Below are 44,187 nucleotides of genomic sequence, written 5' to 3'. Positions count from 1 at the left end.
GGCGATTACGTCTGGCGGCAGAGCCGCAGACTGGAAGACGGGAAGTTTCGGCCCTTACGGATGCCCGGAAAACCTTAGCGTACGATTTTTTCCGAATTCTGCGGGCTCCCCCTGTATCCTGGCCAGGAGGAAGGGGTCATCCAATGGGGCCAGCCCGGCGTTAGGAAAACGCTGGGCCACGTAGAGCAGCAGAGCCGGTGTTTCGGTCAGCACGCCATGCTCCGTCACCAGTGCCGGGACTCGCCCCTTGGGATTGATGGCGAGGTAGTCGGGGCTGCGCTGTTCACCAGCGGCCAGATCCAGGCGCTTGACAAGGTGAGGGGCACCGGCCTCCACCAGAGCGATGCGCACCGCCATGGCACAGGTACCAGGGGCAAGATAGAGCGTCAGTTCGGACATGACCGTTTTCCTTGTGTGAGAGAGAAGAGCCAGTGGACATCTCGTCCGCCAGCGCGCGCCATTATCCTACCCCCGTTGGACAGAGGGGCCAAGGGTGAGGGGAACTTCATCAAGAAGGGCTGCAAGGCCTTTGGTATCAATGGCTTTCTGAACGGAAGATAACAGGAAAAACGGCTACGCATGCCGGTTCAAACCGCTATAATGTGCCACCTTGGATCAGTCGTCAGTGAATGTTGGACAGTCAATTGAGTAATAGAATGCGGATCGGTGGAACCCTCGAACAGTCCCTCAGCCAGGGATATCGTCTGGACCTGCAAGGGGTGTTGAAAGAGGGGTGGCAACAGACTCGTCGTACCGGTTTCGGATTGGCGCTGGCCATCGCCGGGGTCATGGCAATCTGGATCCTGCTGAGCAATACCTTGCTGACACCCTATGTCGCCCGTGAAGGGGGGGGTATGGATATGGCCCTGATCCTGAGCCTGCTGGTCACGGTGATCATGTCACCCATGACCTCCTCCCTCGACATGCTGGGGTTGCAGCAGTCGGTGGGGGTGCGCGCCCGGCCGAGCCAGGTATTCGACTTCTTCCGCCACTTCCTGCGCCTGGGCAGCCTGAGTCTGCTCGGCAGCCTCATCACCAGCCTGTTTGGCCCCCTGTTCGAGCTGCTGGGCGTGCCGGTGATGCTGGCCTTCATCCCTTCCGCCCTGGTGGGCATGGGGCTGGTGTTTACCGTACCTCTGGTGCTGGAGCGCGGTCTTTCCCCGGCTCAGGCCATTCTGGTATCCCTCAAGCTCTTTGCCCGGGGATGGCCCAGCATAGTGCTGCTGCACGGGGTCATGCTGGCACTCTTCTTCCTGGCGCTCATCCCCATGGGGCTGGGACTTATCTGGGTGGCGCCGCTCTACTTCAACTGCAAGGGCATTCTCTACCGGGATCTGTGTGGGGTGGCAGTCGAAGTGACCGAGGTTGCCAGTGGCAACGGCGGGCAGGGCCCGGATCATTTCAACGCATAACGGGATACCAGGGGGTCAGCCGGTGTCGACCCGCCCGGAGCGTGATGCAAAAGGATGGCATATGAACAAGCGATACGGGATGGCGGCGCTCCTGCTGGTACCCATGCTGGGACAGGCTGAGCCGTCCCTTGAACTCGACTACGGCACCTTCTACAGCCAGATGAAGACCTTCGCCAAGGGGGAGTTCGGCCACGCCAGACTGGGCTTTTATCTGGCCAGTCAACAGAACGGTCGGCGCTGCGGGCTCACCTCGGCCCGGGTCTCGACCCCGGACAGGGATGTGCCCGCCGAGGTCACGGTGGATGGCGAACTGCGTCTGCCCTATGACGAAGATCTCAACCTCGACAAGGCGATCGTGGTGGTGGGGCTCACCGAGGCCCATGCCGCCTGCGATCTGTCGGTACAGGTGATGGCCGACGCCCCCGCCACACCCGAGGTGCCGCTGGCCGAGCTTGTCTCGCGCCAGCAGCAGATGCAGCGATTGCTCGACAAGATGGCCGGCATGGTCGGCCAGTATTTCCTGCCCAAGATGGAAGGGGTGCGGATCTCCATGGTGGCGCCCGCAGGCACAGCCTACCTTGTGGAGGGTGCCCGTCAGGAGGCCGTCTCCTGGCAGCAGGGGCAACTGCTGCTCAGCAATGCGCAGCTGAAGGGGTTTGCCCAGGGCAAGCTGCAACTGCAAGGGGAGATCCTGCGTCTGACCCCCTGGCTGCACAAGGGGTAGCGACCCGAGTCCGCAGATTGCCAGAATGAAAAAAGGAGCGCCTGGCGCTCCTTTTTTGTGGGTGACGGGGCTTAGCGCACCTCAATCACGTCCAGCATGTCCATCTCGTCGATGTCCAGCAGCGGCGCCTTGGGCAGCTCGGGCGGATCAAATGCCTTGTCGCCACCGTCGATGATGCCGGAGTCGCGGTTGATGCTCTTGAAGTCAAACAGCTGGTGATCGAGCAGGTGGCTCGGGATCACGTCCTGAATGGCGGTGAACATGGTTTCGAGACGACCCGGGAAGCGGCGATCCCACTCCTGCATCATCTGTTTGATGGCCTGGCGCTGCAGGTTCTCCTGGGAGCCGCACAGGTTGCAGGGGATGATGGGGAAGGCCTTGACCTCGGCATAGCGCACCAGATCTTTCTCCTTGCAGTAGGCCAGGGGGCGGATCACCACGTTCTTGCCATCGTCGCTCACCAGCTTGGGGGGCATGGATTTGAGCTTGCCACCGTAGAACATGTTGAGGAACAGAGTCTCGAGGATGTCGTCACGGTGATGGCCAAGGGCGATCTTGGTGCAACCCAGCTCCTGGGCGGTGCGATACAGAATGCCGCGGCGCAGGCGGGAGCAGAGCGCGCAGGTGGTCTTGCCCTCCGGTACCTTCTCCTTGACGATGGAGTAGGTATCTTCTTCCACGATCTTGAAGTCGATGCCGAGGGTGCTCAGGTATTCGGGCAGCACGTGCTCGGGGAAGCCGGGTTGCTTCTGATCCAGGTTGACGGCCACCAGATCGAAATGGATGGGGGCGCTGGCCTTCAGGCTCATCAGGATGTCGAGCATGGCAAAGCTGTCCTTGCCGCCAGACAGGCAGACCATGATCTTGTCACCCTCTTCAATCATGTTGAAGTCGGCGATGGCCTGGCCCACGTTGCGCCGCAGGCGTTTCTGCAGCTTGTTGAAACTGTATTTCTCTTTGGCGTTAAGCTCTTCTAGCATGGCCTCAAACCCGGGACAAAAATAAGCGGCTTATTATAGCCATGTCCCGGGGGAGGGCAAGAAACGCTTATGCAGGATGACGCCTGTCATCCACAGGGCTGCTGTAATCGTCGGGTTTGAGGATGAGAATGTCGCAGTTGAGCCTGTCCACCACGTGCTCGGCGGTGTTGCCAAGCAGGGCGGCAGAGAGGCCGGTACGGCCGACGCATCCCATGATCATCAGGGTGGCATTCAGATCGTCCGCCATGTCCGGCAGCACCTCCTCCGGCAAGCCTTCCGCCACCTTGGTCCACATGTGGTTGATGCCGAACTGATCGGCATGCTCCCGCAGCAGATCTTCATGGTGTTTGCGAATGGCATCGTTGTAGGCGTTGGGATCGAACTCTGGCAGTTCGATGGCGACATTGACCGGGGTGCCCGGGTAGGTGTTGACCAGATAGAGACTGGCACCAAGCAGCTCGGCGATGGCGATCCCCTCGCGGGTGATCCGCTCGTTGAGCACCTTCTGCTCCTTGTCATCGCTCGAGCAGTTGATGGCGGCAATCAGGTTGCCCCCCCGTTGCCAGTGCCCTTCTTTTACCAGCAGAACCGGACAGGGGCATTTGCGCAGCAGGTGCCAGTCGGTGGGGGTGAAGATGAAGGTTTGCAGGAAGGAGTGCTTGTGAGTCGCCTTGACGACCAGATCGTGACGCTGTTCCAGCACTTCCTGAATGACGCACTCGAAGGGACGGTTGTGCCAGAGCACTTTCACTTCGCATTCCAGTCCTCTGGCCCGATAGGGAGTGAGGATCTCGTCGAGCCACTCCCGACGCTGGGCGATGACACCATGGCGCATCTCTTCCCGCTCGTCTGCCGAGAGCATGGCGGTCATCTCGTAAGAGAAGTCGTAAATCGTCAGGAGCAGGGTCAGCTGGGCGCCCTCATCCAGCTCGGCGACCTTGACCGCGCGCTCGAGCGCGATCTGGCGCTCCTCCTCGGGATTGATCACCACCAGAATGTTTCGGTACTTGACCATGTTCTCCTCCTTGGTAAAAAGGCCAATGATGGCAACTCTTTAGCTATTACAGCTTAGTCCAAGGGGGGAGACGGGAAGGTGTGCCGGATCAAATTTCAGGGTGATCCGATCCGGCAAAAAAGGGAATAAACGGGGATTAACCGCAGGGAGGACGAGTGGCTCCGGCCATGACGCCCAAGGCAACGTTGTCCAGTACAGTAATGTATTTGCCTTTGACGCTGATGAGACCGGATTTCTGGAAACGGCCCAGCAGGCGGCTGATGGTCTCGACGGTGAGACCGAGGTAGTTGCCGATGTCTCCACGGGTCATGGAGAGGCGGAACTCCTTGGCGGAGAAGCCGCGCTCGGAGAAACGAACCGAGAGATTGTGCAGGAAGGCAGCGAGGCGCTCTTCGGCGTTCTTTTTGGAGAGCAGCAGTATCATCTCCTGGTCGCCCATGATCTCGTTGCTCATCAGCCGCATGATCTGCTGGCGCAGTTTGGGCATCTTGCCAGAGAGGTCGTCGAGCACATCGAACGGTATTTCGCACACCATGGCGGTTTCCAGCGCCTGGGCGAAGGAGGGGTGGGCCTGCTTGTGGATGGCGTCGAAACCGACCAGATCACCGGCGAGGTGGAAGGCGGTGATCTGTTCGTCACCCTGTTCGGTGATGGTGTATGACTTGATGGTCCCGGAACGTATGGCATAGAGCGACTTGAGCTCATCGCCGGCCTTGAACAACTCTTCACCCTTCTGGAACGGCTTTTTGCGCTCGATGATGCTGTCGAGCTGATCGAGCTCGTTATCGTTCAGGGTGAAGGGGATGCAGAGCTGGCTGATGCTGCAATCCTGGCAATGAATTGCACAGCCACCGCTCTGAATACGTCTGCCAGGTTTCTTGTCCGGGATCATAGGCTCAAATGAATAATTGATTTATATCAAACAAGTTTACCACCATCTCATCCGTTTTGGATAGGGTTTCAAAAGGACGCCATCCCGATCCAGAGGGTGTGGATCCCGTAGGCAATAAGCAGCAAGGCGCCCCCAAGGCGCAGGCTGCGCAGGGTGAGCCAGTAGCGCAATCGGTCTGCCAGCCCCCCTAGCGCAAACAGGGTCGGCAGGGTGCCGAGGCCGAAAAAGAGCATGATGAGTGCCCCGCCACTCGCGGAGCCTGCGGCAGCGCTCCAGGTCAGCATGGAGTAGACTAGGCCGCAAGGGAGCCAGCCCCATATCATGCCAAAGGGGAGGGCCTGCCTGGCTGATGTAAACGGGAGAAACCTGCCTGCCAGCGGCTTGATGAGAGGCCAGAACTTCGCACCGATGCGCTCGAGCAGCAAGACGCCATGCCACCAGCCAGCCAAGTAGAGGCCGAGCGCTATCATCAGCAGGGCGGCGATGAGGCGAAGCCCTGCCAGGGCGTGTTTGCCAGCGCCTATCTCCGTGGTGGTGGCGAGCAAGCCGCCCACCAGCGCGCCCGCCAGCACATAGCTCAGGATGCGCCCCAGGTTGTAGTTGAGCAGATAACCGAGCCTGCCCCAAAAATGCTGCTTCTCGGCAGGTATGGCCATGGAGAGCGCTGCGGACACGCCGCCACACATGCCGATACAGTGGCCGGCACCGGCAAGCCCGACCAGCAGGGCGCCCATGAGGTCAAGGCTGCTGGTCATGGGGCCCGTTTTCCTGTTCTGCTTGTTGTTCAGAGGGGGGCAAGGGGCGCTGCTCCTCGTCAAACAGGATGTTGGAGCCCTGCCTGTCGAGATCCTCGAACTGCTCGGAGCGGATGGCCCAGAAGAAGACGGCGCCGGCAATGACAACGAACAGGATGGCGATGGGGATGAGGACGAAGATAATGTTCATGGCGTGGACCCTGTGGTGAAAGGGGGATGATAACCCGGCGAGGCAAGAGGTGCCGCCACCCGGGAGGATGCCAGATGGCTGCTCACCGGTTGAGCCGCATGGAGTTGGTGACCACGATGAGGGAGCTCAGGGACATGCCAGCAGCCGCCAGATAAGGGGGGAGCCAGCCACTTGCAGCCAGCGGCAGCACAAGCAGGTTGTAGCCGATGGACCAGGCAAAGTTCTCCTTGATGATCTTGCGAGTTCGCAGGGCCAGGGCCCGGGCGGCCAGCAGACGGGAGAGATCGTCGGCCAGCAGGATGGCGTCGGCACTGTTCTTGGCCAGATCCGTGCCCCCCGCCATGGCAAAGGACGCGTGGGCGCCGGCCAGCACAGGGGCGTCGTTGATGCCATCTCCCACCATGATGCTGATATCCCCGGCCGCTTCCCGGGCCTTGAGATAGGCCAGCTTGCCGTCCGGGGTGACCCCTTTTACCAGCTCATCGACCCCCAGCTCGCGGGCCAGCATGTCCGCCTGGTCCGAACCGTCGCCGGTGAGAATGGTGGTTTGCAGGCCTGCCTCCTTGAAGGCCTGGATCAGTGCACCGGCATCGGGGCGCAGCGTGTCGGCCAGGATGAAACGGGCCAGCAGTCCGTGTTCATCGGCCAGATAGATGGTCAGCCCTTGAGCGGCATTCTCTTCTTGCGCCAGTTCGAGCCAGCGTGCACTGCCGATGCGGTAATGCTTGCCCTCAATTACTCCCTGCACGCCGTGGCCGATGACGGGGGTGACGTCGCTGGCGGCGAGCGGCACCCCGTCCGCCAGTGGTTTGCTTCGAAACGCACGGGCGATGGGATGCTCGGAATAGGTCTCCAGGGCCTGGGCGAGGGCGAGGCAGCGGGCTGCGTCGAGCTCGCCGAGGGGCTGGGTGCTCACCAGGCTGATGTTGCCCGTGGTCAGGGTCCCCGTCTTGTCCATCACGATGCGGTTGGCCCGGGTCAGAATGTCCAGCACGTGGCCGCGGCGCAGTAGGATGCCGCTGCGGGTCAGGTTGGCAGTGGCCGAGGTCAGTGCGGTCGGGGTGGCCAGCGAGAGGGCGCAGGGGCAGGTCGCCACCAGCACCGCCAGGGTGACCCAGAAGGCCCGCTCGGGCTCATGAAAATGCCAGAAGGTCCAGACCCCGGCCGCAATGATCAGGAGCACCAGGATAAAGTGGCGCGACAGCACGTCCGCCAGCTGGGCGATGGCGGGCTTGTCGTCCAGAGCATGATCCTGCAGGCGCATGATCTGGGCCAGGCGCGACTCTTCAATGGAATGGCTGACCCGGATCTCCAGGGGGGCATCGGTGTTGATGGTGCCTGCATAGACGGGATCTCCGGCCTGTTTGAGCAGAGGCAACTGTTCGCCAGTCAGCATGGATTCGTTGAGGCTGGCCTGGCCCAGGGTGACGATGCCGTCTGCCGGCAGGGTGGCCCCCGCGAGTACCCGCACCCTGTCTCCGACTCGCAGCGTCTTGGCGGCCACCTCGTGTTCGCCGTCATCATCGATGCGGGTTGCCATGATGGGTACCAGGCGCGCCAGGTTGGAGCTCGACTCCGACGCCTTGCGCCTCGCTCGCAGTTCCAGCAGACGGCCCAACAGCAGGAAAAAGACGAACATGGTGATGGAGTCGTAATAGACCTCACCCGTGTTGAAGACCGTGGCCCAGATGGAGGCGACGAAGGCGCCGATCAGTGCCAGCGACACCGAAACATCCATGGAGAGGTGCCCCTGCTTCAGGCTGCGCCATGCCCCCACGTAAAAAGGCTGGGCCGAGTAGATCATGATGGGGGTGGAGAGCAGAAGGCTTATCCACTTGAAGTAGATCATGAACTCCTCTTCCACGCTGATGAAGAGGTCCATGTAGAGTGCTACGGCGCACATCATCACCTGCATGGAGCCAAGGCCGGCCAGCGCCATGCGGAACATGTAGCTGCGCACCTCTTTGGCGTAGAGCGCTTCCTGCTGATGAGTCTGGAAGGGATAGGCGCGATAGCCGACCCTGGCAAAGCCCTTGAGAATGTCGCTCAAAGAGAGCTGGGCCGGATCCCACTTGATGCGGGCGCGATGGGTGGTGGTATTGACGTTGATGTAACGCAGACCGCGCAGGGTCATCAGGTGCCGCTCGATGAGCCAGGCACAGGCGGCGCAGGTCAAACCTTCCACCGTCAGTTGGATCTCGCGCGTAGTTTCGCGACCCGTACCGGTGTCGGTGACGAACTCCTGCTGCACCTCCGCCAGATCGTAGTGGGTGAGGGCGGCGAGCTCTTCGGGCACCAGTTCCCCCTTGATGCCGGGAGCGGTGCGGTGTTCGTAATAACTGGCGAGGCCGCATTCGAGAATGGTCTGTGCCACGGCCTGACAGCCAGGGCAACACATCGGCTGAACGATGCCTTTGATCTCGAGAGTAAAGTTACTGCCAGTGGGAACCGGTTCACCACAGTGAAAACAGCCGGTCATGGTGATCATCCCTCTTTGATGCAGCCCAGCAGGCCGGGTCGGGGAGAAGGGTGGCTGACCGGCGTGCCGATCACCCTGCCTTCGTGATTCAACGTCCCTTGGGATCGAGCTCAATCGCTGCCTGAGTCGGCAGTTGTGCCGTCTCCTGGAGGCGCCATTCATGGTTGAAGGCATCGACCCGCACGTGCCACTTGCCGGTGAGGGGCTTGTCCAGCATCAGGCGATAGACTCCCTTGCCATCGGCCGTCAGCAGATGTTCGCTGTCCAGGCCCGCCAACGTGGGATGAAACAGGGAGAGGTGCAGTGCCTGCCCGAGGGGGAAATCCCCGGACAGTGGATTTAACGTCAGCTCCTTGTCGCTGACATTGAGGGCGATACGGATGCCGAGCGCCTCGGCGCGATCGAACTTGCTGAGATCCTGATTAATCTCCTTGCCCTGCTTGTAGTAGTCCTCCGCTACCAGGTTGACCCCATCCTTGCTGGCAATGATGGCGGTGGCGATGCTGCCTACCACGGCGGCGCAGGGGAGGGCGATGATGAACCAGGGCCAGAATTGGCGATACCAGGGTTGGGTCATGATGCTACCGAAACAAATGGTTAACGAAATGGCGGTAATTCAGCCAACACAAGATAACAAAAAGCCTCGAAGAGTCGAGGCTTTTTGCTGATTAATCACGTGCTTATCACATGTTACTGCTGATTTTGCCGATCGTTGTGGGACAAGCTGTAAACGTAGGAGGCGAGCAGATGTACCTTGTCTTCCCCCAGAATGTCCTTCCAGGCCGGCATCACGCCGTGACGACCGTGGGTGATGGTCTGTTCGACCACCTGACGGGAGCCGCCATAGAGCCAGATGTTGTTGGTCAAGTCGGGGGCGCCGAAGGCGATGCCGCCCTTGGCATCCGGGCCGTGGCAGGCGGCGCACATGGCAAAGCGTGCTTCCCCTTTCTTGGCTTCCACCAGATCAACCTTGCGACCGGAGAGGCTCAGCACATAGGAGGCCACCTCCTTCACCCCGTCCTGACCCAGGATCTCGCCCCAAGCGGCCATGATCCCCTGACGACCGCCCATGATGGTGGTCTTGATCTGGTCGGGTGCGCCGCCCCACTGCCATTCGCTGTCGGTCAGGTTCGGGAAACCGCGGCCACCGCGGGCATCGGAGCCATGACACTGGGAACAGTTTTGCAGGAACAGGCGCTGACCCACCTTCAGGGCTTCCGGATCCTTGGCGATCTCGGTGATCTCCTTGTAGCTCTTGCCGTCAGCCTGATAGGTCAGCTCGCGGAACTTGGCGCCGTAGATCTCGTCGGCCTTGGCAAGTTCCCGATCGTATTCCACCGCGCGTCCTTCGGCCTTGGCGGAAGCCGCCGCTGCCTTGGACTCGGCCAGGGAACGTACATCCTGGTTGGAGCTCTGCCAGCCCAGCAGACCCTTGAAGTTGCCAAGGCCCGGGAAGGCGAGCAGGTAGATGAGCCCGGTGACGATGAAGAAGAGGAACATATAGGACCACCACTTCGGCAGGGGATTGTTGATCTCCTCGATGCCGTCGAAGGTGTGACCCATGGGTTTGCCCTCTTCGGCCCCCATCTTGTCCTTCATGCACCAGGCCAGCAGCAGGAAGCAGCCGAGAATGGTGCCAAGGCTTATGACGGTCACAAAAATGCTAAACAGAGTGCTCATTATTGCTTCGCTCCTGCGTTCTTGTTATCAGCACTGGGTTGCTCGTCATCGGCAAAAACCAGGTTGGCGGCCTCGTCGAAAGAAGCCTTGCGGCGCTTGCTGTAGGCCCAGACGATGATGCCAATCATGATGACCATCAGCAGCAGGGTGTACAGGCCGCGAAATGTGCCGTAATCCATATCCCGACTCCTTATTTCAGGGCATGGCCCAGTGATTGCAGATAGGCGATCAGCGCATCCAGCTCGGTCTTGCCCTTGACGGCCTCACCGGCACCGGCGATGTCGGCATCGGTATAGGGCACGCCGAAGTGATCCCGGAACAGAGCCAGCTTCTTGCCGGTCAGCTCGCCGCTCAGCACATTGGTCTCGAGCCAGGGGAAGGCCGGCATGTTGGACTCGGGCACTACGTCGCGCGGGTTGATGAGGTGGGCGCGATGCCAGTCATCGGAGTAGCGGCCGCCGACCCGGGCCAGATCCGGGCCGGTACGCTTGGAGCCCCATAGGAAGGGGTGCTCCCACACGCTCTCGCCGGCAACCGAGTAGTGGCCGTAGCGTTCGGTCTCGGCGCGGAACGGGCGGATCATCTGGCTGTGGCAGACGGTGCAGCCTTCGCGGATGTAGATGTCGCGTCCTTCCATCTGCAGGGCGGTGTAGGGCTTGAGGCCCTCCACCGGCTCGTTGGTCTGCTTCTGGAAGAACAGGGGGGTGATTTCCACCAGGCCCCCCAGGCTGATGGCGAAGATGATGCCAATGACCAGCATGGGGACGCTTTTTTCAAAAATCTCGTGACGGTTGTTGTTGCTCATGCTTTAAACCCCTTCAAATCAGGCTGGCTGTGCGACGGGTTCCAGAGAACCCTTGGGCGCAGTGACGGTGCGATAGGCGTTGTAGGCCATCAGCAGCATGCCGGTGACGAAGAAGCAGCCACCCAGGAAGCGCACGAAGTAGAAGGGATAGGAAGCTTGCAGCGCCTCCACGAAGCTGTAGGTCAGGGTGCCGTCGTCGTTGACCGCACGCCACATCAGACCCTGCATCACACCGGAAATCCACATGGCGACGATATAGAGCACGGTGCCCACGGTGGCCAGCCAGAAGTGGACGTTGATGAGCTTGATGCTGTACATGCGCCCCTGCCCGAACAGGTTCGGGATCAGGTGGTAGACGGCACCGATGGACACCATGGCAACCCAGCCCAGGGCACCGGAGTGAACGTGACCGATAGTCCAGTCGGTGTAGTGGGAGAGGGCGTTGACGGTCTTGATCGCCATCATGGGGCCTTCGAAGGTCGACATGCCGTAGAACGACAGGGAGACGATCAGGAAGCGCAGGATGGGGTCATAACGCAGCTTGTGCCAGGCACCCGAGAGGGTCATGATGCCGTTGATCATGCCGCCCCAGGAGGGCACGAACAGGATGAGGGACATCACCATGCCCAGCGACTGGGCCCAGTCAGGCAGGGCGGTATAGTGCAGGTGGTGCGGACCGGCCCAGATATAGAGGGAGATCAGCGCCCAGAAGTGCACGATGGAGAGGCGGTAGGAGTAGACGGGGCGACCCGCCTGCTTGGGCACGAAATAGTACATCATGCCAAGGAAGCCCGCTGTCAGCAGGAAGCCCACTGCGTTGTGGCCATACCACCACTGCACCATGGCATCCATGGCACCGGAGTACATGGAGTAGGACTTCATGCCGGAGAGCGGCACTTCCATGTTGTTGACGATGTGCAGTACGGCCACCGTGATGATGAAGGCACCGAAGAACCAGTTCGCCACATAGATGTGGGAGGTGGTGCGCTTGACCAAGGTGCCGAAGAAGACGATGGCATAGCTCACCCAGACCACGGCGATGGCGATGTCGATGGGCCACTCCAGCTCGGCGTACTCTTTGGAGGTGGTGTACCCCAGCGGCAGCGAGATGGCTGCAGACAGAATGATCGCCTGCCAGCCCCAGAACACGAAGGAGGCGAGGGGACCACCAAACAGCCGGACCTGACAGGTGCGTTGCACCACGTAGAAGGAGGTGGCCATCAGGGCGCTGCAACCAAATGCGAAGATGACCGCATTGGTATGCAGGGGACGCAGACGGCTGTACGTCAGCCAGGGGGTGTCGAAGTTGAGGGCAGGCCAGATCAACTGGGCTGCAATCAATACACCCACCGACATGCCGACGATACCCCAGACAATCGTCATGACGGTGAACTGGCGCACAACGGTGTAGTTGTACTCAGGGTGGTTTGTTGTATGGCTCATCGTTGTATTCCGCTTCCGATGCTGTTGTTAGTGTTGCCCGGTGTCCTGGGCCATTTTCACCCCGGTTTTGCAAAATCCCCTCGTTAACATCTGTTAATAAAAGGAAAAGCAAAAGGTGGTTAAATGAAAATCCATTGAGAATGATACTGAAATGACCGGTAAAATAACAGTACAAACAGTGATATATTTGGCTCCAGCGGGTCTCATGTCCGCCAGTTTTTACCTTGAGCCAGATCACGAAAATTACATTTTCTACGTACCTTACAGAGCTGTTTTTTCATGAAAGAGAGACTCACTTCACGCAAAATCGTCCACCTGTCCATGGTGCTGGTCATTTTGCTCTCCCTGATGGCCTATCGAACCTGGTTTTCAGGCACAGGAAGCGACCATGTAGAGAGCTCCAATGTTCAGATTTGTGATCTGTCCCACAGCCCCTGCCGCCTCATCGTCGGGGATCGCCCGCTGACGGTCAGCATCGATGGCTTGCCGATCCGCCCTGAACATGACTTTGTCCTGCGCCTTCAAGGGGGTGTGCCGGCCATTACGCCGGTCAAGGCCTGGCTCGAGGGCAAGGAGATGTTCATGGGGCTCATCCCCGTGCTGTTTGAAGCCAGCGATGCGGGGTGGCGAGGGGTGACCCAGGTGGGAAGTTGTACGGCAGAGGCGATGGACTGGCTCTTGACCATCGAGTGGAGCAATGGCCAGCGCCATCAACTGACGTTGGGCGCGGCACGTTGAACGGACTCTCATCGGGCCCCAGGAGGGGGGATAAATGAAAATTGATTTGAAATTTTCAGGCAGGACGGTACCTTGCATTGATTATCAAAGAGTGAAGTTCATTTAATCATGATTGAAAAACAAGCATTTTATCGCACGCTCAACCAGCAGGCCCAGGCATTGCTAGAGGGCGAACCCGACATGATCGCCACCCTGGCAAACCTGTCTGCCCTGCTCAATCAGGAACTGGCTGACATCAACTGGGTTGGTTTCTACCTGCTGCAGGGCGAGACCCTGGTGCTCGGCCCGTTCCAGGGCAAGCCGGCCTGTGTGCGCATCCCGGTCGGGCGCGGCGTCTGTGGCACTGCGGTTGCCGAGGGCAAGACCCAGCTGGTGGACGACGTGCACCAGTTCGCGGGGCACATTGCGTGCGACGGTGCCAGCAACTCGGAAATCGTGATCCCGCTGCGCCGTGGCGGGGAGATCATCGGGGTGCTGGACATCGACAGTCCAATCTTTAACCGCTTTGACGAGCAGGACCGGATTGGCCTCGAAGAAACGGTGCAAATTTTGGAAAGCATGCTCTAAGTCATTGCTAGATGGTTCGCAAAAGGTCCCAAGCTCTCTATAATGGGGCCTTTGTTGTGTTCGGGCATGCCCGTGCGTCTATATGAAAGCCAAGGTTATACATGGAAAACACTGAAAAGCTGAAGAACAGTAAAGAGATCGTCGCCTACCTGGTCGAGAAATTCCCGGCCTGCTTCATCGCTGAAGGAGAGGCCAAGCCACTCAAGATTGGCATCTTCCAGGATCTGGCCGCGCGTCTTGCTGATGACGAGAGAGTCTCCAAGACCATGCTGCGCTCTGCTCTGCGTCAATACACCTCCAGCTGGCGTTACCTGCATGGCCTCAAGGCTGGCCAGGCCCGTGTCGATCTGGACGGCAACCCGGGCGAGCTGCTCACCGAAGAGCACATCGAGCATGCCAAACAGGCGCTCAAGGAGAGCAAGGAACGTGTCTTTGCCAGCCGCCGCACCAACACCAAGGAGAAGGAAGACAAGCCCAAGCAGCCGCGTCGCAACGCGCCGCGCAAGGCTGACGCTCCCCGCTCCGACAAGCCCAAGTCCGCCCCTGCTCCCAAGGCTGCACCGGTCGCCGATGCGCCGCTGGTGAAAGTGGATGCCGCTACCCTGAAAGTCGAGCAGGGCGTGCGCGTCGTGCTGGGCAAGTCCCCTGTGCCTGCGACCATCAAGGAAGTGACCAAGGATGACGTACAGGTTCAATTGCAGACCGGCATGATGTTGCGGGTCAAGTTCGAGCATCTGGTTCTCTAAGGAGACGAATGTTGAAGCATGGCGTGATTCGTTTTTCACTCGTTGCCTGTAGCCTGGCGCTTGCCGGGCTCGCACAGGCCATCGAGCCGGTGCTCAAGGAAAGTGATTTGCCTGTGTTGGCTCAAGAGAGCCAACATGCTACGGCCAGCAAGCGAATTGCCAATCTGTTTACCCGCTCCCACTACAAACAGTTCAAGCTGGACGACGCCTTTTCCTCCGTGATCTTTGACAAGTATCTGGAGAATCTGGACTACAGCCGCAACCTGTTTCTGGCCTCTGACATCAGCCGTTTTGAGAAATATCGTACCGGTTTTGACACCGACCTCGAGCGAGGGCGACTGGCTCCGGCCTACGAGATGTTCAACCTGAGTCAGCAGCGGCGGTACGAGCGGTTCGAATACGCCCTCAAACTGCTCGACACTCCCTTCGATTTTACCCAGAAAGACAATTACGTCTTCGATCGGGAAGGGGCTCCCTGGCCCAAGGATGAAGCCGAGCTCAACGAGCTGTGGCGTCAGCGGGTCAAGTTCGATGCCCTGAGCCTCAAGCTCAGCGGCAAGGAGTGGCCCGAGATCAAGGAGCTGCTTGGCAAGCGTTACAACAACGCCATCAAGCGGATGTCCCAGACCGAGAGCGAGGACGTGTTCCAGCTCTTCATGAACTCCTTCGCCCGCGCCATCGAACCGCACACCAGCTATCTGTCTCCGCGCAGCGCCGATCGGTTCAACACCGAGATGAACCTCTCGCTGGAAGGGATTGGGGCCGTGCTGCAGGCGGAAGATGACTTTACCGTCATCCGCTCCCTGGTGCCAGGCGGCCCGGCGGCCAAGTCCAATCACCTGAAACCCGATGACAAGATCACCGGTGTGGGGCAGGACGACGGTAAGATCGTGGATGTCATTGGCTGGCGTCTTGACGACGTGGTCGAGCTCATCAAGGGGCCCAAGGGCAGCAAGGTGAAGCTGGAGATCCAGCGCGGCAAGGGCGCGACCGCCAAGACCGAGCTGGTGGAGCTGGTGCGTGACAAGGTGCGTCTGGAAGACAGAGCCGCCAAGTCCAAGGTGATCACCGCCGAGGGCAAGAAGATCGGCGTGCTCGAGATCCCGAGCTTCTACGTCAACCTGCACGACGACGTGATCAAGGAGATCTCCAGCCTCAACAAGCAGAAGATCGACGGCCTCATCGTCGATCTGCGCGGCAACGGTGGCGGTGCCCTGACGGAAGCTTCCGCCCTGAGCGGTCTCTTCTTTGCCAGCGGCCCCGTGGTGCAGATCCGTGATCACATGGGTCGCATCACCGTCAATGGCGACGACGACGGCAATGTCTACTACGGTGGCCCCATGTCGGTGATGATCAACCGCTACAGCGCCTCGGCCTCCGAGATCTTCGCTGCCGCCATGCAGGACTATGGTCGTGCGCTGATCCTCGGCGAAAACTCGTTCGGCAAGGGGACGGTGCAGCAGCATCGCAGCCTCGCCAAGGTCTATGACTTCTACGAGCAGCCGCTGGGTCACGTGCAGTACACCATCGCCAAGTTCTACCGTATCGATGGCGGCAGCACCCAGAACAAGGGAGTTGCACCCGATATCGCCTTCCCGACTGCGGTAGCGCCGGGGGAGACGGGGGAGAGCCGCGAGTTCAACGCCTTGCCCTGGGACAAGATTGCCTCGGCCAGCTACGAGCGACTGGGGGACTTCTCCAGCCTGCTGCCCAAGCTGAAAGCGGCCCACGAGGCACGGATCACCAAGGATCCGGAATTTGCCTATGTGCTGCAGGACATCAAGGAGTATCAGGCGGACAAGGACAAGAAGTCGGTCTCCCTGAACGAAGCCGAGCGGCTGGCTGAACAGGCCAAACAGGACGAGAAGGCGCTGGCGCGAGCCAATGAGCGGCTGACCCGTCTTGGCAAGCCGACGGTGAAGAGCCTGGATGAACTGCCGACCGATTTCGAGGCACCTGACGAATACCAGGTGGAAGCGGCCAACATCACGGCGGATCTGACCACCCTCAGCAAGAAGAGCTGATGCTGGCAACGAAATGACAAGGGCGACTCGGGTCGCCCTTTCTTTTGCCTGAATGCAAACTATTTGACCCTGTCCGAGCCTTGTGACAGCCTCTGACACGTCAATAACAAAGCGTGGAAGCACACAATAATGACTGAACAACCTCAGGCCATGACGGCCAAATATCGCCAGGATTACCAGGCTCCCCTCTATTGGTGTGACAGCCTGGATCTCGATTTTCAGCTGCAAGAGCCCCTGACCCGGGTCACCGCCATTTCCCGTTTGCGTCGCAGCGGCGATCACAACGAACCCCTGGTGCTGGACGGCGAGGGGCTTGACCTTGTCAGCGTCATTGTGGATGGCGTGCCCTATCAGCAATACGAGCAGGGAGAGAGCAGCCTGACCCTGTTCAACCTGCCGGCCGAGTGCGTGCTGACCGTGGTCACCGACATCGATCCCGCCGCCAACACGGCGCTGGAGGGGCTCTACAAATCCGGCGATGCCTATTGCACCCAGTGCGAGGCCGAGGGCTTTCGTCGTATCACCTATTACATGGACAGGCCGGACATCCTGGCCCGTTACAGTACCCGCATCACCGCCGACAAGGCCAAGTACCCCTATCTGCTCTCCAACGGCAACAAGGTCGCGAGCGGCGATCTGGACGACGGTCGCCACTTCGTGCAGTGGCAGGATCCCTTCCCCAAACCGAGCTACCTCTTCGCCTTGGTGGCGGGGGACTTCGATGTGGAACGCAACCACTTCATTACCAAAAGCGGCCGCCAGGTGGCGCTCGAGATCTTCGTGGACAAGGGCAACCTGGACCGCGCCGGTTTCGCCATGGAGAGCCTCATCAACTCCATGCGCTGGGACGAGCAGCGTTTCGGCCTCGAGTATGACCTCGACATCTACATGATCGTGGCGGTGGACTTCTTCAACATGGGGGCCATGGAGAACAAGGGGCTCAACATCTTCAACTCCAAGTTCGTGCTGGCCAACCCGGCCACTGCCACCGATGCGGACTACCACGGCATCGAGCGGGTGATCGGCCACGAATATTTCCACAACTGGACCGGCAACCGCGTCACCTGCCGCGACTGGTTCCAGTTAAGCCTCAAAGAGGGACTGACGGTGTTCCGGGATCAGGAGTTCTCCTCCGATCTGGGGTCGCGCGGCGTCAACCGCATCAACAACGTGCGCACCGTGCGCGGTCCGCAGTTTGCCGAAGATGCCGGCCCCATGGCCCACCCCATCCGCCCGGATGTGGTGATCGAGATGAACAACTTCTACACCCTGACCGTCTACGAGAAGGGCTCTGAAGTGATCCGCATGATGCACACCCTGCTGGGGGAGGACGCCTTCCAGGCGGGTATGCGACTCTACTTCGAGCGTCACGACGGCTCTGCTGCCACCTGCGACGACTTCGTGCAGGCGATGGAGGATGCCTCCGGGGTGGATCTCGCTCGCTTCCGCCGCTGGTACAGCCAGTCCGGCACCCCCGAGCTCACCGTGACCGACGAATACGATGCCGAAAGCGGTGTCTATCGTCTGCACGTGAGCCAGCACACGCCGCCGACCCAGGATCAGCCACAAAAGCTGCCGCTGCATATCCCCCTCGACATCGAGCTCTACGATGCACAGGGTGCCGTCATCCCGCTGCAATACCAGGGCAAGGCCATCGGCAATGTGCTGGACGTGCTGGAAGCACAGCAGACGTTCGAATTCGATCGAGTGCCGGTCAGACCGATACCCTCCCTGCTGCGAGACTTCTCCGCCCCGGTCAAGCTGCACTATGACTACAGCGACGAGGCCCTGGCCTTCCTGATGCGTCATGCCCGCAACGAGTTTGCCCGCTGGGACGCCGCCCAGATGCTGATCAACAAGGCGGTGATCGACGGGGTGGCCCGGGTCCAGCACGGGCAGGGGGTTGAACTCTCCCACACCCTGCTGGCGGCCTTTGTCGCCATTCTGGACGAGGCTGCACTGGATCCCGCCCTCAAGGCAGAGATCCTGGCCCTGCCGGGGGAGGCGACCCTGGCCGAGCTGTTCGAGGTGGCCGACATCGACGCCATCCACCAGGTGCGCAACGGGATCCAGACCGCATTGGCCCACGCCTTCGGCGACCGCCTGCTGGCGTGCTACGAGAGCCTGCGTCTGCCGGCTTATCAGGTGGTCCATGCCGACATGGCCAAGCGGGCCCTCAAGGGTGTGGTGCTGGGTTATCTGGCGGCGCTGGATGCCGCGAAGGCCGATACCCTGGTGCGCGAGCAGTACGAGGCTGCCGACAACATGACCGACACCCTGGCGGCGCTCCAGGTGGCCAACAGCCATCTGCTGCCGTGCCGCGCCGCGCTCTTGGCCGACTTCGAAGGCAAATGGGCCCATGATGGCCTGGTACTGGACAACTGGCTGCGGTTGGTGGGGGCCAAGCCGGCCAAGGATGTGCTCCATGACGTGAAGCAGGCGATGGCGCACCCGACCTTCAGCATCCGCAACCCGAACCGGCTGCGGGCGCTCATCGGCAGCTTCGCCATGAACAACCAGGTGCAGTTCCACGCCGCCGATGGCAGCGGCTATCGCTTCCTGACCGATCTCTTGATCGAGCTCAACGAGGTCAATCCCCAGGTGGCGTCCCGCCTCATCACCCCGCTTATCCAGTTCAAGCGGCTCGATGAGGGGCGCAAGGCGCTGGTTCGCGCCGAGCTGACCCGCCTGGCCAACCTGGACGGGCTGGCGCGGGATCTGTTCGAGAAGGTGAGCAAGGCGCTGGCACAGTAAGCGCCGCGACGGCGGGCAGGGGAGCCTGGCTTTCCTGCCCGTTTTTCATGGATGACCAGGAGGTGACATGAGGCAATACACTTTTCGGCTCTCCCTTGGCCGCGACGAGATCATGTTGATGTACCAGGGGCAGGTGAACCGCCTGGTGGTACGTACCGAGCAGGGTCTGACCCTGGAGCTGGGATTGGAGAAAATCCGGCGTTTTGTGTCGGAGAGCGGCGTTCACGGCTACTTTCGACTGAAAACCCAGGACGATCATCGCTTCATTTCCCTGGAACGCATAAATTAACAAAACTTGAACATCAATCCGGGTAATTATCTGCTTTAAGTCACTATCTATCCGGCAAATGGCGCGGCATCCAGTGGGATTTTCTGAATTTTGCCAACTTGGCAAAATTTATCACAACCCAAGCCGTGATCTGTCCCTTGTTTTTAACATCCCGTTATCACCTTTGCTCGCCTTCCTTGATCCAAGCCATTACACTTCGCTGCAACTCTGTACCGGTGGGCATCCTGGGTGGATGTCGCCGTGTCTGTGATGTCGTCCGATAAGGAAACTAGCAATGGCATTGAAAGACGCCCCTACCTCCGTTCTGCTCGAAAACGTTCTCAGTCTGATCCACCAGAAATTGCCGAAAAACAGTGCCTCCCTGGTCGAATGTTTCGTTGCCAAGTTCTACGGCAACATGGCCAGCACTGATCTGCATGACCGCAATGACAGCGATCTCTATGGCGCCGCCCTCAGTCTGTGGAATGCCCTCAACCACCGTACCGGCATCGAGCCCTATATCCGGGTCTACAACCCCGAGCTGACCCGCCACGGATGGCAGTCTCCCCATACCATCGTCGAGATCATCCTGCAGGATTCCCCCTTCCTGGTGGACTCCATCCGCATGGCCCTCAAGCGTCTCAATATCACCGCCCACATGATGCTGCACCAGCCGCTGCACCTGATCCGCGGCGAAGGCGGCAAGATTGGCGCCATCCTGGATCTGGACAACACCGCAGAGCAGACCTCGGTGGAAACCGCCTTCCTCATCGAAATCGATCACCTGACCGGTGAAGAGGAGATGGACGCCCTGACTGCCGAGCTCAACTCGGTGGCGCGGGAAGTGGCCCTGGCGGTGGGAGACTGGCAGCCCATGCTGACGCGCCTGAACGAGATCATCGAGGAGCTGCCCAAACGCAAGAACCCGGTCAGCCAGGCCGAGGTGGACTCCTGCGTCGCCTTCCTCAAATGGGTGGCCGCCCACAACTTCACCCTGATGGGTTATCGTCGCTACGACGTCAAGGCGGTGGAGGGGGATCACGAGATCCTGCCGCAGCCCGAGTCCAGCCTGGGGCTGATGAAGAACTCCATCAAGGACGAAGGCCAGCGCCTCGGCACCATGCCCGCCAGCGCCCGTCACGCGGCCCTCAGTTCCGACTTGCTGATCCTCACCAAGTCCAACAGCAAGTCCCGGGTGCATCGTCCGGCCTATGTGGATTACATCGGCATCAAGCGCTTCGACGAGCACGGCAAGGTGGTGGGAGAGGATCGCTTCATCGGCCTGTATGCCTCCTCCATCTACAACACCAGTGCGACCCAGATCCCCCTCATCAGCCACCGCCTCGAGCGCATCATGGCCGCCTCCGGCTTTGAATCGGGCTCTCATGCCTACAAGGCGCTGCTGAACGTGCTGGAAACCTACCCGCGCGACGAGCTGATCCAGGCCCGTGAAGAGGAGCTGCTGGCCACCGGTCTCGGCGTGCTGGAGATGCAGGAGCGGGACATGCTGCGCCTGTTCGTGCGCCGCGACGTCTACGGCCGCTTCTTCTCCTGCATGGTCTATGTCACCAAGGAGCGCTACAACACGGCGCTGCGGGTCAAGACCCAGCAGATTTTGCAGAAATATTTTGGCAGCAGCATCGATGTGGAGTTCAACGTCTACTTCACCGAGGGCGTGCTGGCACGGACCCACTACATAGTGCGGGTCAACAACAACAACGTGGATGTGGATGTGAACGAAGTACAGAACAACCTGATTGAAGCGGCCCGCAGCTGGGATGACCGCCTGGATTCCGTGCTGCTTTCCCACTATGGCGAGGCCCGCGGTAACGAGCTGCGCCGCCGTTTCAGCACCGCCTTCCCCCGTGCCTACAAGGAAGATGTGCTGCCGGGCTCTGCCGTCGCGGACATCATGGCCCTGGATGGATTGAGCGAGGCCGAGCCGCTTGGCATGCTGTTCTACCGCGCCCAGGAGGAGGAGAACGATCGCCGGGTACGCCTCAAGCTGTTCCACCGAAGCGAACCCATCCACCTCTCCGACGTCCTGCCCATGCTGGAAAACATGGGACTGCGCGTCATCGGCGAGACCCCGTATCAGGTACGGACCCCCACCGGCGAGGTGTTCTGGATCCTCGATTTCTCCATGCTGCTGCGGGGCGAGCAACCGTTCGATCTGGAGCAGAGCCAGCAGCGCTTCCAGCAGGCCTTCGCCGCCATCTGGAACAAGACCCTGGAAGATGACGGCTTCAACCGTCTGGTGCTGGGGGCCGGCCTCACCGGTCGTCAGGTATCCGTGCTGCGGGCCTATGCCAAATACATGCGCCAGACCGGCGTCTCCTTCAGTCAGTCCTATATCGAGGAGACCCTGACCCGTTATCCGGATATCGCAGAGCTGCTGTTCACTCTGTTCGAACAGCGTCTGGATCCGGCCGGCAAGCAGGACGCCAAGGTGCCATCGCAAGATGCCAAGGCATCCGCCAAGCTGCATGAGCAGCTCGCCGCCAAGCTGGATCAGGTCGCCAACCTGGATGACGATCGCATCATTCGCCGCTATGTGGAGATGATCGACGCCACCCTGCGCACCAACTACTACCAGCTGGACAAGGCGGGCAACATCAAGCCCTACATCTCCTTCAAGCTGGCCCCCTCCAGCATCACCGACATGCCGCTGCCGCTGCCGAAGTTCGAGATCTTCGTCTACTCCCCGCGAGTGGAAGGGGTACACCTGCGCTGGGGCAAGGTGGCCCGTGGCGGCCTGCGCTGGTCCGATCGCAAGGAGGACTTCCGCACCGAAGTGCTGGGTCTGGTGAAAGCCCAGCAGGTGAAGAACACCGTCATTGTGCCGGTGGGCGCCAAGGGCGGCTTCTATTGCAAGCAGATGCCGGCAGGCGCCCCCCGTGCCGTCATCCAGGAGGAGGGCAAGGCCTGCTACCGTCTGTTCATCCGCGGCCTGCTCGATGTGACCGACAACATCATCGGCGGCGAGGTGATCCCGCCAAAATCCGTGGTGCGTCACGACGAGGATGACTACTACCTGGTAGTGGCGGCCGACAAGGGCACCGCCACCTTCTCCGACATCGCCAACGAGATAAGCCTCGAATACGGCCACTGGCTCGGCGATGCGTTTGCCTCCGGCGGCTCGGTGGGCTATGACCACAAAAAGATGGGCATCACCGCCCGCGGCGCCTGGGAATCGGTCAAGCGCCACTTCCGTGAGATTGGCATCAACTGCCAGACCACCGACTTCACCTGCGTGGGTATTGGGGACATGGCCGGCGACGTGTTCGGCAACGGCATGCTGCTCTCCGAGCACATCCAGCTGGTGGGCGCCTTCAACCACATGCACATCTTCGTCGACCCGACCCCGGATGCGGCCAGGAGCTTCGTCGAGCGCAAGCGCCTGTTCGAGCTGCCGGGCTCGAGCTGGGATGACTACAACCGTGAGCTCATCTCCAAGGGGGGCGGCATCTTCCTGCGCTCGGCCAAGTCCATCAAGCTGAGCCCCGAGATGCAGACCCTGCTCGGCACTGACAAGGCCAGCATGGCGCCGAACGAGCTGATCAAGGCCCTGCTCTGTCTGAACGTGGACCTGCTCTGGAACGGCGGCATCGGCACTTATGTGAAGAGTGCCCGCGAGAGCGACGCCGACGTCGGGGATCGCAGCAACGACGTGCTGCGAGTCAACGGTCGCGATCTGCGTGCCCGCATCGTGGGCGAGGGTGGCAACCTGGGCTTCACCCAGCTCGGCCGGGTGGAGTACGCGAGCCAGGGTGGTCGCATCAACACCGACTTCACCGACAACGTGGGCGGCGTGGACTGCTCCGACAACGAGGTGAACATCAAGATCCTGCTGAACCAGCTGGTGGCCGCCGGGGATCTGACCCTCAAGCAGCGCAACCAGATGCTCTACGAGATGACGGATGCGGTGGCGCAGGTGGTCATCACCAACGCCTATCGCCAGTCCCAGTCCATCTCGGTCACGGCGTTCCGTGGCGCCGAGCAGCTCAAAGAGCAGCAGCGCTTCATCCAGGGGCTGGAGCGGGAAGGCAAGCTGGACCGCGGCCTCGAGTTCCTCCCCACCGACGAGGAGCTCTCCGAGCGGATGGCGGCGGGGCAGGGGCTGACCCGTCCCGAGCTGGCGGTGCTGGTGGCCTACGGCAAGATGGTGCTCAAAGAGCAGCTCAACTGCCCGGAAGTGACCGACGAGCCCTTCCTGGCCAACATGCTGGTCACCAGCTTCCCGACCCAGCTGCAGCAGCAGTTCGGTGCGGCCCTTGCCCAGCATCCGCTGCGCGGCGAAATCATCGCGACCCGGGTGGCCAACATGCTGGTCAACGACATGGGGCTCAACTTCGCCAGCCGGATGAAGGACGAGACCGGTGCCTCGGTGGCCGAAGTGGCCTGCTGCTTCGCCATGGCCCGCGAGGTGTTCGGCCTCAATACCCTGTGGCGCGACATCGAAGGGTGTGACAACCAGGTGGATGCCAACACCCAGCTCGAGCTGATGTTCTACAGCCGCCGCATTGTACGCCGCGCCACCCGCTGGTTCCTGCGTGCCCGCAACCGCAGCTGGAGTATCGGCGAGAACATCGCCTTCTTCCGCCCGGCCTTCGAGACCCTGGCGGAGCACCTCTACGAGGTGATGGACGAGAGCGAAGTGGCCGAGCACCAGCAGGCGGTCGCGGCCCTGGTGGCCAAAGCGGTACCCGAGCAGATTGCCCGTCAGGTATCCCACATGAGCAGCCTGTTCTCCTGCCTGGATCTGGCGCAGATCGCCGCGGAGCACAAGACCGACATCCTGCGCGCCGCCAACGTTTACTACCGTCTCGGTGCCAAGCTGGATCTGCACTGGTTCCTCGAGCAGATCAACCATCAGCCGGTGGGCAACCACTGGCAGGCGATGGCGCGGGCCTCCTTCCGCGAAGATCTGGACTGGCAGCAACGCAGCCTCACTTCCGTGGTACTGGAAGGGTGCAAAGAGCAGGGGGAATGCGCTACCATACTGGCCGACTGGATTTCGGAGCATGAGCAGCTCTTGTCCCGTTGGACCCATATGTTGGCCGACTTCAAGACTACCAGCACCCACGAGTTCGCCAAGTTCTCGGTGGCCTTGCGAGAGTTGAACCTGCTCCAGTTGAATTGCCGAACCTCGGCATAACCCCAAAAGCCCCGGCCAGTTGCCGGGGCTTTTTTTAAGGAGCAAGCATGCTGTACCCACTCGCCAGGCATTTCCTGTTCAAACTCAATCCGGAGCAGGCTCACGATCTCTCCATCAAATATTTGCCCCGCCTTCTCGGTACACCGCTCGATTGTTTCTTCCGCAACACCCTGCCAAAACGCCCCGTCACCGTCATGGGGCTTAATTTTGCCAATCCGGTGGGCCTGGCCGCAGGATTGGATAAAGACGGGGAGTGCATCGATGCCTTCGGCGCCATGGGGTTCGGTTTCATCGAGGTCGGTACCGTGACCCCCAGACCCCAGAGCGGCAATGACAAGCCACGTCTCTTCCGGGTGATCCCGGCCGAGGGGATCATCAATCGCATGGGATTCAACAACAAGGGAGTCGATCACCTGGTGGCCAAGGTGAAAGAGGCCAAATATCAGGGGGTGATCGGCATCAATATCGGCAAGAACAAGGACACCCCCATCGAGCAGGGCAAGGATGATTACCTTCTCTGCATGGACAAGGTGTATGACCACGCCGGTTATATTGCGGTCAATATTTCCTCGCCAAACACCCCGGGTCTGCGTCAATTGCAATATGGCGATGCACTGGATGAACTGCTGGCCGCATTGAAACAGCGCCAACAGGAGCTGGCCGAGAAATATAAAAAGTATGTGCCGCTGGCCGTGAAAATTGCCCCGGATCTGTCACTCGATGAAATAGATCAGGTAGCCGCCTCTTTGATCAAGAACCGTATTGACGGTGTCATCGCCACCAATACCACTCTGGAGCGGGAGATGATATATGACATGCCCCATGCCGCAGAGGCTGGCGGGCTTAGCGGTCGTCCGCTCCAGCACAAGAGCACCGAGGTTATTCGCCACCTGGCCAAGGCCCTCGACGGCGCCCTGCCCATTATCGGTGTGGGTGGTATCGACAGCGCCATGGCGGCTCGGGAAAAACTGGCAGCGGGTGCCAGTCTTGTCCAGATTTACAGCGGCTTTATTTATAAAGGGCCGAGTCTGGTCAAAGAGATCGTTACCCATATTTAAAAAATAACCGGTTGCCCTTATTTAACGTTGCTCAAATTCTCGACATGGAATAAAGTCGAGGGACGGCTTAGATAAGGGCACCACCATGTGTATTCAACCCAATGACAATTGGCAGTGGCATTATGACGCTCAGGATGATCGCCTTATGCTGGATTTGTCCGATCGCATGATATTTGCCACCGAATATAAAGGTCGACAACTTGTTCCCTGTTCTTTCACCACCCAGCCTTTTTGCGTGGATGATGCCGCCCTCTATTACCAGTTGATGGACAAGGCCGCTGAACTCGACTGGAGTACGCCCCACCAGGTCCAGCTGGTCCTCAATGCCATCGCCGTCAGCCGTTTTTATAAACCCCTGATGCCGCAAAGCTGGTTCTTTCATGAACAGCAGGCCCATGTTATTCCGGATATGGGATCCCTGGTGTGGATGGATACGCCCCACGGTAGGGGGGAATTCATGGTCATCGAAGCCGGCGATCAGGCGAGTGTTTGCCTGAACCTGACCGACGAGCTGGTGCTGACCAACAGCAAGACGCTGCCGCGCTTTGCCGTGATCAAGGTGATGAATAACCGGATGCAAGCCAGAGTTCGGGCACAGACACAATATCGGGAAGTGGGCTGACGACGGGGCCGTTATATGGCGACGAATAAGTCCGTTATAGGCCTGCTATATTGGTCTGATATTTAAGCGCTCAGTCTCTCTCTTGTTCCATTATTTGTCTTTTTCCTTCGTCTGGTCGTCACGACCATTTTCTGCCTGGTCCGGGCAAGATTTTCGAATTCTTTACGAATGTGATGGTAGACAACTGCCAGCCAAGAGCGGGATCCTGTCGCCCGCAAGGGGGAGGGGAGCGTTTGCCGCGCCTCTTGCCGTTTATATGGCGCCTTTGTCCAAGGTTCGAGTGCCGAGCGCGGGCCGATAAGGTATAATGCGGCACTATTTTTATGGCATCCCCGTGAGCGTGATGAAAGAATTTTTTGCAACCTGCCCCAAAGGGCTGGAAAACCTGCTGGCCGTCGAGCTGACCAATCTGGGTGCAGAGCAGGTCCGTGAGACCGTGGCCGGCGTCCACTTCAAGGGCGAACTGGCCATCGGCTACAAGGCCTGTCTGTGGAGCCGCTTTGCCTCCCGAATCGTGCTGGTGCTCTCCGAGTTCCAGATGAACGACGATCTGGACCTCTACCTCGGGGCCCATACCATTCCCTGGGAAGATCACTTCTCCGGTACCGCCACCATCGCGGTGGACTTTACCGGTACCAACGCCTCCATTCGCAATACCCAGTACGGTGCCCTGAAGATCAAGGACGCCATCGTCGATCGCTTCACCAAGCGCGGTCACGTGCGCCCGGATGTGGACAAGAAGTCCCCGGACATTCGCATCATGGCGCACCTTGGCAAAGGCAAGGCCAATATCACGCTGGACTTGTCAGGCCCGGCGCTGCACCAGCGCTTCTATCGCCAGGGCACCGGCGAGGCGCCCCTCAAAGAGAACCTGGCGGCGGCCATGATTGCCCGCAGCGGCTGGGCCGGCGAGCCCATGATGGACCCCATGTGCGGCTCCGGTACCCTGCTGATTGAAGCGGCCTTCATCGCTGCCGACATGGCGCCGGCCCTGCGCCGTGAGCGCTTCGGTTTCGATCGCTGGCTGCAACACGATGGTGAACTGTGGCAGAGTCTGATGATGGAAGCCCAGGTACGTGCCAAGCGCGGCATGCAGCGCTGCGAGGTGAAACTGTTCGGTTGCGATGCGGATACCCGGGTCCTGATGAAGGCCCGTGACAACGCCAAGGCCGCCGGCGTGGATCATCTCATTACCTTCAAGCAGGCCGATGTCACCAAGCTGGAAAATCCGCTGCCAATGCCGGCTGTGGAAGGAGAGAGCCGTCAGGTCGGCATGCTTATCTCCAACCCGCCCTATGGCGAGCGTCTCGGTGAATTCCCGGCGTTGCTGGAAGTGCATCAGGCCCTTGGCGATGCCCTGCGCCGCGGCTTCCAGGGGTGGAAGGTCACCATTCTCTCCGCCTCTCCCGAACTCCTGAGCTGCCTGCGCCTGCGTGCCGACAAGCAGTATCGCCTGTTCAACGGCGCCCTCGAGTGCCAGCTGCGCAACTACCAGATCGCCCTCGATGCCGTCGCTTCCCAGAAAGAGGTGGCCCAGGACTTTGCCAACCGTCTGCGCAAGAATCTGAAGACCCTCGAGAAATGGGCGAGCAAGGAGAGCCTCGATTGCTACCGCCTCTATGACGCGGACTTGCCGGAATACAACGCCGCCATCGACCGCTATCAGGATTATCTGGTGGTACAGGAGTACGCGGCGCCCAAGGACATTCCCGCCCAGAAAACCCGCCAGCGTCTGCTGGACATGGTGCAGGCCGCCATCAAGGTGACCGGCATGGACGGCGAGAAGGTGATCCTGAAGGTGCGCGAGCGCCAGGAAGGCAAACAGCAGTACCAGAAGCTCTCCGAAGAGCAGCACCGGATGGAAGTGCAGGAGTACGGTGCACGCCTCTGGGTCAACCTCTACGACTATCTGGACACCGGCCTCTTCCTCGACCACCGTCAGACCCGCCGCATGCTGGGCCAGATGGCTCGGGGCAAGCGCTTCCTGAACCTGTTCGCCTACACCGGCAGTGCCACCGTGCACGCGGGGCTCGGCGGCGCCCGCGAAACCACCACGGTGGACATGTCGCGCACCTACCTCAACTGGGCCCAGGACAACATGCGCCTCAACTCGCTGGTGGGCCGCGAGCACAAGTTCGTGCAGGCGGACTGCCTGAAGTGGTTGTCGGAAGCCGACGAGCAGTACGACCTCATCTTCATCGATCCGCCCACCTTCTCCAACTCCAAGCGGATGGACGAGAGCTTCGACGTGCAGCGGGATCACCTGCTGTTGATGCAGCACCTCAAGCGCCTGCTCGCGGCGGACGGCACCCTGGTCTTCTCCAACAACAAACGCCACTTCAAGATGGACTTGGCCGGCCTTGACGCCATCGGTCTCAAGGCGCAGAACATCACGAACAAGACCCGGCCCAAGGACTTCGAGCGCAACCAGCATATCCACAACTGCTGGATCATCACCCACGCCGAGGCACAAGGCTGATGCTGACCCTGTTTCACACCGACGGCTGTCACCTGTGCGAACAGGCGTGGACGCTGGTGGAACAGGCCGGGATGGCCGCGCAGACCCGCCGCTGCGACATCCTGGAGGAGGAGGCCTGGCTCGAGGCTTACCGGGTGCGCATCCCGGTGCTGCAAGACAGTGCCGGCCGGGAGCTGGGCTGGCCCTTCACCCTGGGGGAGCTGCAAGGCTGGCTGGCACAGGGGTGAGCAGGATTTGACGACAAAACGGGGGCAGATTCACGCTGCCGCCCGTTTTTTCATAAGCAACAAGGAACAAACATGGCTCTTTTGACATTGCACGGCGCGTCCCTGTCGTTCAGTGATTTTCCGCTGCTCGACCATGCCGAGCTCACCATAGAGCGGGGCGAGCGCCTCTGTCTGGTGGGTCGCAACGGGGCGGGCAAGTCCACCCTGATGAAGGTGATTGCCAGCGAACTGCCGCTGGACGACGGCCGTCTGGTGTTGCAACAAGATTTGAAAGTGACCCGCCTCGAGCAGGATCCGCCCGCCTCGAGCGAGATCACCGTGTTCGATTACGCCGCAGAAGGGCTGGCCGGGGTAGGGGAGCTGCTCAAGCAGTACCACCATGTCTCCCACGCCCTGGCGCACGACCCTTCCGATGCCAACATTCGCACCATGAGCCAGTTGCAGGAGCAGCTCGACTATCAGAACGGCTGGCAGTACGAAACCCGCATCAATCAGGTGCTGACCCTGCTCGATCTCGACCCTGATGTGACGCTCGACAGTCTGTCTGGCGGCTGGCTGCGCAAGGTGGCTCTGGCCCGCGCCCTGGCGTGTGACCCGGACCTGTTGCTGCTGGACGAGCCGACCAACCATCTGGACATCGATGCCATCAACTGGCTGGAAGAGTTCCTCAAGGACTTTCGTGGCGCCATCGTCTTCATCTCCCACGACCGGGAGTTCATCCACAAGCTGGCGACCCGGATCATCGATCTCGATCGCGGCGTGATCACCTCCTGGCCCGGTAACTATGACGAATATCTGCAAGGCAAGGAGGAGTGGTTGCGGGTCGAGGAGCTGAAAAACGCCGAGTTCGACCGCAAGCTGGCCCAGGAAGAGGTGTGGGTCCGCCAGGGGATCAAGGCGCGTCGTACCCGCAACGAGGGACGGGTGCGGGCCCTCAAGGCGATGCGCATGGAGCGCACCCAGCGCCGGGAACTGCAGGGCAAGGCCAAGCTGCAACTGGACGAGGCGGACCGCTCCGGCAAGCTGGTGTTCGAGACCGAGGGGCTGGGGCTGGACTTTGGTGATCGCACCCTGTTCCAGGGACTGGATCTGCAGGTGCTGCGCGGGGACAAGATTGCTCTGGTTGGCCCCAACGGCTGCGGCAAGTCGACCCTGATCAAGCTGCTGATGGGCCAGCTCGAGGCGAGCCGTGGCTCGGTGCGCCAGGGGACCAACCTGGAAGTGGCCTACTTCGATCAATACCGTGAGCAGCTCGATCCCGAGAAGACGGTGGTGGACAACGTGGGGGAGGGCAAGCAGGAGGTGATGGTTCGCGGCCGCTCCCGCCACATCCTTGGCTACCTGCAGGACTTCCTGTTCGAGCCCAAGCGGGCGCGCACCCCGGTCAAGGCCTTGTCAGGGGGCGAGAAAAACCGTCTACTGTTGGCCAAACTCTTCCTCAAACCCAGTAACTTGTTGATTCTGGATGAACCAACCAACGACCTGGATGTCGAAACGCTGGAATTGCTGGAAGAGCTGCTCACCGATTATCCGGGCACCCTGCTGCTGGTCAGCCACGATCGCCGTTTCATCGACAATACCGTGACCGGCTGCTGGCTGTTTGAAGGGGATGGACGGATCAGCGATTATGTCGGGGGCTACGCCGACATGATGGCCACACGAGCCCTGCAGGCCGCCCAACAGACGGCCAAGCCGGCCCCGGTCAAGGTGGCAGAGCCTGTCGCATCGGCAGCGGAGCCTGCGAAAAAAACACGAAAACTCTCTTACAAGTTGCAACTGGAGCTGGATAATCTGCCAGCCCGGCTGGAACAGTTGGAAATGGAACTCGATGCCCTGCAGGCCGAGATTAACCACCCCGGTTTCTTCTCCCTGCCAGCAGAGCAGACCCAGCCCAAACTGGATGCATTGAATGCGGCAGAGGCCGCATTGGAACACGCCTTCTCCCGTTGGGAGGAGTTGGAAGCGTTGAAACATCAAGACTAAGGAAGTAGATGAAAAAGCAATTATCCATGCTGGCCATCCTGGTCGGCGCCAGCCTCAACGCGCAGGCGGCACAAAGCTCCTTTTTCACCATCGTCGATGACGAAGTCAAAGGCTATGCCAGCGGGATCAGCGGCGATGCCAACGGCCTCATCGGGCTCAACACCAAGAACAACATGGCGGAATACTTCTCCACCGTGCGGTTTGCCGACTTCCTGGTGGATCGTTTCCGTTTCGAGCAGGGTTGCATGCTCTCCAACTCGGTCTGCAACTCCTTCTGGAGCGACAACTCGGGCTTTGCCTACCAGTGGCGTCGCGACTTCCTGGACAAGGTGGATCAACGCAGCAACCTGGGCTACGTGACCAGCTCCGAGGTCGATGGCCTGGTGACGGCCCTCGGGGATGTTCCGGAGGATCGGGTCGGTTACAAGATGAATGGCAAGCTGCGCACCGCCTTTGCCGTGGTCAATGACGGCAACCCGGTCGAGCTCAAGGATGCGGCCAGCACCCACGGCCTGAGCGTACCCACCTCCATCAAGAAGCTGGACAACGGTCAGTATCTGGTGACCGGTACCGCGGCCAGCGACAAGTATCGCCACAAGGTGGGCGGTGATTTCTACAAGTGGTGTTTCGAGACGGGCAATGACAGCCAGTACGGTGACTTCCGCTACTGCCCCGGGGTCGATACCCAGGCGAGTTTCTGGCTGCTCAACAGCTCGGGCGGGTTCAACAAGCTGATGCAGGCCGGCACCTATGGCCATCAGCGTGACGAGGTGCTGCAAACCGCTTCTGCACTGGGCGTGGCCAAGTACAACGGCACCCTCTACGGCGTGGGCTACAGCTCTACCGGCGAGGTGGGCACCGGTGATCTGGATGGCCGCAACCTCGCCAGCTACTGGACCCTGGATACGGCTGCCGGCACCGTGGGCACCACCAAGATCATCCCGCTGCCGGATGGCGAGCCTGGCAAGGACGATGCCAAGCTGCAACACAGCTGGGCCGTGGCCGTCAACGACAACGGCTACGTGATCGGCAACCAGCGCTATCGCATCAACAAGGGTCAGAACCGCCCGGTGGAGATGTTCCTGTTCAACCTGAGCAAGCCGGGTACGGCGGCCAGCCTTCCTCTTCAAGACAAGCCGGTCTCGGGGGCAGGCTCGGAAGCGGCCGCCATCAACGAGCACAACATGGTGGTTGGCTGGCGCGACTCCCGCCATCAGACCCAACCGGTGGTCAATGGCACCAACCGCATGCAGGAAGCCTTCCTGCTGAACGCGGCCGCCCCGGCCAACAGCTGGTATCTGAACGATCTCATCTGTGGCAAGGATGACGCCGGCAACAAGCAGTGTGCCCAGAACGGCAAGTACTATCACATCGCTTATGCCAGCGGCATCAGCAGCGACGGCACCATTGCCGCGACGGCGTATCGCTATGACAGCGAGAGCGACCTCAACAAACGCGCCAACGCCACCGTGGTCGCCGTCAAACTGACGCCGGCCGTGGCGGATTATCAGGGCAATGCCCCGGCCAGCTATGTGGTCAGCAATGCGCCGGTCAACAACCAGACCGGTCAGGATGGTGGCGAGGGCGGTGGTGGCAGCCTGTTCTGGTTGACTCTGCTGGCGCTGCCCTTTGCCTGGCTGCGTCGCTATCAGCGATAAATAAGTGTCATCAAAAATTAATGCAGTTCAGTATCTTGTGTCACAACCCCTGAATAGCATGGAATTTTTGTTTGACCCTGCCTCCCCCCTGGGGTAAAGATGAAGGCGACCGGTGAAAAACTGGTCGCTTTTTTTGTTCCATGAAGAGGGTCGTAGATGATGAAGAGACAGAAACGGGACCGTCTGGAGAGAGCTCGCGCTCGTGGTTATCAGGCTGGCGTAGTCGGCAAACAGAAAGAAGCGTGTCCGTACCAGTGCCTGGATGCCAGGGGCCATTGGCTTGGTGGTTGGCGCGATGCCATGGAAGGGCGAGGCTCAGGCCTCTTCATGAAGTAACCGATACTTCATCACTCATTACAAAAGGAAAGGGGCCATCGTGGCCCCTTTACGTTGTCTCTGCTCACCCAGGAGCAGGATCAGAATGCGGTGGTGTCTTTGAACAGGCCCACTTTCAGATCGGTGGCGCTGTAGATGGGGCGACCATCCACTTCCACGACGCCATCGGCAATGCCCATGACCAGTTTGCGGTTGATGACGCGCTTGAAGGTGATTTTGTAGGTGACCTTCTTGGCCGTCGGCAGGATCTGGCCGGTGAACTTGACTTCACCGACACCCAGCGCACGTCCCTTGCCAGGACCCCCTTTCCAGCCCAGGAAGAAGCCGACCAGTTGCCACATGGCATCCAGGCCCAGGCAGCCAGGCATGACGGGATCGCCGGGGAAGTGGCAGTCGAAGAACCAGAGATCCGGCGTGATATCGAGTTCAGCCAGGATTTCACCCTTGCCGTGCTCGCCGCCATGGTCGTTGATCTTGACGATGCGATCCATCATCAGCATGTTGGGGGCGGGCAGCTGGCTGTTACCTTCACCAAATAATTCGCCACGGCTGCAGGCAAGCAGCTCTTCACGGGTAAAGGACTCTTTGCCTTGTTCGCACAGGGAGAGGCGGGGATCAGTGGTGTCGTTATCTAGGGTCACGCTGTTTATCCTTCATATGGGTCAAAGCCGGGCCAATTTAGCTTACAGATGTTCGCCAAACAACTCCGATCACTTCATTTAACGGCCAAGCAGCCGGTCCAGCAGGCTGCGCAGCAGGCCGCCACTCTTGGTTGCCGTGCCATTGAGTTCGTCCAGTCTCTCCTGGATGCGGCCAAACAGGGTATCCGGCATGTCAGGCTCCCCAGCAACGCAGCCGGTGAGCAGCTCGATTGCCTCTTCCACGTGATCCACCGGGTGGATGTGGAACTGGCCGGCCTCTACTGCCGCGATCACTTCATCAGAGAGGTTGAGCTGCTGGGCGTTGGTGCCTGGCAGCAGAATGCCTTGCTTTCCGGTGAGACCGTGGATCTTGCACACCCGGAAGAAGCCCTCAATCTTCTCGTTCACGCCGCCCACGGCCTGCACATTGCCGAACTGGTCGACCGCACCGGTCACGGCGAAGTGCTGATAGATGGGCTGGCGGGCGAGGGCGGAGAGCAGGGCACACAGGCCGGTCAGGGAGGCGCTGTCACCATCGATCTCGTGGTATGACTGCTCGAACACCAGGTTGGCCGAGAGCGGCGAGGGGTTCTCTGCGCCGAACTTGTTGGAGAGGTAGCCGTGGATGATCATCATGGCCTTGGCGTGAATGTGCCCGGCGAGCTCCGCCTTGCGCTCGATGTCAGCAACATCGCCATCCCCGAGGTGGACGGTCGCGGTGAGGCGTACCGGCTCCCCGAAGTCATAGGGATGGCCGGCCACCTGGATGACGGAAAGCCCGTTGATCTGGCCAACCTCTTCACCGTCGGTCTGCAGCAGGATCTGGCCGTCGATGACACCCTGATCCGATTGCTCCACCAGATAGTTGAGGCGGTAATCCTGTTCTTCCAGGGCGAGCAGGATATGTTCGTCAGTGACGCAGATCGCTTCCAGCTCGCGGGCCAGGCTGTCGGCCATGCGCATGATGGCGCCGAGCTGTACCTCGGAGAGGGATAGCCACTCCTGGTGGTCACACAGGCGGCTGGCATGGCGACAGAGGGCGAGGAGGGCACCTGGGGTGAAATCCAGCAGCGCCCAGCGCGCTCGCAGCCAGGCGAGATATTGCAGGAAGGCGGGGAGATCTTCCTCGATGTTCACTTCGGAGACCAGATCGGCACGCAGGAAGATGCGCTCCGCCATGTCCCTGTCCAGCATCTGGAATTCCGCCACGTCCAGCCTGTCACCGACCAGGATCAACTTGAACCGGATGGGGGTCGCCTCCGGGGTGAAGAACGGCGTCAGCGTCTTGCCTTCCTGATAGGCATTCCAGTCCAGCTCGCCTTTTTGCATGGCGTTCTTGAGCTTGAACCAGAGATGAGGCTGATCCAGCAGCTCATCAAGCTGCAGTATCAGGTAACCACCGTTGGCTTCCCGCAGCAGACCAGGTTCCAAAAGGTGCTGGTTGGCGTAAACGGAGCCTTGTTCCGTCTGATAGTTGATGGAACCGAACAAGGTATCCCAGTTCAGGTCACGGCCGTAGACGACAGGGGCTTGCTGATCCTCATGATGGATCAGCAGGTTGATGAGCACCGGGTGCTGGAACTCGAGGCCCTGGGCGACATGGGCGGCCAGATCGGAGAGGAAATCCACGATCTTGGGGTCGTTGTTCTGTTTGCGGATGATCCGGGTGACCAGCCGCTCGGCGTCGAGATGGTGGCTCATCAGCTTGAGCAGCTCACCGACCATTTCGCAGAACTCGAAACCCGAGCCCGGTTGCAGGCGCAGCCAGATGGGCTTGAAAGGGTTGTTGAGATTCTCGGTATAACAGAGATCGAACAGGTCGCCATCCTTGCCATTCGAAGAGGCGATCAGGGTCTGGCAGACATTCTCGTAATCTGCACCGGGGAAACCGTTGAGGATCATGACCGGGCAGTCACCATCAAAACTGGCCAGCCGTTTGATACCCGAAATCGCTCTGGGTTGCAGGGCGGCAAACGGAATGGGGTCGAGTTCGCCAAGTGTGGGGAACTGCTCAATCGAGAAAGCGGGTTTTAATTGTTCTGATGTTAATTCAGCCACTTAAGACATCCGGTCGGGGATAGGATCAATTGCCACCATTATACACAGTTCGGTTGAGGGTGACAGAATACCAAGATATTTCATTTAACATAATATACATTATGCGCAGTGTCGGATTTATGAGTCCCAGGGCATGGTCAATCAAGGATTGTCTTTAGGTCCCGCGTCTTGGTTATGAGTGCAGTTTTATTGTTCACCACTGGTTATCAATCATATGTACGGTCATGGTCGAGCAAGTGGTCCAGCGGCTTGCGGCTGGCACTCTCGTGACGTTCCCGGTTGCCGGTGTGCAGGTACTTGGAGGTGGTGTCGATGCTGTCATGTCCCGCATCGGCTTGTACGTGGGATAAAGGCCGGCCGTGCAGATTGATGTCATGGGTGATACCGGTATGGCGAATGGAGTGCGGCGTCAAGGTTCGCATTTCAGCGGCATCCTGATCAAAACCGTCTTGTTCGGCGAGGCTTGCGGCCTGTTCAAATACCGCCATTACCAAGTCCCGTAGCTGGCGGATACCCAGATTGGCATTGAGTTCGCCTTGTTCGCGGCCATGGGCCGCCGCCTTGTGGCGTACGAACAGCGGGGTCTGCTCCCCGGGGGCCGGCAGTGGCGAAAGTCCAAGAAAGGTACGATAGCGAGCCAGGGCTTCGAGCAGAGCCTGAGAAACGGCCACGGTGCGACGTTTACCGCCTTTGCTGCGGGGAATGTCATAACCCCAGACGCCCGTTTTGGCGTCACGTCGAAACTGGCCCATGACGGGGCTGAAACCCGGCCTGGCCGCCACCTCGGAAATCCGCAGATAACAGGCATACATCAGACAGATGAGAAAGCGGCTGCGCTCATGTTGTGCCGGGCATTCGGCAGCGAGCTGTTCGGCGGCTTGCATCACATAGGACCATTGCAGTTCGGTGAAGGATTGCGCGTCTTCACCAGCCTCCTGGGGGCCCGCACGTTTAACCCGCTGCAGCAGGAGAGCCGGATTGCGATCCATGTACTCCTCCTGGATGAGAAACTGGAAGAAGGCGGACAAAATGGCGAGTTTTGTCTTCATCGCCTGCTCACTCAGTCGATACGGCAGCTCCCGGCCCAGTTCCCGCTTGCCAAGAAACGGACGCCACAGGGGGTTTGGCAACCGTTCCCCCCACTCCTTGTCGAGCACGAACTGGGCGACGTTGCGATAGGCAATCAGTCCGGACGGTGGCGCCTGGCAATAGTCGAGATAACGCATCATGATGCGCCTGGTGAGATCCCTGGGGCTGATGGCCACCTCGCAAAAACACCAGTGCAAAAAAGTGGTCAGCTCACTGCGATAGGTCTTGTAGTTGTTTTCGCTGTGGCGCTGCTCCAGCAGCCAGTCGACGGCCAGCTCATACACGATCCCCGCGTCGGGGACCTTGCCAAGACTCAGGGTGGCGAGGTACTGGTTGACCTGGGGATTGCCCGCCTCAAGGTGGTCCACGCTATCGAACAGCGGCATGGCGGGTGGAAGTGCTGGATGAGTCATGATGGTGTGTGATGTCGGTTGAATGTTTTGAACGGGGCCGCCCCCCTGATGCCGATAAATGGGGTTATCGGCATCAGGGCTTGCAGTGCGCCTTGGGGGCAACGACCTGAGGCATCTTGCTGTGATACCCCATGATGACGAGCAATCAGCATATTCAATAAATATGCGGTGTGGTTGGAAAGTTCTCGGGGAAAATAGTCGTGATAATGACTTAAGTTGCACTTTTCATGAATGAGAGAGCGGGTTCTGCCTCACATCCCCTTCCCCGCCCTTTCGTCTCAAGCCACGCTCTTCAGGGGCTTCCCCTTTGGCAGTTCAGTATCCTGCTTGTCTTCTTTGGGGGAATTCCCCTGCCCTTTTCCACCGCGCAATACCTGCTGAAGCTGATCCCGCTGCTCGGCCAGATAAAAGGCCAGACTCTCCTGCTGCTCCGGTGCAAGCGCGACCGGCGCACCCGCCAGCAGTGTCATCAGCTCATCGGCGGTGTCCAGCAGTTTGTCATAGGCATCCGCCTCTTTCTTGCTGGCAAAGGTCATCTTCTCCACTCCCCCACGTACCACAACATACTTGATCTCAACGGCCATCGCGGCGCCCTCCTGATGATAGTGATTGCAAGTATATGTACGTATATACAGTATTGCAAATACCCTCAGCATGTCGGCATGCATCGCCAGCCCCTGCTTGGCTGGCGGCGGCCAGTTCACAGCGGAAAACACGTCTTTTCAAAGGGGGCTGTGCAGCGCGGCAAGACAGGGCAGGCGTTTTAAGGTAAATTTCATCAATTCCTTCAACAGGTTGAATCGTATGTCGGATCCGCACTCGGTGATTGTCTGTCCGGCCTGTGACTTGCTGATCGAACGCAAGTTGCTGCCGCTGCGCCGTCACGCCCATTGCCCCCGCTGTCATCAGCATCTGTATGGGCGCTATGCCTTTCGCCCTTCCCAGTTGATGGCGCTGACCATCACCGGATTCCTGTTGCTGCCTTCCGCGTTTTTTGAGCCTTTGATCTATCTTCGTCTGGCGGGCGTGAACTCGGACGCCAACCTGATCAAGGGAATTATGATGCTGTATGCCGAGAGCGAGCTCTGGGTGGCAACACTGGTGCTCTGGTGCGCCGTGCTGGCGCCGACAGGGCTGCTGCTCGGGATCTTTGCCCTCGCCTCCGGCCTGGCCAAGCGCTGGCATCTGCTGGCGTGGACCCTCAAAGCGGTCGAGGTATTTCGCCACTGGGCCATGCTGGAGGTGTACATCGTCAGCCTGCTTGTCGCCCTGTTCAAGCTCATCGACATCGCCGACGTGCGCCTGGGAGGCGGTCTGCTGAGCCTGGGTTGTCTGATGCTGCTCAACATGACGCTGCTGATCCTCTTTGATCCTGCCCCTTACTGGGAGCGGATTCCGCTGCAACATGCCTCCCGGGAGCCGGACCATGTCCCCGATCAGCGCCCGTGAACTGGGGCTTTGCCGCTGCCATACCTGCGGGTTGCTGGTGCGCCATCAACACGGCATGAGCTGCCCTCGTTGTCATACCCCCTTGCAGATGCGCATCCCCCATTCCCTCGCCTGGTCATGGGGCCTGCTGGCGCTGGCCACCTTCATGCTATTGCCTGCGAACCTGCTGCCCATCACCCACTTCTACAACAAGGGATTATTGCAGTCCGATACCATTTTCAGCGGTATCATGGCGCTCTATCGCAGCAAGATGTCCGGCATCGCTACCATAGTGCTCACCGCGAGCATCATCGTGCCCATCGGCAAGATCCTGGGCCTTGGCTGGATCTGCTGGCAGTTGCAGCGCAGCAAGCCGGTGCGCCGCAAACGCCAGCTCGTCATGTACCGCATCATCGATTTCATCGGACGCTGGTCCATGCTGGACCTGTTCGTCATCTCGCTGATGGTGGCCCTGGTGGATCGCGGCGTGCTGCTCAACGTGCGTGCCGGCCCCGGGGCGACGGCGTTCGCCGGCGTGGTGGTGCTCACCATGATGTCGGCCAGGATGCTCGATACCCGCCTGTTGTGGGACAAGGCGGCCCGTTAATGTTTTTTGTGTCGAACGCGCTGTGCATCACAGCCAATGTAAGGAGTCGGTATGGTCGGGGCTGAGCCCGTCATTGAGAAGCACCGCTGGTTATCCCCGGTCTGGTTGCTGCCCTTCATCGCCCTCTTGCTGGCGGGAGGCTTTCTCTACCAGCAGTGGACGAGCAGTGGTCAACTCATTCGCATCAACTTTGCCCAGGGCAACGGTATCTTGCCGGGCAAGACCCAGTTGCGCTATCAGGGGGTCGCCATCGGCGTGGTCCAGGAGCTGGAATTGGCACAGGATGGTCGCAAGATTGCGGTGCTGGCCAAAGTGGACAGCCGTGCCCGCACCCTCATACGCAAGGGCTCCGACTTCTGGCTGGTGAGTCCGAAGGCGTCACTGACCGAGATCTCCGGCCTGGACACCCTGGTGTCCGGCAACTACATCAACCTGCAACCCGGACGGGAGAACAACCCGCTGGAGGATGAGTTCGATGCCCTGGATGGCCCTCCCCCCGGTTATCAGGCCCAGGGGCGAACCCTGCACCTGACAGCCGATTCCCTGGGGTCGGTGGGCATCGGCGCCAAGATCTATTTCCGCGGGCTGGAGGTGGGCAGTGTCATCAACACCCGTCTTGGGGAAGAGAACCAGAACGTGATCCTGGATCTGGTGATCGAGCCGCGCTTCGAGCACCTCGTCAAGGCGGATACCCGCTTCTGGAACATCAGCGGCATCAAGGGCTCCTTCAGCCTGGCTGGCGTCAGTGTGGAGGCGGGCAGTCTCACCTCCATCCTGAGCGGCGGCATTGCGTTTGACTCCCCCAAAGATTCTCCCGTGGCGCAAAAGGGGGTCAACTTCATCCTCTACAAGGGGCTGGCCGAGGCCGCCCGGGGTGAGCGCATCACCATCCATGCGGGGACTCTGCCCATCAAGGAAGGGATGCCCATCCTCTATGAGGGCATCGAGATTGGACGCATCGACCCCATTCGCCTCACCGAACAGGGGCGGAGCGTGACGGCCCTCATCAACCCCGAACAGGCGTTCCGGGTGACCGGCAAGAGTCGTCTGGTGTGGGAGACGGTCTCTCTCTCCCCTGCCGGGATCAAGCACGCGGATCGCCTGCTGGCCGGGCCCGCCATTCGTCTGGACTATGAACCCGGTAAACGGGTCAACACCATGACCCTGGAGAGCCAGGCACAGCGCGGCGGCATCAAGCTGACCCTGCAGGCCGAGGATCTCGCCGGTTTGAGCGAAGGGGCTCCGCTCTGGTTCAAGGGGTTGCAGATAGGTCAGCTCGGGGCACTGACCCTGGATGCCGGCGGCAATGCCAGTGTCGAGTTGCTGGTGAACGAGCGTTATCGCCATCTGCTGCAACGGGCTCGCTTCTATCGCGCCGCCCCCTTGCAGGTGGAGGCGGACCTCAGCGGTATCAAGGTGGAGACCAGCCCGGCCAGTGCCTGGTTGGCGGGGGGCATCAAGCTGGTACAGGCCCCGAAGGGTGACAGGATTGACCGCCTCTACCCCAGCCAGGAGCTGGCCCTGCTTGGGAGCCGCCATGCCAAAGCGGTCAGCTGGACGCTGCGTGCCGCTCAGGCTGATGGGATCGGTGTGGGCTCCCCCGTCCTCTACCTGGGACTGGAAGCGGGCAAGGTCAAGGCGCTGGATGCCGATGATCGCGGGGTGGCCATCACCCTGGAGATCGATGCCATCTATGCTCCTTTGCTCAAGCAGCAACCCCAGTTCTGGAAGAAGGCCGCCATCGACGGCAAGATCCGGCTCGACGGCGTGCAGGTCAAGATGGGGAACCTCGCCACCCTGCTGCGTGGTGCCATCGAATTCGACAAGCTGGGGACAGGTCGCAGCAGTCATCAGCTCTTTGACAGCAAGGAGCAGGCAAGCTCCCAGGTGCGCACCCTCACCCTCACGGCGGATCACAACCCGGGTCTCGGGGTCGGCAGCCCCATCCGCTATCGCGGAGTGGACATCGGCAAGGTGGAGCAGGTGGAACTGGATCCGACCCTGGGCCAGGTAAGCTTCAAGGCCGAGCTGAACGAGCAATATGCCGCGCGCTTCCTGCAATCCGGGGCGCGCTATGCCCTGGTGCAGGCCAAGGTCGGGCTGGGGGGCGTTGCCCACCTCGATACCCTGATCAAGGGGGCCTTTGTGGAGGCGACACCGGGCCGGGGGGCTGGCAAGGAGACCTTCCCCTTGAGCCAGAGTGGCCCCGCCGGTCTTGCCCTGACCCTCAAGAGCCCCTCCGTCGATGGCATCAGCGTGGGCAGCCCCCTGCTGTTTCGCAAGATGGTGGTGGGCAGCGTCACCGGCGTGACCCTGGCCCGGGATGGCAGCGAGGTACTGATCGATGTGAATGTGGATGGACAGTACGCCCATCTGATACGCGCCAACAGCCGCTTCTGGAATGTCTCCGGGGTCAAGGCCGATATCGGGCTGACCGGTGGCACCATCGAAGTCGAAACGGTGCAAAGCCTGCTGGCGGGCGGGATTGCCTTCAATACGCCGGAGCGGGAGATGGGCGCGACCGTCAAGGCGGGCCATCGTTATCCGCTTCATGCCAAGGCGGAAAAAGAGTGGCTGGAGTGGAGCCCCCGCATCTTGCCCTGAGTTATTCCCCTGCTCGTCAAAAACCGGCCTTGTGCCGGTTTTTTTATGGCCTCATGGACTCCCCCATCAAGAAGGGCCGCGCACTGTGGTAAGATGTCGCCCCTCATTTTGGGTCAGCGAGATTGCGCCGTGCACGACAACACCTACCTCCCCGATCACTTCCTGCGTCACATTGCGGAGTTCATGCCATCCCATCTCTCCATGGAGGCATTTGTGGCGAGTTGCCGGCAGCCGCTGCGGCGCAGCATCCGGGTCAACACCCTCAAGATTACGGTATCCGAGTTTGTCGCCCGCATGGCGCCGCTTGGCTGGCAACTGGATCCCGTGCCCTGGTGTGAAACCGGCTTCTGGCTCACCCGCAGTGATGAGAGCGTTCCCCTTGGCAACACGGCCGAGCATCTGTGCGGCCTCTTCTACATTCAGGAAGCGAGCTCCATGTTGCCGGTGACGGCGCTCTTTGCCAGTGAGCAAACCAGACGGGATGGTATGTTGCTGGACGCGGCCGCCGCCCCTGGCTCCAAGACTACCCAGATCGCGGCGCTGATGGAGAACCGCGGCATGCTGATCGCCAACGAGTTTTCCAGCAGCAGGTTGAAAGTACTGAGCGCCAATATCCAGCGCTGCGGTGTGACCAACGTCGGCATGACCCATTTCGATGCCAAGGTCTTTGGCCAATGGCTGCCGGAAACCTTCGACGCCATCCTGCTCGACGCCCCCTGCTCCGGCGAGGGGACGGTGCGAAAAGATGAAGACGCACTGCGCAACTGGAGCCTGGAGAGCATCGAGGAGATCGCCGCGGTGCAGCGTGGCCTGCTGGAGAGTGCTTTTCACGCCCTCAAACCCGGCGGCGTCCTGGTCTACTCCACCTGCACCCTGAGCCTGCAAGAGAACCAGGACGTCTGCCAGTCACTGCAAGAGAAGTTCGGCGATGCCTTCAGCTTTGACTCGTTGGCCGATCTCTTTCCGGGAGCGGAGAAAGCCTGTACGCCGGAGGGATACCTGCATGTGTGGCCCCAGATCTTCGACAGTGAGGGCTTTTTCGTTGCCCGGTTGCACAAGCATCACTCCGTGCCCAACACCATGTTCAAACCGGGCAAGCTCGGCAAGTTCCCCTTCTCACCGCTGCCAGAGAAAGAGGCCGGCCCCATGCTGCGGGAGATTGAAGGGAATTTTGGCATCGTGCCCCATGGCCAACTGTTTGGCCGCAATGACGAGATCTGGCTCTTCCCTCATGCCTTCGAGCAGGTACAGGGGAAGCTGCGTTTCGATCGCATCGGCATCAAGCTGGCTGAAACCTTCAAGAAGGGATATCGATTGACCCATGAATGGGCTCTGGCTTACGGCCATGAGGCGAGCAAGGGATGCGTCGAGCTGGATGCCGCCAATGCCCGTGAATTCATGATGGGACGAGATGTCTGGACAGAGCAGGATGCCGGGAGTGGGGAAGTGATCGTTCGTTACCAGGGGCACCCGCTCGGCATGGGGAAATGGGTGGGGAGTCGCATCAAGAATGCCCTGCCCCGGGAGCTGGTACGGGACAACAACCTGTTCAATGCGTGAGAGTGGGGTCGCTCGAGCAAAAACAGCGCCTGTTCGAGTCTGAAAAACCCCCACTCTGGTTGAACTTTTATCCGGTTCTTGAAATGCCTAGAGCCTTGTCTAAGCTTAAGGCTATCCGCATACCAGTTAGCGCACGGCTCTGCAAGGAGCCAATTCCCCTATGCCAGGTACAAGGAATTCGTACCTGGCTTTTTTTGTCTTCCTTTTTCAACCATGCCGGCACGACGCCATCGTCTATTCGAGCATGTCTGCCGACTCGGGGAGATCGCTCTGCTGCGCGTTGGTCGTTTGTTGCAGTTCGTGCTGATAGAGCAGATCGATTGCCTGCTCGATGATGGAGGCCTGACTGTCTTCCAGATGCAGGCCGAGTTCATGCAGTCGCTCGGCGTGACGATTGCTTATCCAGCACTGCAACCGGCTGTGACTCTCCTGCTTGCGCTTCACGTGCTGGCGTTGGCGTTCGGCGTTCTCTTGAGCGGCGCTTTTCTTCAATTCCTGGCTATCGTGACCTTCCGACATGTCTATATCGTGAATGTTATCTCTCATTTTTCGTTGGCATCTTCTACGAAAGTAAATCGGATTACGACTCCCCCACCGTCATGATGTCTGTGGAGGACGGATTGAATATACCATCAGATCAACAGGATAGCATTTAACATAAAAAAAGCAGAGGCGCGGTTTTCTTGTAAGCGTTGAGTTGTAATTTCACGATTGGGTTGATTTGAAATTGCACAATCGGTCTGATGGAAGGATACCCGCCATCACTAAGGAGACTGCCTGTGCCCCATCGTGAG

The 44,187-nt window shown here is 60.0% G+C and carries 37 protein-coding genes and 1 pseudogene; 20 read left to right on the top strand and 18 right to left on the bottom strand.

Annotated features, from left to right (window positions below):
* Positions 1–111: 111 nt before the first annotated feature.
* Positions 112–399 (bottom strand): annotated as a pseudogene (locus PG883_RS13870) (glutathione S-transferase N-terminal domain-containing protein); the annotation flags it as partial.
* A gap of 257 nt (positions 400–656) precedes the next feature.
* On the opposite strand from PG883_RS13870, the gene PG883_RS13865 reads away from it, so the two are divergent.
* The gene (locus PG883_RS13865) at positions 657–1,412 is read left to right on the top strand and encodes a hypothetical protein (protein WP_010674785.1); all 756 of its coding nucleotides are present in this window, start codon (positions 657–659) and stop codon (positions 1,410–1,412) included.
* Positions 1,413–1,473: 61 nt separating this feature from the next.
* On the top strand, positions 1,474–2,136 hold the full coding sequence (locus tag PG883_RS13860; protein WP_010674784.1) for a DUF2987 domain-containing protein: 663 nt from the start codon (positions 1,474–1,476) through the stop codon (positions 2,134–2,136).
* A gap of 71 nt (positions 2,137–2,207) precedes the next feature.
* Here PG883_RS13860 and ttcA read toward each other — a convergent pair whose 3' ends face one another.
* From ttcA to PG883_RS13800, 12 genes are all read right to left on the bottom strand, one after another.
* Positions 2,208–3,116: a tRNA 2-thiocytidine(32) synthetase TtcA gene (gene ttcA / locus PG883_RS13855; RefSeq protein WP_010674783.1), complete on the bottom strand. Its 909-nt coding sequence runs from the start codon at positions 3,114–3,116 to the stop codon at positions 2,208–2,210.
* Between the two features lie 67 nt (positions 3,117–3,183).
* A complete protein-coding gene (gene uspE / locus PG883_RS13850; RefSeq protein WP_010674782.1) occupies positions 3,184–4,131 on the bottom strand; it encodes a universal stress protein UspE in 948 nt (315 codons plus the stop codon).
* Between the two features lie 136 nt (positions 4,132–4,267).
* Positions 4,268–5,023, bottom strand: a complete 756-nt coding sequence (locus PG883_RS13845) for an FNR family transcription factor (protein WP_010674781.1) — start codon at positions 5,021–5,023, stop codon at positions 4,268–4,270.
* A 68-nt stretch (positions 5,024–5,091) separates the two neighbouring features.
* Positions 5,092–5,778: a sulfite exporter TauE/SafE family protein gene (locus tag PG883_RS13840; protein ID WP_010674780.1), complete on the bottom strand. Its 687-nt coding sequence runs from the start codon at positions 5,776–5,778 to the stop codon at positions 5,092–5,094.
* On the bottom strand, positions 5,762–5,968 hold the full coding sequence (ccoS, locus tag PG883_RS13835) for a cbb3-type cytochrome oxidase assembly protein CcoS (RefSeq protein ID WP_010674779.1): 207 nt from the start codon (positions 5,966–5,968) through the stop codon (positions 5,762–5,764). The genes PG883_RS13840 and ccoS overlap by 17 nt, the downstream gene beginning before the upstream one ends.
* Positions 5,969–6,050: 82 nt before the next feature.
* Positions 6,051–8,447, bottom strand: a complete 2,397-nt coding sequence (locus PG883_RS13830; protein ID WP_029314548.1) for a heavy metal translocating P-type ATPase — start codon at positions 8,445–8,447, stop codon at positions 6,051–6,053.
* A gap of 88 nt (positions 8,448–8,535) precedes the next feature.
* Complete coding sequence (locus tag PG883_RS13825; protein ID WP_010674777.1) at positions 8,536–9,024, bottom strand: FixH family protein; 489 nt, start codon at positions 9,022–9,024, stop codon at positions 8,536–8,538.
* A 113-nt stretch (positions 9,025–9,137) separates the two neighbouring features.
* On the bottom strand, positions 9,138–10,127 hold the full coding sequence (gene ccoP / locus PG883_RS13820; protein ID WP_010674776.1) for a cytochrome-c oxidase, cbb3-type subunit III: 990 nt from the start codon (positions 10,125–10,127) through the stop codon (positions 9,138–9,140).
* Complete coding sequence (locus PG883_RS13815; protein WP_010674775.1) at positions 10,127–10,306, bottom strand: CcoQ/FixQ family Cbb3-type cytochrome c oxidase assembly chaperone; 180 nt, start codon at positions 10,304–10,306, stop codon at positions 10,127–10,129. The genes ccoP and PG883_RS13815 overlap by 1 nt, the downstream gene beginning before the upstream one ends.
* A gap of 11 nt (positions 10,307–10,317) precedes the next feature.
* Entirely contained in the window at positions 10,318–10,932 is a 615-nt protein-coding gene (gene ccoO, locus PG883_RS13810) for a cytochrome-c oxidase, cbb3-type subunit II (protein WP_010674774.1), read from the bottom strand.
* An 18-nt stretch (positions 10,933–10,950) separates the two neighbouring features.
* Positions 10,951–12,375, bottom strand: a complete 1,425-nt coding sequence (ccoN, locus tag PG883_RS13805; RefSeq protein ID WP_010674773.1) for a cytochrome-c oxidase, cbb3-type subunit I — start codon at positions 12,373–12,375, stop codon at positions 10,951–10,953.
* Positions 12,350–12,613 (bottom strand): hypothetical protein, encoded by a 264-nt coding sequence (locus PG883_RS13800; protein WP_125117269.1) that lies wholly within the window; start codon positions 12,611–12,613, stop codon positions 12,350–12,352. Before PG883_RS13800 ends, ccoN begins: the two co-directional genes overlap by 26 nt.
* A 41-nt stretch (positions 12,614–12,654) precedes the next feature.
* Between PG883_RS13800 and PG883_RS13795 the strand changes: the two genes are divergently transcribed.
* The 14 genes from PG883_RS13795 to rmf all read left to right on the top strand — a co-directional run bounded on the left by PG883_RS13795 (position 12,655) and on the right by rmf (position 32,993).
* Positions 12,655–13,113 carry a hypothetical protein gene (locus PG883_RS13795; protein ID WP_270807323.1) on the top strand — a complete coding sequence of 153 codons (459 nt, stop codon included), beginning with the start codon at positions 12,655–12,657 and terminating at the stop codon, positions 13,111–13,113.
* A gap of 108 nt (positions 13,114–13,221) precedes the next feature.
* The gene (locus tag PG883_RS13790; RefSeq protein ID WP_010674771.1) at positions 13,222–13,680 is read left to right on the top strand and encodes a GAF domain-containing protein; all 459 of its coding nucleotides are present in this window, start codon (positions 13,222–13,224) and stop codon (positions 13,678–13,680) included.
* 101 nt (positions 13,681–13,781) lie between these two features.
* Complete coding sequence (proQ, locus tag PG883_RS13785; protein WP_010674770.1) at positions 13,782–14,426, top strand: RNA chaperone ProQ; 645 nt, start codon at positions 13,782–13,784, stop codon at positions 14,424–14,426.
* 8 nt (positions 14,427–14,434) lie between these two features.
* Entirely contained in the window at positions 14,435–16,450 is a 2,016-nt protein-coding gene (gene prc, locus PG883_RS13780) for a carboxy terminal-processing peptidase (protein ID WP_270807322.1), read from the top strand.
* Between the two features lie 129 nt (positions 16,451–16,579).
* Positions 16,580–19,204, top strand: coding sequence for an aminopeptidase N (gene pepN / locus PG883_RS13775; protein ID WP_010674768.1), 2,625 nt, complete (start codon positions 16,580–16,582; stop codon positions 19,202–19,204).
* Positions 19,205–19,271: 67 nt separating this feature from the next.
* Positions 19,272–19,493: a DUF2835 family protein gene (locus PG883_RS13770; RefSeq protein WP_010674767.1), complete on the top strand. Its 222-nt coding sequence runs from the start codon at positions 19,272–19,274 to the stop codon at positions 19,491–19,493.
* A 274-nt stretch (positions 19,494–19,767) separates the two neighbouring features.
* Positions 19,768–24,630, top strand: a complete 4,863-nt coding sequence (locus PG883_RS13765) for an NAD-glutamate dehydrogenase (protein ID WP_010674766.1) — start codon at positions 19,768–19,770, stop codon at positions 24,628–24,630.
* Positions 24,631–24,677: 47 nt separating this feature from the next.
* The gene (pyrD, locus tag PG883_RS13760; RefSeq protein WP_010674765.1) at positions 24,678–25,688 is read left to right on the top strand and encodes a quinone-dependent dihydroorotate dehydrogenase; all 1,011 of its coding nucleotides are present in this window, start codon (positions 24,678–24,680) and stop codon (positions 25,686–25,688) included.
* An 85-nt stretch (positions 25,689–25,773) separates the two neighbouring features.
* Positions 25,774–26,310: a cell division protein ZapC gene (locus PG883_RS13755; protein WP_029314546.1), complete on the top strand. Its 537-nt coding sequence runs from the start codon at positions 25,774–25,776 to the stop codon at positions 26,308–26,310.
* A 307-nt stretch (positions 26,311–26,617) separates the two neighbouring features.
* Positions 26,618–28,789, top strand: a complete 2,172-nt coding sequence (rlmKL, locus tag PG883_RS13750; RefSeq protein ID WP_270807321.1) for a bifunctional 23S rRNA (guanine(2069)-N(7))-methyltransferase RlmK/23S rRNA (guanine(2445)-N(2))-methyltransferase RlmL — start codon at positions 26,618–26,620, stop codon at positions 28,787–28,789.
* Positions 28,789–29,016, top strand: coding sequence for a glutaredoxin family protein (locus PG883_RS13745; protein ID WP_010674762.1), 228 nt, complete (start codon positions 28,789–28,791; stop codon positions 29,014–29,016). Before rlmKL ends, PG883_RS13745 begins: the two co-directional genes overlap by 1 nt.
* A gap of 72 nt (positions 29,017–29,088) precedes the next feature.
* Positions 29,089–30,999 (top strand): ATP-binding cassette ATPase Uup, encoded by a 1,911-nt coding sequence (gene uup / locus PG883_RS13740; protein ID WP_270807320.1) that lies wholly within the window; start codon positions 29,089–29,091, stop codon positions 30,997–30,999.
* An 8-nt stretch (positions 31,000–31,007) separates the two neighbouring features.
* On the top strand, positions 31,008–32,657 hold the full coding sequence (locus tag PG883_RS13735; protein WP_010674760.1) for a DUF3466 family protein: 1,650 nt from the start codon (positions 31,008–31,010) through the stop codon (positions 32,655–32,657).
* Between the two features lie 156 nt (positions 32,658–32,813).
* Complete coding sequence (gene rmf, locus PG883_RS13730; RefSeq protein ID WP_005315693.1) at positions 32,814–32,993, top strand: ribosome modulation factor; 180 nt, start codon at positions 32,814–32,816, stop codon at positions 32,991–32,993.
* Between the two features lie 80 nt (positions 32,994–33,073).
* On the opposite strand, the gene fabA is transcribed toward rmf, so the two are convergent.
* The 4 genes from fabA to PG883_RS13710 all read right to left on the bottom strand — a co-directional run bounded on the left by fabA (position 33,074) and on the right by PG883_RS13710 (position 37,778).
* A complete protein-coding gene (gene fabA, locus PG883_RS13725; protein ID WP_010674758.1) occupies positions 33,074–33,634 on the bottom strand; it encodes a 3-hydroxyacyl-[acyl-carrier-protein] dehydratase FabA in 561 nt (186 codons plus the stop codon).
* Between the two features lie 78 nt (positions 33,635–33,712).
* Positions 33,713–35,692, bottom strand: a complete 1,980-nt coding sequence (locus tag PG883_RS13720) for a Lon protease family protein (RefSeq protein WP_029314542.1) — start codon at positions 35,690–35,692, stop codon at positions 33,713–33,715.
* A 206-nt stretch (positions 35,693–35,898) separates the two neighbouring features.
* A complete protein-coding gene (locus tag PG883_RS13715) occupies positions 35,899–37,194 on the bottom strand; it encodes a tyrosine-type recombinase/integrase (protein WP_171865363.1) in 1,296 nt (431 codons plus the stop codon).
* Positions 37,195–37,472: 278 nt separating this feature from the next.
* Complete coding sequence (locus PG883_RS13710) at positions 37,473–37,778, bottom strand: YebG family protein (protein WP_128271377.1); 306 nt, start codon at positions 37,776–37,778, stop codon at positions 37,473–37,475.
* A gap of 220 nt (positions 37,779–37,998) precedes the next feature.
* On the opposite strand from PG883_RS13710, the gene PG883_RS13705 reads away from it, so the two are divergent.
* The 4 genes from PG883_RS13705 to rsmF all read left to right on the top strand — a co-directional run bounded on the left by PG883_RS13705 (position 37,999) and on the right by rsmF (position 43,393).
* Positions 37,999–38,643 carry a paraquat-inducible protein A gene (locus PG883_RS13705; RefSeq protein WP_010674754.1) on the top strand — a complete coding sequence of 215 codons (645 nt, stop codon included), beginning with the start codon at positions 37,999–38,001 and terminating at the stop codon, positions 38,641–38,643.
* The gene (locus PG883_RS13700) at positions 38,621–39,229 is read left to right on the top strand and encodes a paraquat-inducible protein A (protein WP_010674753.1); all 609 of its coding nucleotides are present in this window, start codon (positions 38,621–38,623) and stop codon (positions 39,227–39,229) included. Before PG883_RS13705 ends, PG883_RS13700 begins: the two co-directional genes overlap by 23 nt.
* 51 nt (positions 39,230–39,280) lie before the next feature.
* The gene (locus PG883_RS13695; protein ID WP_270807319.1) at positions 39,281–41,833 is read left to right on the top strand and encodes an MlaD family protein; all 2,553 of its coding nucleotides are present in this window, start codon (positions 39,281–39,283) and stop codon (positions 41,831–41,833) included.
* A 129-nt stretch (positions 41,834–41,962) separates the two neighbouring features.
* Positions 41,963–43,393 (top strand): 16S rRNA (cytosine(1407)-C(5))-methyltransferase RsmF, encoded by a 1,431-nt coding sequence (gene rsmF, locus PG883_RS13690; protein ID WP_270807324.1) that lies wholly within the window; start codon positions 41,963–41,965, stop codon positions 43,391–43,393.
* 234 nt (positions 43,394–43,627) lie between these two features.
* Here the strand turns inward: rsmF and PG883_RS13685 are convergent, their stop codons facing one another.
* Positions 43,628–43,912, bottom strand: coding sequence for a RepB family protein (locus PG883_RS13685; protein WP_200164767.1), 285 nt, complete (start codon positions 43,910–43,912; stop codon positions 43,628–43,630).
* Between the last annotated feature and the right edge of the window lie 275 nt (positions 43,913–44,187).

The organism is Aeromonas sp. QDB25, from assembly GCF_027707725.1.
GTDB classification, from domain to species: Bacteria; Pseudomonadota; Gammaproteobacteria; order Enterobacterales; family Aeromonadaceae; genus Aeromonas; species Aeromonas caviae.
Note: the sequence above shows the minus strand (reverse complement) of the source record. Positions and strands in the feature narration are given on the sequence as shown.

Excerpts from the sequence above, each read along its gene's own strand:
- PG883_RS13865 (WP_010674785.1), top strand. The coding sequence starts at position 657 with ATGCGGATCGGTGGAACCCTCGAACAGTCCCTCAGCCAGGGATATCGT.
- PG883_RS13860 (WP_010674784.1), top strand. The coding sequence starts at position 1,474 with ATGAACAAGCGATACGGGATGGCGGCGCTCCTGCTGGTACCCATGCTG.
- ttcA (WP_010674783.1), bottom strand. The coding sequence starts at position 3,116 with ATGCTAGAAGAGCTTAACGCCAAAGAGAAATACAGTTTCAACAAGCTG.
- uspE (WP_010674782.1), bottom strand. The coding sequence starts at position 4,131 with ATGGTCAAGTACCGAAACATTCTGGTGGTGATCAATCCCGAGGAGGAG.
- PG883_RS13845 (WP_010674781.1), bottom strand. The coding sequence starts at position 5,023 with ATGATCCCGGACAAGAAACCTGGCAGACGTATTCAGAGCGGTGGCTGT.
- PG883_RS13840 (WP_010674780.1), bottom strand. The coding sequence starts at position 5,778 with ATGACCAGCAGCCTTGACCTCATGGGCGCCCTGCTGGTCGGGCTTGCC.
- ccoS (WP_010674779.1), bottom strand. The coding sequence starts at position 5,968 with ATGAACATTATCTTCGTCCTCATCCCCATCGCCATCCTGTTCGTTGTC.
- PG883_RS13830 (WP_029314548.1), bottom strand. The coding sequence starts at position 8,447 with ATGACCGGCTGTTTTCACTGTGGTGAACCGGTTCCCACTGGCAGTAAC.
- PG883_RS13825 (WP_010674777.1), bottom strand. The coding sequence starts at position 9,024 with ATGACCCAACCCTGGTATCGCCAATTCTGGCCCTGGTTCATCATCGCC.
- ccoP (WP_010674776.1), bottom strand. The coding sequence starts at position 10,127 with ATGAGCACTCTGTTTAGCATTTTTGTGACCGTCATAAGCCTTGGCACC.
- PG883_RS13815 (WP_010674775.1), bottom strand. The coding sequence starts at position 10,306 with ATGGATTACGGCACATTTCGCGGCCTGTACACCCTGCTGCTGATGGTC.
- ccoO (WP_010674774.1), bottom strand. The coding sequence starts at position 10,932 with ATGAGCAACAACAACCGTCACGAGATTTTTGAAAAAAGCGTCCCCATG.
- ccoN (WP_010674773.1), bottom strand. The coding sequence starts at position 12,375 with ATGAGCCATACAACAAACCACCCTGAGTACAACTACACCGTTGTGCGC.
- PG883_RS13795 (WP_270807323.1), top strand. The coding sequence starts at position 12,655 with ATGAAAGAGAGACTCACTTCACGCAAAATCGTCCACCTGTCCATGGTG.
- PG883_RS13790 (WP_010674771.1), top strand. The coding sequence starts at position 13,222 with ATGATTGAAAAACAAGCATTTTATCGCACGCTCAACCAGCAGGCCCAG.
- proQ (WP_010674770.1), top strand. The coding sequence starts at position 13,782 with ATGGAAAACACTGAAAAGCTGAAGAACAGTAAAGAGATCGTCGCCTAC.
- prc (WP_270807322.1), top strand. The coding sequence starts at position 14,435 with ATGTTGAAGCATGGCGTGATTCGTTTTTCACTCGTTGCCTGTAGCCTG.
- pepN (WP_010674768.1), top strand. The coding sequence starts at position 16,580 with ATGACTGAACAACCTCAGGCCATGACGGCCAAATATCGCCAGGATTAC.
- PG883_RS13770 (WP_010674767.1), top strand. The coding sequence starts at position 19,272 with ATGAGGCAATACACTTTTCGGCTCTCCCTTGGCCGCGACGAGATCATG.
- PG883_RS13765 (WP_010674766.1), top strand. The coding sequence starts at position 19,768 with ATGGCATTGAAAGACGCCCCTACCTCCGTTCTGCTCGAAAACGTTCTC.
- pyrD (WP_010674765.1), top strand. The coding sequence starts at position 24,678 with ATGCTGTACCCACTCGCCAGGCATTTCCTGTTCAAACTCAATCCGGAG.
- PG883_RS13755 (WP_029314546.1), top strand. The coding sequence starts at position 25,774 with ATGTGTATTCAACCCAATGACAATTGGCAGTGGCATTATGACGCTCAG.
- rlmKL (WP_270807321.1), top strand. The coding sequence starts at position 26,618 with ATGCGGCACTATTTTTATGGCATCCCCGTGAGCGTGATGAAAGAATTT.
- PG883_RS13745 (WP_010674762.1), top strand. The coding sequence starts at position 28,789 with ATGCTGACCCTGTTTCACACCGACGGCTGTCACCTGTGCGAACAGGCG.
- uup (WP_270807320.1), top strand. The coding sequence starts at position 29,089 with ATGGCTCTTTTGACATTGCACGGCGCGTCCCTGTCGTTCAGTGATTTT.
- PG883_RS13735 (WP_010674760.1), top strand. The coding sequence starts at position 31,008 with ATGAAAAAGCAATTATCCATGCTGGCCATCCTGGTCGGCGCCAGCCTC.
- rmf (WP_005315693.1), top strand. The coding sequence starts at position 32,814 with ATGATGAAGAGACAGAAACGGGACCGTCTGGAGAGAGCTCGCGCTCGT.
- PG883_RS13715 (WP_171865363.1), bottom strand. The coding sequence starts at position 37,194 with ATGACTCATCCAGCACTTCCACCCGCCATGCCGCTGTTCGATAGCGTG.
- PG883_RS13710 (WP_128271377.1), bottom strand. The coding sequence starts at position 37,778 with ATGGCCGTTGAGATCAAGTATGTTGTGGTACGTGGGGGAGTGGAGAAG.
- PG883_RS13705 (WP_010674754.1), top strand. The coding sequence starts at position 37,999 with ATGTCGGATCCGCACTCGGTGATTGTCTGTCCGGCCTGTGACTTGCTG.
- PG883_RS13700 (WP_010674753.1), top strand. The coding sequence starts at position 38,621 with ATGTCCCCGATCAGCGCCCGTGAACTGGGGCTTTGCCGCTGCCATACC.
- PG883_RS13695 (WP_270807319.1), top strand. The coding sequence starts at position 39,281 with ATGGTCGGGGCTGAGCCCGTCATTGAGAAGCACCGCTGGTTATCCCCG.
- PG883_RS13685 (WP_200164767.1), bottom strand. The coding sequence starts at position 43,912 with ATGTCGGAAGGTCACGATAGCCAGGAATTGAAGAAAAGCGCCGCTCAA.